38 protein-coding genes and 1 pseudogene (1 of these 39 running past the window's edge) are annotated in these 57671 nt (G+C 74.0%); 11 read left to right on the top strand and 28 right to left on the bottom strand.

Features of this window, described 5'->3' with window-relative positions:
* The first annotated feature begins 149 nt into the window (after positions 1-149).
* Positions 150-1508, top strand: a complete 1359-nt coding sequence (gdhA, locus tag PATMI_RS0112615) for an NADP-specific glutamate dehydrogenase (RefSeq protein ID WP_036725777.1) — start codon at positions 150-152, stop codon at positions 1506-1508.
* A gap of 189 nt (positions 1509-1697) precedes the next feature.
* Here gdhA and PATMI_RS38525 read toward each other — a convergent pair whose 3' ends face one another.
* Positions 1698-2465: a collagen-like triple helix repeat-containing protein gene (locus tag PATMI_RS38525; protein ID WP_026911155.1), complete on the bottom strand. Its 768-nt coding sequence runs from the start codon at positions 2463-2465 to the stop codon at positions 1698-1700.
* A gap of 310 nt (positions 2466-2775) precedes the next feature.
* A complete protein-coding gene (locus tag PATMI_RS0112625; RefSeq protein ID WP_026911156.1) occupies positions 2776-6342 on the bottom strand; it encodes a glycoside hydrolase domain-containing protein in 3567 nt (1188 codons plus the stop codon).
* A 164-nt stretch (positions 6343-6506) separates the two neighbouring features.
* On the opposite strand from PATMI_RS0112625, the gene PATMI_RS0112630 reads away from it, so the two are divergent.
* Positions 6507-7322, top strand: a complete 816-nt coding sequence (locus PATMI_RS0112630; RefSeq protein ID WP_026911157.1) for a class I SAM-dependent methyltransferase — start codon at positions 6507-6509, stop codon at positions 7320-7322.
* A gap of 38 nt (positions 7323-7360) precedes the next feature.
* Positions 7361-8647 carry a glycosyltransferase gene (locus PATMI_RS29700; RefSeq protein WP_051471516.1) on the top strand — a complete coding sequence of 429 codons (1287 nt, stop codon included), beginning with the start codon at positions 7361-7363 and terminating at the stop codon, positions 8645-8647.
* A 21-nt stretch (positions 8648-8668) separates the two neighbouring features.
* Here PATMI_RS29700 and PATMI_RS0112640 read toward each other — a convergent pair whose 3' ends face one another.
* From PATMI_RS0112640 to PATMI_RS34530, 14 genes and pseudogenes are all read right to left on the bottom strand, one after another.
* Positions 8669-10414 (bottom strand): hypothetical protein, encoded by a 1746-nt coding sequence (locus tag PATMI_RS0112640; RefSeq protein WP_026911158.1) that lies wholly within the window; start codon positions 10412-10414, stop codon positions 8669-8671.
* 409 nt (positions 10415-10823) lie between these two features.
* Positions 10824-12605, bottom strand: a complete 1782-nt coding sequence (locus tag PATMI_RS0112645; protein WP_026911159.1) for an alpha/beta hydrolase — start codon at positions 12603-12605, stop codon at positions 10824-10826.
* Complete coding sequence (locus PATMI_RS29705; RefSeq protein WP_051471518.1) at positions 12602-15208, bottom strand: glycoside hydrolase family 2 protein; 2607 nt, start codon at positions 15206-15208, stop codon at positions 12602-12604. Before PATMI_RS29705 ends, PATMI_RS0112645 begins: the two co-directional genes overlap by 4 nt.
* Entirely contained in the window at positions 15201-16172 is a 972-nt protein-coding gene (locus PATMI_RS29710; protein WP_036725780.1) for a DUF1839 family protein, read from the bottom strand. The genes PATMI_RS29705 and PATMI_RS29710 overlap by 8 nt, the downstream gene beginning before the upstream one ends.
* A complete protein-coding gene (locus PATMI_RS0112660; RefSeq protein WP_026911160.1) occupies positions 16169-17101 on the bottom strand; it encodes an amino acid--[acyl-carrier-protein] ligase in 933 nt (310 codons plus the stop codon). Before PATMI_RS0112660 ends, PATMI_RS29710 begins: the two co-directional genes overlap by 4 nt.
* Before the next feature lies 1 nt (position 17102).
* The gene (locus tag PATMI_RS0112665; protein WP_026911161.1) at positions 17103-18290 is read right to left on the bottom strand and encodes an acyl-CoA dehydrogenase family protein; all 1188 of its coding nucleotides are present in this window, start codon (positions 18288-18290) and stop codon (positions 17103-17105) included.
* The gene (locus tag PATMI_RS38695; protein ID WP_026913044.1) at positions 18290-18541 is read right to left on the bottom strand and encodes an acyl carrier protein; all 252 of its coding nucleotides are present in this window, start codon (positions 18539-18541) and stop codon (positions 18290-18292) included. The genes PATMI_RS0112665 and PATMI_RS38695 overlap by 1 nt, the downstream gene beginning before the upstream one ends.
* Positions 18542-18682: 141 nt before the next feature.
* Positions 18683-18979, bottom strand: a pseudogene (locus PATMI_RS38700) (4'-phosphopantetheinyl transferase superfamily protein); the annotation flags it as partial.
* 21 nt (positions 18980-19000) lie between these two features.
* Positions 19001-20167: a glycosyltransferase family 4 protein gene (locus tag PATMI_RS34525; RefSeq protein WP_051471519.1), complete on the bottom strand. Its 1167-nt coding sequence runs from the start codon at positions 20165-20167 to the stop codon at positions 19001-19003.
* Positions 20164-21939, bottom strand: coding sequence for a lipopolysaccharide biosynthesis protein (locus PATMI_RS0112685; protein WP_157260740.1), 1776 nt, complete (start codon positions 21937-21939; stop codon positions 20164-20166). Before PATMI_RS0112685 ends, PATMI_RS34525 begins: the two co-directional genes overlap by 4 nt.
* The gene (locus PATMI_RS0112690; RefSeq protein WP_026911163.1) at positions 21932-23401 is read right to left on the bottom strand and encodes an O-antigen ligase family protein; all 1470 of its coding nucleotides are present in this window, start codon (positions 23399-23401) and stop codon (positions 21932-21934) included. Before PATMI_RS0112690 ends, PATMI_RS0112685 begins: the two co-directional genes overlap by 8 nt.
* A complete protein-coding gene (locus PATMI_RS0112695) occupies positions 23398-24561 on the bottom strand; it encodes a glycosyltransferase (protein WP_026911164.1) in 1164 nt (387 codons plus the stop codon). Before PATMI_RS0112695 ends, PATMI_RS0112690 begins: the two co-directional genes overlap by 4 nt.
* Positions 24558-25646 carry a glycosyltransferase gene (locus PATMI_RS0112700; RefSeq protein WP_169738363.1) on the bottom strand — a complete coding sequence of 363 codons (1089 nt, stop codon included), beginning with the start codon at positions 25644-25646 and terminating at the stop codon, positions 24558-24560. The genes PATMI_RS0112695 and PATMI_RS0112700 overlap by 4 nt, the downstream gene beginning before the upstream one ends.
* A gap of 458 nt (positions 25647-26104) precedes the next feature.
* Positions 26105-27598, bottom strand: a complete 1494-nt coding sequence (locus PATMI_RS34530; RefSeq protein ID WP_051471521.1) for a sugar transferase — start codon at positions 27596-27598, stop codon at positions 26105-26107.
* A 348-nt stretch (positions 27599-27946) separates the two neighbouring features.
* On the opposite strand from PATMI_RS34530, the gene PATMI_RS0112715 reads away from it, so the two are divergent.
* The gene (locus PATMI_RS0112715; protein ID WP_169738364.1) at positions 27947-29446 is read left to right on the top strand and encodes a polysaccharide biosynthesis tyrosine autokinase; all 1500 of its coding nucleotides are present in this window, start codon (positions 27947-27949) and stop codon (positions 29444-29446) included.
* Positions 29447-29452: 6 nt separating this feature from the next.
* A complete protein-coding gene (locus tag PATMI_RS0112720; RefSeq protein ID WP_026911167.1) occupies positions 29453-31552 on the top strand; it encodes an O-antigen ligase family protein in 2100 nt (699 codons plus the stop codon).
* A 28-nt stretch (positions 31553-31580) separates the two neighbouring features.
* On the opposite strand, the gene PATMI_RS0112725 is transcribed toward PATMI_RS0112720, so the two are convergent.
* Entirely contained in the window at positions 31581-32783 is a 1203-nt protein-coding gene (locus tag PATMI_RS0112725) for a sensor histidine kinase (protein ID WP_245604320.1), read from the bottom strand.
* Positions 32784-32832: 49 nt separating this feature from the next.
* Between PATMI_RS0112725 and PATMI_RS0112730 the strand changes: the two genes are divergently transcribed.
* On the top strand, positions 32833-33477 hold the full coding sequence (locus PATMI_RS0112730) for a response regulator (protein ID WP_026911169.1): 645 nt from the start codon (positions 32833-32835) through the stop codon (positions 33475-33477).
* Positions 33478-33663: 186 nt separating this feature from the next.
* Positions 33664-36270, top strand: coding sequence for a hypothetical protein (locus PATMI_RS34535; protein WP_157260742.1), 2607 nt, complete (start codon positions 33664-33666; stop codon positions 36268-36270).
* Positions 36271-36881: 611 nt separating this feature from the next.
* On the opposite strand, the gene PATMI_RS0112740 is transcribed toward PATMI_RS34535, so the two are convergent.
* The 6 genes from PATMI_RS0112740 to acs all read right to left on the bottom strand — a co-directional run bounded on the left by PATMI_RS0112740 (position 36882) and on the right by acs (position 43209).
* The gene (locus PATMI_RS0112740; RefSeq protein WP_026911170.1) at positions 36882-38111 is read right to left on the bottom strand and encodes a hypothetical protein; all 1230 of its coding nucleotides are present in this window, start codon (positions 38109-38111) and stop codon (positions 36882-36884) included.
* A gap of 23 nt (positions 38112-38134) precedes the next feature.
* Positions 38135-39490, bottom strand: a complete 1356-nt coding sequence (locus PATMI_RS29735) for a sensor histidine kinase (protein WP_036725783.1) — start codon at positions 39488-39490, stop codon at positions 38135-38137.
* Complete coding sequence (locus PATMI_RS29740; RefSeq protein WP_051471528.1) at positions 39490-39945, bottom strand: response regulator; 456 nt, start codon at positions 39943-39945, stop codon at positions 39490-39492. The genes PATMI_RS29735 and PATMI_RS29740 overlap by 1 nt, the downstream gene beginning before the upstream one ends.
* Positions 39946-40148: 203 nt before the next feature.
* A complete protein-coding gene (locus PATMI_RS36690) occupies positions 40149-40742 on the bottom strand; it encodes a methyltransferase family protein (RefSeq protein WP_051471530.1) in 594 nt (197 codons plus the stop codon).
* Positions 40743-40870: 128 nt separating this feature from the next.
* Positions 40871-41032 (bottom strand): hypothetical protein, encoded by a 162-nt coding sequence (locus PATMI_RS36695; protein WP_157260743.1) that lies wholly within the window; start codon positions 41030-41032, stop codon positions 40871-40873.
* Between the two features lie 173 nt (positions 41033-41205).
* On the bottom strand, positions 41206-43209 hold the full coding sequence (gene acs / locus PATMI_RS29750; protein WP_051471533.1) for an acetate--CoA ligase: 2004 nt from the start codon (positions 43207-43209) through the stop codon (positions 41206-41208).
* A 690-nt stretch (positions 43210-43899) separates the two neighbouring features.
* Here acs and PATMI_RS0112765 point away from each other — a divergent pair.
* The 4 genes from PATMI_RS0112765 (at position 43900) to PATMI_RS0112780 (ending at position 49908) form a co-directional block, all read left to right on the top strand.
* On the top strand, positions 43900-45432 hold the full coding sequence (locus PATMI_RS0112765; RefSeq protein ID WP_026911171.1) for a hypothetical protein: 1533 nt from the start codon (positions 43900-43902) through the stop codon (positions 45430-45432).
* Positions 45433-45881: 449 nt separating this feature from the next.
* On the top strand, positions 45882-46823 hold the full coding sequence (locus PATMI_RS36700; protein WP_157260744.1) for a collagen-like triple helix repeat-containing protein: 942 nt from the start codon (positions 45882-45884) through the stop codon (positions 46821-46823).
* A 648-nt stretch (positions 46824-47471) separates the two neighbouring features.
* Positions 47472-49055: a hypothetical protein gene (locus PATMI_RS0112775; protein ID WP_157260745.1), complete on the top strand. Its 1584-nt coding sequence runs from the start codon at positions 47472-47474 to the stop codon at positions 49053-49055.
* Between the two features lie 241 nt (positions 49056-49296).
* Positions 49297-49908 (top strand): PDDEXK family nuclease, encoded by a 612-nt coding sequence (locus tag PATMI_RS0112780; protein WP_026911174.1) that lies wholly within the window; start codon positions 49297-49299, stop codon positions 49906-49908.
* Between the two features lie 165 nt (positions 49909-50073).
* On the opposite strand, the gene PATMI_RS0112785 is transcribed toward PATMI_RS0112780, so the two are convergent.
* From PATMI_RS0112785 to PATMI_RS29755, 5 genes are all read right to left on the bottom strand, one after another.
* A complete protein-coding gene (locus PATMI_RS0112785) occupies positions 50074-51432 on the bottom strand; it encodes a hypothetical protein (RefSeq protein WP_026911175.1) in 1359 nt (452 codons plus the stop codon).
* Between the two features lie 162 nt (positions 51433-51594).
* The gene (locus tag PATMI_RS0112790; protein WP_157260746.1) at positions 51595-53100 is read right to left on the bottom strand and encodes a substrate-binding domain-containing protein; all 1506 of its coding nucleotides are present in this window, start codon (positions 53098-53100) and stop codon (positions 51595-51597) included.
* The gene (locus PATMI_RS0112795) at positions 53097-54305 is read right to left on the bottom strand and encodes a hypothetical protein (RefSeq protein ID WP_026911177.1); all 1209 of its coding nucleotides are present in this window, start codon (positions 54303-54305) and stop codon (positions 53097-53099) included. The genes PATMI_RS0112790 and PATMI_RS0112795 overlap by 4 nt, the downstream gene beginning before the upstream one ends.
* A complete protein-coding gene (locus PATMI_RS0112800; RefSeq protein WP_026911178.1) occupies positions 54302-56161 on the bottom strand; it encodes a hypothetical protein in 1860 nt (619 codons plus the stop codon). The genes PATMI_RS0112795 and PATMI_RS0112800 overlap by 4 nt, the downstream gene beginning before the upstream one ends.
* Positions 56158-57671 carry the 3' portion of a GspE/PulE/PilB domain-containing protein gene (locus PATMI_RS29755; protein WP_051471540.1) on the bottom strand. The gene runs 745 nt beyond the window's last position, so only the last 1514 of its 2259 coding nucleotides appear in the window; its start codon lies beyond the right edge, outside the window; its stop codon occupies positions 56158-56160. The genes PATMI_RS0112800 and PATMI_RS29755 overlap by 4 nt, the downstream gene beginning before the upstream one ends.

A 57671-nucleotide genomic window follows, 5' to 3' on the forward strand; every position in this document is an offset into this window, starting at 1 on the left:
GCCGCCCGCCGCCCGCCCTTCGCGCCGCCCGCCCCTCGCCCTCGCCCCGGCCGCCCGCCCACCGGTTCCCCGCCCGCCCTCCGGGTAGTTGTAGGGGGAAGGACGTGCGGCCGGGGATCCGGCCGTCGTCACCCTGAGAGAGGAGCCCGATGAGCCCGACGACCCCCGGTACCGACCTCGACGCCCTGGTCGAGGACGTGGAGTCCCGGAACCCCGGTGAGCCGGAGTTCCACCAGGCCGTCCGCGACGTGCTTCGGCCGCTCGGCCCGGTGCTCGAGGCGCACCCCGAGTACGCGCGGGCTCGGATCCTCGAGCGGCTCGTGGAGCCCGAGCGACAGATCATCTTCCGGGTCCCGTGGGTCGACGACGACGGCGACGTGCACGTCCAGCGGGCGATGCGGGTCGGGTTCAACTCGGCGCTCGGGCCGTACAAGGGCGGCACGCGGTTCCATCCGGCGGTCACGCTCGGGACGATCAAGTTCCTCGGCTTCGAGCAGGTCTTCAAGAACGCCCTGACGGGCCTGGCGATCGGCGGCGGCAAGGGCGGTGCGGACTTCGACCCGAAGGGCCGCTCCGACGATGAGGTGATGCGCTTCTGCCAGTCGCTGATGACCGAGCTCTACCGCCACATCGGGCCGGACCAGGACGTCCCGGCCGGCGACGCCGGCGTCGCCGCCCGCGAGATCGGCTTCCTCTTCGGCCAGTACAAGCGCATCACCGGCACCTACGGCGCCGGTGCGCTGACCGGGAAGGGCACGGGCTGGGGCGGCGCCGAGGTCCGGACCGAGGCCACCGGCTACGGGCTCGTCTACTTCGTGCGCGAGATGCTGTCCGCGCGCTACGAGGACCTCGAGGGACGGACGGTCGTCGTCTCCGGTGCGGGCAACGTGTCGATCTTCGCGATCGAGCAGGCGCAGCGCCTCGGCGCGAACGTCATCGGCTGCTCCGACAGCTCCGGCGCGATCCACGATCCCGCCGGCATCGACCTCGAGCTCCTGAAGACCGTCAAGCTCGACGAGCGTGGGTCGCTGGCCGACTACGCCGAGCGGCGCGGGGGCGACGTCGCGCTGAAGGAGGACGCGACCCCGTGGGACATCCCCTGCGAGATCGCCCTGCCGTGCGCGACCCAGAACGAGCTGGACGCCAAGGACGCGAAGAAGCTCGTCAAGCACGGCGTGAAGGTCGTCGCCGAGGGCGCGAACATGCCCTGCACCGACGACGCGATCGCCGTCTTCCAAGGGGCCGACGAGGTGGCCTACGCGCCGGGGAAGGCGAGCAACGCCGGTGGCGTGGCGGTCTCGGCGTTCGAGATGGAGCAGAACGCGTCCCGGCACGGCTGGTCGTTCGAGCAGTCCGACGAGCGCCTCCAGGCGACGATGAAGCAGATCCACGAGACCTGCCGCCGCACCGCCGCGGAGCACGACCACGAGGGCGACTACGTTGCCGGTGCGAACATCGCGGGCTTCCTGCGCGTCGCCGACGCGATGCTCGCGCAGGGCGTGGTCTGAGGCGCGGGACGTCGGGACCGGCCGCCGGTGGGCCCGGCCGCGGACCCCGACCGCCCCGGCCCGGGCCGCTCGACCTCGATCACCCCGTCCCGGACCCGCTCGGCCCCGATCGCCCTTCGGCCGGGCCGCTAGGACCCCGATCGCCCTTCGGCCGGGCCGCTCGGACCCCGCCCACCCCGCCACGGCCGATCAGCCCGGGTTGAAGCCCTGCACGAAGACCGTGACCCGTCCGACCGCCGCGTTGGGCGACGTGCAGGTGACGAACACCTCCTGCGCGTTCGCGGTGCTGATGACCCGCGTGTAGGTGTTCGTGGCGTACTCCTCGCTGCCGGTCAGGGTGATCTCGGGGTTCAGGTCGACGGAGCCGCTGGATCCGAGGACGGAGGCGGAGCCCCGGCAGGAGAGGGACGAGGCACCGCTCTGCTTCTCCACGACGAGGTCGATCTTCATGAGGCTCCCCGCCTGCATCGGCAGCGAGCCGATCGACGTGGTGCCGGTCGGCAGGCCGAACCGCGACGGGCTCGTGCTGGCCATGGTCGTGGCCGCCGTGGGGACGGTCCGGAAGCTGCCGCTGCGGGCCGCCGCGGTGGCCGCCGGGCCGGCGGGACCCCGCTCACCGGTCTGGCCGGTCGGCCCCGCCGGCCCGGTCGGCCCTGCCGGCCCTGCCGGCCCCTGGACCCCGACGCCGGCGGCACCGTCCCGTCCGGGAGCGCCCGTGGCGCCTGCCGGACCGGTCGCCCCGGGGCGACCGGCGAGCGCCTGCAGCTCCGACGCCTTGAAGTCCTTCCGCAGCAGCGACCCGTTCTTGACGTCCGCGCTCGTGAGCGACCCGTTCTTCACCTGCGCCCCGGTGATGAGCTTCGACGCCGCCCAGGCGCTCCCCGTGCCCAGGACGAGGAACAGCGCCAGTCCCGAGCAGACGTTGGCGAACGTGAGGTGGCGGCGCAGGAGCGGCATCGCGCCAGGCTATGGCGTGCGCGCCAGGACGGACAGGGCGTGAGACCGAATCGGGACGCGCACGGGCGACGCATTCGGGGTCCGCACACCCAGGCGACCGGATCCCGACGATCGCGCCTGCGCCGGCCGCCGCCGCGGTGCGCCTTCAGGCGGACAGGCGCAGAACACACGGAACCTCGACCCGTGGTCGAGGTCAGGTGGTCACGTTATGGCGTCGTCGCCCGTGGTCGCGTGCACGTTCGGGCTCCGGCCTTCCGGCCTTCCGGCCTTCCGGCCTTCCGGCCTTCCGGCCCTCCAGCCATCCGGCCTGTCACCCGCAGCGGTACCTCACGATCAGGTCCGCCAGTGCCTGGCGTGCGCGGTCGAGGCGGTCCTGCGACACGGTCGTCTGGAACATCGCGTGGTCGAGGTCCCCGAAGAGCCCCTGGGCGACGGCCATCGCCTCGGGCCGGCGGCCGCACTCGTCGAGGAGGTGCAGGTACTCGTAGTCCTCGCGGCCCTCGCGGATGCGCTTCAGCCGGATCGACTCGAACGGCATGTCCTCCGTCGAGCCGTCCGGCATGCGGACCTGCCCGGGGTAGAAGAGCTGCCCGTCGCCGTTGGTGCCGTACACGTCGATGCCGAACTGGAAGTGCGGCCCTTCGTTGAAGCCGGCCGCGACGTCGAAGTAGCTCTCGCCGGTGAAGCCGTACATGAAGGCCATCCAGCCCATCGCCGAGGCCTGCGACGCCGGCTGGTCGATCGAGTACGACGGCCACCCGTCGTGCTCGGGGGAGACGATCTCCGGGTCGCCGTCCTCCGCGTTCGGGTCGCACCCGCCGCTGCCGCACGCCAGGTACGCCCAGTTCTCCGCGCCCCGCTGCCGGCCGAAGGCGGCGAACTTCGCGGCCTTGGCGTCGCCGCGCCGCTTGGACACGTAGTCGCGGACGTCGGCGTCGAGCACGTCGACCGCCTTCGTGGACGGCGCGGTGTCGGGGACCGGCGTGGGCGTCGTGGTGTCCCGCTTCTGCAGGTCGTAGAGGCCCGGGTCGTCGATGTCGGTGGTGATCTTCACCGGGGCCTCGGGCCACTGGTCGCGGGCGACCTTCCGCAGGTACGCGCACGACGTGGGCGCGCCCGGCTCCGCCGCGCCGCGGAGCAGCGGCTTCCCGCCCTGGAACAGCCACGGCGTCTGGTGGTACCCGTCGTCGTAGAACGGCTCGTCGCAGATCCACGGCAGGAACAGCGGGACGGCGTCCCGCAGGTCGTCGTCCGGGTCCTCGAGCACCGACCGCCACTCCCGCAGGCAGTCGGGCCGGTCACGGACGCACCCCCACCAGGTGCTGAGCGACGTCAGCCGGGCGCCCGGCAGGGTCCCCTGGTCGGCGGTGCCGTCCAGGAGCGGGCCGACGTGCTTGCGGAACGCGTCGACCTGGGTGCCGACGCCCCCGACGGACGCCTTCGGCGACGGGGCGTTCTCGTTCGGGATCGGGAACGCCGTGCCGATCGAGATGCGGTCGCGCAGCCCGAGCTGGGCGAAGCGCGCGAACACCCGCCACGACCGCTCGTTCGTCGGGTCGCAGTCGCCGGTCCGCGGATCCCGGATGTCCGCGAACCCGCCCGCGCCCCCGTCGGCCGCGGCGCCCTGGGTGCCCGGGGCACGCCCGGGGGCGCAGACGTCGCGGACGTTGACCGGGAACAGGCTGCGCAGCGACGACGTCGACGGCAGCGTGAACGGCCGGACGACGAGCCGGATCGGCACGTCGACGAGCGGCGCCGGGCTCGGGCCGGTCCCGGACGTGACCCGGAGCGTGCCCGTGTAGACCCCGGGACGGGCGCCCTTCGGCACGTTCACGTCGACCCAGATCGCGGCGGCGTCGTCGGTCGCGAGGTCGAACGGGAAGGCACCGCCGTCACCGCCGAGCAGCGGGTCGCGGTCGGGGATCAGCTGGTCGGGCCAGCGGCCGACGGCGCCCTCGCCGTCGGTCACCCGGCGCACGTCGTAGGACGCCTCCCGGGAGAGGTCGATCTCCGACGCCGGGATCACCGCGCCGTCCGGTCCGCGGAGACCGTCGGTCATCGCGGCCCGGATCGCCGGTCGGGGCGTGCTCGCGGTGCGCAGCGCCACCTGGAACGACGCGGACTCGTTCCGCGCGGCCGCGACGCGGGCGTCGGGACGGCCGCCGGCGGGCAGCGGCTCGTCGGGCCGGATCGTCGTCGCCGAGCCGTGGACGGCGGCGACGGAGCGGTCCTCCACCGCGAACGCGTCGGCGAGGAGCCGCTCGCCCGCGCGGACCGGCCCGCGACGCTCCAGCGACACCCGGAGCCGGTCGCCCGGGCGCAGCGGCTCGATCGCGACCTCCAGACGACGGAAGCGGTCGTCGCCGAGCATCACCGGCGCCGACGTCCGGGTGCGGACGCCGGCGCCGTCGGGGGCGGTCTCGCGCACGACGAGGACGGCCTCGCGGGGAACGGGCCCGGCGCCGGCGCGGGCCCGTGCCCAGACGCTCGCGGTGTACGTGTGGCCGGCGGCGGTCGACGACACGGTCGGGGCGGCGTCGGCGATCCCGAGGCCCTTCCCGTGGGCGGCGACGATCTCCGCGGCGCGGCGCCCGTCGGGGGCGTCGATCACGGCGACGGGCCGCGGGGCGGGGGCGCCGTCCCGCAGGCCGGTCCAGCCGATCGCGTCGTGCTCGAAGCTGGGGTTCTCGACCGGGACACCGGGGCGCAGGGTCCCGGGGGAGGCCGCGGTGACGGCGAACGCGTCGATGCGGAAGGCCTCTCCCGCCGTCACGTCGTCCGCCCGCCCGGCGTAGACGGCGAGGGAGTTCCCGGTCCGCGTACCCTCCAGGTCGACGGTGACCGGCACGAAGCGGTCGTCCCGGAGCTCGACCTCCCGGGTCCGCTCCTGGACCTGGGTCCCCGCCGGGGACGTCTCGCGCAGCCCCAGCCGCACGCGGTCGCCCGCGGTGCCGGGGCCGGCCTTCACCCACGCGGTCGCGGTGTACCGGCGACCCCCGGCGACCTTGCGGTCGAGCGCCGCGGGAGCCTGCCGGACGGAGTAGTGCGTCGCCGATCCGGTCACGGCGACCGTCGCGCTGCGCGCGCCCGCGGCCGCGTCCGGGTCGTCCGCCGGGGGCGTCGGGCGGACGGTGCCCTGGTAGCCGGTCCACGGGGCGACGCCCCGCTCGAACGACGGGTCGGCGGTGAGGGACGTCGCGGGGAGCCGCGCCTGGTCGGGGGCGACGAGCGTCACGGCGTCGGCGTAGAACGACTCGCCCGGGGTGACGCCGGTCCCGCGGCGCAGGTAGACGTCCAGCGCCTCTCCCGACCGCGGGGCGACGCAGGTCGCGCGGACCGTGCGGAACGCCGCCGTGAGCTCGACGGGGGCCTGCGCGCAGGTCGTCCCGGCCCCGTCGGCGCCGGTCGTGCGGATCACGAGCTCGAGCGGCTTCCCACGGGCGCTGCGGGTTCCGGCCTTCACCGCGGCGGTGGCGGTGTAGCGCCGTCCCCCGCTCGTCCGGCGCACGCTGGCGGGCTCGTCGTCGAGCGTGTAGTCCTCGTTCCCCGGCGCGACCGCGACGCGGACGACGGCGCGGCCGTCGGGCGCGTCGGGCTGCGTGGTCTCGCGCCGCAGCGGCCGACCGTGGAACGACCCCCAGCCACGGACCCCGGCCTCGAACGACGGGTTCGCGGTCAGGTTCCCGCGCGGGACGCCGTGGCGCTGGGGGGCCGGAGCGTCGTTCCGGTCGCCGCCGAGCGACAGCACGGCCGCGACGGCGGCGGCGAGCAGGGCGACGATCCCGACGACGGCGAGTCCGCGACGCCGCCGGGGGCGCCGGACCGCCGGCGAGCGCGGTGCGGGACGGTCGGGGTCGTCGGTGGGGTCGTCGCTCATCGTGGTGACCGGCGCGGGTGGGCTTCAGGTGCAGCCGGTTCCGGTGCGCCACGGGTGGCGACCCGACCGCAGCGTACGGGGTCGGGCCGTGGGGCGCACCCGGCGCTGCGCCGGTCGCACGACGACGCCCGGGGCACGGGGCCGAGTCGTGTCACCATGGGGCCATGAGCCTGGAGACCGTGCGCAACGCCGTCCTCTACTGGACGGGATACGCCCTGCAGACGCGAACCTCGATGCAGCAGCACGGGTACACGACGCCGCGCACGATCCTGTCGTCCGACATCGGTCCGAGCGTCGAGTACGCGCACTCCGTCGTCGAGCGGTACGAGCGCCTCGGGATCGGCCCGGAGGGCAAGCGGGTGCTGGAGCTCGGTCCAGGGCTCGACCTCGGGACGGGCGCCGTGATGCTGCACCACGGTGCGGCGTCGTACCTGGCGATCGACGCGTTCGACAACCGCGCGGACGCCCCGGACGCGCTGTACGCCGCCTTCGACGCCCGCTACGGCCGCGAGATCCCGCGCGAGGACCTGCGGTTCCGGCTCTGCACGTTCCCGGAGCTCCCCGAGGTCGACGAGCAGTTCGACGTCATCGTCAGCCACGCGACCCTCGAGCACATCCCGGAGATCCCGCACCTGTTCCGGTCGCTCAAGCGCGTGGCCGCCCCCGGCTGCGTCTTCGTCCACCAGGTCGACGGGATCTCGCACGCGGGCGGCCTCCGTCCTCGCGACCCGCTGAACATGCTGCGCTACTCCGACGCCACGTACGACCGGATCGCCCGGTTCCCCGGCCGGCCGAACCGCCTGCGGGCCGGGGACTTCGCGGACGCCGCCCGTGCCGCCGGGTTCCACGACGTGTCGATCGACGTCGAGTACCGGACGTCGGACGAGTACCTCCGGCGGGTCCGTCCGGCGCTGGATCCGCAGTTCCGCGATCGCGACGACCTCGACGCGCTCACGTTCAACGTCCTCGCGCGCGGCTGAGCCGGGCCGCACCCGGGGCGGTCCCTATGCTGCGTGCGATGGAGCGCGTCGCACCCGGGGTCACCGACGTCACCGGGGCCGCACCGGCCGATGCGCCCGTGCGGGTCGGCTACCTGATGTCGCGGTTCCCGACGCTGACGGAGACCTTCATCCTGCGCGAGATGCAGGGCGTGGAGGCCGAGCCGGGCGTCGAGATCGTCCCGATGTCGCTGTTCCCGACGCCCGACAGGACGGTGCACGAGGACGCCGTGCCGTGGGTCCCTCGGCTGTATCGCCCGAGCATCCCGGACGCGGTGCGGAGCACCCTGCGCTGGCTCGTCCGGCGACCGGTCCGGACCCTCGGGATCTGGGGGCGGATGCTGCTCGACCACCGCGGCGAGGGGCCGGCGACGATCGCGAAGGCGGTCACCACCACCGCGCTGGCGTTCGCGCACGCGGACCACGTGGAGCGGCGGGGCATCCAGCACGTCCACGCGCACTTCGCGTCGCTGCCCGCACTGGCGGCCTGGGCCGTGCAGCGCCTCACGGGCGTCCCGTTCAGCACCACCGCGCACGCGCACGACGTCTTCCAGCACCAGGCGGGACTCCGGACGAAGCTCCGCGCCGCGTCGTTCGTGATCGCGATCTCCCGCTACCACCAGATGTTCCTCGCGCACTTCGGCGCCGCGACGGGCCACACGCGGCTCTCGCCGCTCGGCCTGGACCTCCAGCGCTACGCGTTCCGCGAACGCGAGATCCCGCGCGAGGGCCCGGTCGACGTGCTGTTCGTGTCCAGCCTGCGGCCGTACAAGGGCCACCGGTTCCTGTTCCGCGCGCTCGCCGAGGACCCGCGGCTGGCCCGCCTGCGCGTCGACGTCGTCGGGGCCGGCGTCCTGCAGGAGGAGCTCGAGCGCGAGGTCGCGGAGCTCGGCGTGCAGGACCAGGTGGTGTTCTCCGGCGGACGCACCCAGGAGCAGGTCCTCGAGCGCCTGGGCCAGGCCCACGTGCTGGTGCAGCCGTCGATCGTCGAGGCGGACGGCCACACCGAGGGGCTGCCGACGACGCTGGTCGAGGCCGCGGCCTCCGGGGTGACGATGGTCGCCAGCCGCGTCACCGGCGTCCCGGACCTCGTCCGGGAGAACGAGACGGGGTTCCTCGCCGACCCGGGCGACGTCACCGGCCTGGCCGACGCCCTCGCCCGCCTGCTGGGGCACCCGGACCCGCGGGCGCTGCAGCGCGCGGCGCGGGCCCACGTCGAGGAGTGGCACGACGTCCGCCGCGTGTCGCCCCGCCTCGTCGGGTGGTTCCGCGAGTCGGCGCTGGCGGGGGACGCCGCGCGGCGGTAGCGGGCCCGGAGGGCCCGCCCCTCAGCGACCCTGCTCGTGCAGCGACTGGGCGCGGGTGAGGGCCTTGCTGCGGGCCAGCGCCTTGGCCTTGGCCTTCGCCTTGTCGCGCGCCTTCGCCTTCGCCTTCGCGCGGGCCTTGGCCCTGGCCTGCTTCAGGGCCTTCTTCGTCGGCTTCTTCGTCTTCGGGTGCTTGCCGGAGGCCGGCACCTTCACGGGGGCCGTGGCGGTGGCGGTCGCGGTGGCGGTCGCGGTGATGGTCGCCGGCGCGGGCGTGGAGCCCGAGCCGCCCGCCGACGGGACCGTGACCGCCGGGATCGAGACCGTCACGCCGGGGACCACCGTGGCGGAGACGGCGGGCGTCACCGTCGTGGTCCCGCCGGGCGTGGTGGCGGTCGGGGCGGGCGCCGTGATCGTCACGGACGCGGTGACCGTCGCGGAGGCCGACACCGTCGAGGAGCCGGTCGAGCCCGACCCGGAGGGCGCCGGGGTCGTGGCCGTGTTGCTGGCGTCGCCGCCGGCGGGCCAGAGCGGGTCCAGCGCCGTCGGGACCGCGGTCGGCGGGGCGCAGGAGCCGTCGTTGACGCAGGGCTTCAGGACGCGCAGGGCCTTGACCCAGCTGCCGGCCTTGCCGTCGATGCCGGGCGTGTTGCGGAGCGCCCAGAGGTACTGCTTCCCGCCGTCCCAGGTCGGGAGGCCGGACTTCTTCCCGAACTCGACGCCCGGATCCTTCTGGCCGAGCGACAGGCGGTCGAGCGACGCCTCGTTCCCGATGCCCCACTCCTTGCCGCCGGAGAGGTCCATGACGATCAGGCCGTAGTGCGCCATGGCCCGGAGGATCACCTTGTCGTGCGCCGGGACCTTCAGCGCCGCGATCTGCTCGTCGCTGTAGCCGAGCTGGAACCGGGCGCCGAGCGAGGGGGCGTTCGTGTTCGACAGGCCGAGCTTCGCGCAGGCGCTCTCCGGGTCGTTCTCGGGACGCAGCGACGGCGCGACCGACTTGCCGTCGGTGCACGGGACGGCCATGAACAGCGCGTGGGGGATGTCGCCGTCGAGCAGCTCCTCGGGCCGGACGATGCCGCCCATGACGGAGAGGCCCGACGCGCTGGCGGTGCCGGAGCCGACCGTCTCGCCGTTGCCGTCGATGCGGGTGCGTCCGCCCCAGGTCGCGGTCAGCGTGGTGCCGCCCTTCACGGTGGTGACCTTGACCTCCCAGAACTCGTAGTTCCAGCCGGACTCCTGGTCGATCACGATCAGGTGCTTGTCGACGCCCTGGCTGGGCGCCGCGCCGTCCGGGACCCGGATCGTCATGCCGTTGAGCTCGCTCGAGCCCCAGGTGCCGCCGTTGCGGTTGTCCTCGAGCAGCTTGACCTTCACGGTCGGATCGGTCGGGCGGGCGAAGTAGATCGCCTTCTCGCCGTAGCCGGTCCCGGTGTCGCCGGTGCCGAAGCTCATGTCGCCGACGGGCGCCATCGCGTTGAGCCGGTCGACGATCGCCGCCGAGTTCGGCAGGACCCGCGGGTCGTTCGGCAGCATGCGGCGGTTGAAGGGGCTGGTGGCGGCGAACGGGCGCCAGCACGCGCCGGGGTGGGCTGACGCGCTGTAGAGCCCGCCGGCCGGGGCGCAGTTCGGCCGGATGACCTCGGCCTGCGCCGACGACGTCGCGCCGAGCCCCGAGAGCGCGGTGGCGGCCACCAGCGCTGCGACCCGCAGCGGGCGGGAGATGCGGGCCGGGACGGTGCGGCGGTGGGTCGTCGGTGCGGCGGCCATGTCCTCTTCTTCGGGCGACGCCGCGATTCTGGGACCGGTCCCGCACAATTTCGGACGTTCGTCGATCCGGCTGATGGACGGTCGATGGACGGTTGATGCCGAAATGACACCAACGACTGTTCCCGCCGAGGGCGGGCCGCTCCGGTCCGGCGGGACCGATCGCCCGTGAGCGACGCCGATCCGTGCCGTCGAGACGTGGTCCCGGGGAGTGGACGTCGCGTCTCGGGCCTGCGCCGGACGGCGGCCCCGGGTGAGGTGCCGTCCAGTGGCTCTGGACGGAGGCCGGACGCCGCATCGGGGGTGCTCCGTCTCGATCGCGGGCGACCCGGCCCGCCGGTCCGGACGGCCCCGCGGGCACCTCGGGTCCAGGCCGCCCGGCCGCGGCCCCACCCGGCACCCGGCCCGCGGGTCAGTCGGCTGCGAGGACGCGGCGCAGGTCCGCGTCGAGGAGCTCGTGCCCCAGCTGCTGCTCGGACATGGGCCGCAGGGAGTGGTCGCGGCCCGCGAGCTCGACGACCTGGAGGCCCGGGCGCTCGCGGACGAGGTCGAGTGCCCCGTCGCGCTCGAGCTCTCCCCGGAGCGGCTCGTTGCCGGTGAAGATCAGCGAGACGAGGACGCCCGCGTCGGACTGGCGCTGCAGCGCCGCGGTGACCTGGCGGCGGATCTTCAGGGACTTCACCGCCCCGACGGGGTAGTTCGCGATCGCCTTGAGGATCTCGATGATCCGTTCCCGCTCGATGTCGCCCCGCAGGACGCGCTTCCACTGGGACCGCTTGACGATCCGCTTGCCGACGCGGGCGTCCCGGACGTCCCCGAGGGCCGAGCTCCAGACGAGGGCACGGGCGTTGATCAGGACGGTCGACCGGACCCGGGGGTCCCCGAGCGCGGCGTTGAACCCCATCCACGCGCCGGAGCAGAGGCCCACGATCATGAAGGTGGACGGCAGGCCCCGGGCCACCACGAGGTCGAGCGCGGCGCGGACCTGGGCGACCACCGTCGGGTTGTGGAGCTCCTCGCCCGTGTGCGCGACGAGGTCCGGTCCGGGTGCGTCACCGAGACTGCCGACGTCGATCCGGACGGACGGGACGCCGCCCGCCGCCCAGCGACGTGCGGCCTCGACCCACATGCGGTTGGGGCCGACGTGGCGCTGTCCTCCGGCGTTCAGGAAGACCACGGTCAGCTCGTGCGACCGGGGGCCGTCGGGCTCGGAGACGATGCCGAACACGCCGGGACCGCCGTCCGCGACCCGGAGCGGCGACTCGCGCACCCCGTCGAGGTCGAGCGTGTCGGCGCCGAGCGGTCCGCCCGGCGTGGTGGCTGGAGCGGCGGCGACCTCGTCGAGCCAGCCGTCGACCGTCGTCACGACCGCGGCGGGGAGGGTCGACGTCTGCGGGTGCTCGACCATCCGGCCGTACCCGTCGCCGTGGGCGGTCGAGACCGTCGCGCCGGAGGCCTCGAGGTGCGCGCGGAGCTTGGCGTCCACGGCCATGCCGTCGCGCTCGAGCAGCAGCACGCGGCGTCCGGCGAGGACCTCGGCGGGGACGGTCGTCGCGTCGGTGGCCCGGAGTCCCGCCTGGGTCTCGTCGGTGAGCAGGTAGCCGCCGGGCGCCAGGCGGGAGTCGGCGACCTCGACGTCGTCGATCTGCTCGCCGTGCTCGTCGATCGCGGCGGTGCTGCGCTCGAGCTGCGCGAACGCCTGGAGCTGCCGGATGACGGTGCGTCCCCTCGACGCGACGCCCCAGAGCGCGACGTCACCGATCGCGGAGGCGTCGTCGTGCCGCAGCCCGTCGACGACGACGAGGCCCGGGAGCCCGAGGGCGATCACCCGCACCTCCGGCGCCCCCTGCGACGTCGCCAGCGCGGTGGCGGCGGCGAGGATCCCCGCGCGCCACGCGCCGACGAGGTCCGGGTGCTTCGGGTCGCCCGCGCTGTCGCCGGAGCCCGGCAGGTCGATGCGGAGCACGGGGTGTCCGCGCCGCGCGAGGTGGTGCGCCCAGGTGCGGAGCGGTCGGTGGGCGCTGATGTCCTCCCAGCCCCAGGGGCCGATCAGCAGGATCGGCTCCCGTGCGGCGACGTCGTCCCGGGGCTCCGACAGGAGCGCGTACACGTCGAACGGGTCGGCCGGGACGTAGACGACGCGGTCGCTGACCCGGGGGTCGGTGGTGGAGGTGAGGAGCGGCGTGTGGTTCAAGGGCCTGGGGGTGTCGCGGGACGGACTGCGAGCGTATCCGTGACGTTCAGCGCCCGGACCAGCACCGAGGTCGGGGGCGGGGCGTCGGCCGACCGGGGGCGCAGGGCGATCCGGCGCGACGACCCGGGGGCGATCGCGAACGCGTCGTCCTCCGGGGTCCAGCCGGGGGCGGAGACGCGGACGCCGTCGGCGAGCGCCCGGGTCTTCAGCACGACCTCGGGACGCCCGTCGGCGTCGGTCCCGAGGGTGCCGGTCAGGCCGATGGACGCCGCGCTGCGACGGGTCAGCGGCCGGCCGGCCGGGAACGCGACGGCCTGGGAGAGCGGGTGCCCGCCGGGCTCCTCGAGCGTGGCGACGACCAGGTCGTGCGGCGCGGGGCCGAAGCGGTAGGCCCAGGCGCTGTCGACGAACCGGCCCACGAGCTCCTCGACGCGGCGCTCCACCGTCGCGCCCGGCGCGAGGACGAGCTCCTCGTCCCCGGACGCCACGGGCTGCTCGCCGTCCCGGAACAGCTGGACGCGGAGGACGACGGGGAGCGGCTCCCGGGTGTCGTTGGCGGCGTGCAGCGCGATGCCGCCGAGGCCCTCGTCGGTCGTCCACACCGCGACCGGCGCGAGCGCCCGGCGCAGGTGGTGCAGGGCGACCTTCGGGGCGCCGCGGTGGTCGACGAGGCCCCACCCGGCGCCGGGGACGAGGTCGCGCCACCAGAGCACGAGGCCGCCGCCGCACCGGGACGCCGCCCGGCGCCACTCGCCGAACGTCGCGGCCATCACCTCGCCGGTGACGGTCCGGGAGAGCTCGAGGTAGCGCTCGTGGTCGGTGCGGCGCAGCTCGCCGGGGTCCACGGCGTAGAGGTCGCGCAGGTAGTGGTCGCGGACGTCCTCGAAGTCCCAGCCGGCCCCGGCGTCGCGGGGGACGCCGGCCTTCCAGCGCGGGTGGTGGACGACGAGGTCGCCCGGCGCTCCGGGCAGCAGGTCGTGCAGGGCCTCGTCGTCGGGGACGTTGGCGAACGCGAGGGACTCGGAGGCGAAGCGGACGTCGGCGCGCCGGGCGTCCTGCAGCGGCCGGCGGTAGCCCCCGACCCCGTAGTAGTGGGTGATCCCGACGTCGGGCCGGATCGGCGGGTCGCCGCACGGGCTCGACGGCACGAGGATCGCGTCCGACGACGCGGCCTCCAGGGCGGCGGGCAGCAGCTCGCCGGGGATCGGGCCGCGCGCGAGCTCCGGGTCCAGGCCGAGCATCGCGACCTGCTGCTCGATCTCGCTGTCGCCGCAGACGACGACGGTGCTCGGGCGCGTGCCCATGCGGCCGAGCAGCTGCGCGAGCTCGGCCTCCAGCGCGGCGCGGAAGTCGTCGTCGACGACCGGGTAGTCCATGTTCGCGAGCGCCAGGTCCTGCCAGACCATGATCCCGAGCTCGTCGCAGAGCTCGTGGAAGCGCTCGGACTCGTAGACCCCGATGCCCGCGATGCGGAGGAGGTTCATCCCGGCGTCGCGGACGAGCTCCAGCTGCGCGCGGAGCTCGTCGTCCGTGGGGGCGAGACCGACGGGGTCCGCGCTCGTCCAGACCGCGCCGCGGGCGAAGACCGGGACGCCGTTGACGTGGAGGTCGAGGCCGTCGACCGTGACGTCGTGCCCGGGTGCGGCGCCGGGCGCGAGCGCGCGGAAGCCCGTGCGGTGGACGGGCGAGCGCACGACCGACCCGTCGTCCAGGGTGACCGCGATCGCCACGTCGTGCAGGACGGGCTCGCCGTGGGTGTGCGGCCACCAGCGGGCGACGTCCGGCACGCGCAGGCCGCCGTGCACCAGCAGGAGCGGCTCGTCCCCCTCGAGGTCCAGGTGCGCGCGGTGGATCCCCGAGGGCCCCGTGAGCACGGCCTCCGCGGACGCGGCGGACCTGCCGGCACCCGCGCGGAACGCGGCGTGGAGCTCGACCACGCCGTCGTCCCCGTCGACCGACGGCGACAGCGAGACCCCGGCGAACCCCCCGCGGTCCGCCCGCACCAGCCGCACGGGCCGCCACGGGCCGACGGGGGCGGGGACCGCCGAGAACCCGGGCGCGCGGCCCTGGAGCGTCGTGCGGATCCAGCGCAGGTTGCCGTCCTTCGCCACGCGGGTCCGCCACCGGGCCCGCGGCTTCCGGCGCTGCTTCAGGATCGGCAGCAGCGAGCGGAACCGGATCGCCAGCTCGTTCTCCGGCCGCACCGCGTCGGTGACGAAGGCCGTCGCCCCGACGAACATCGACGTGCTCGACGCGACCTGCTCGCCGTTGAGGAAGACGTCGGCGACGGTCGCCAGACCGTCGAGCTCGAGCTGCGCCTCCTCGCCGTCCTCGGGCCCCCACGGGAACGTCGTCCGGTACCACCAGTCGTGGGCGTCGGTGTCCAGCGTCTCGCCGGGCGCGAGGCGTCCGGCGGCGATCAGCGCGGACGCGGCGGTGCCGGGGACGGCGGCCGGCACCCAGTCGAGGGCGTCGATCGTCGTCGGGTCCTCGTGGGCGCCGGGGGCGCACGACGCGACCGACCAGCCGTCGGCGAGCGGGTCGCCGTCGGCCGGGACCGGGCCGACGGCCGTGCCGGCCGGCTCGGGGTCGCCGTCAGGCACGTCCTGCCTGCAGGCGCGTCATCGCCTCGTCCCACGAGGCCGCCATCCGGTCGACGATCGGCTCGTGGTCGAACGCGCGGCGGCGGGCGATCCGGAACGACAGGAGCTTGCTGTCCTCCACGAGGGCGGCGAGGGGCTCGCGCGCGGCGGTGCTCCCGTCGGCGTCGAGCCACTCGAGGTGGCTCCCGAGCAGCTCGAACGTCGATCCGATCATGCGCACGGTCGCGAAGACGTAGTCGGCGCGGGTCGTCGGGTCGGCGGCCGCCAGGTCGTCCATCGACGCGCCCAGCGCGGCGGAGAACCGGGTGAACGGGTTGCCCGCGGGCAGCCGCTGCAGGTGGTGGTGCGTGTAGCGGCGCGCGGCGTCCCGGAGCTCGTCGCCCTGCAGCGCGGGGCCGGCGTCGAAGCGCACGAGCTCGGTGTAGGGCGGCAGGGTCTCGGGGCCCCACTCCTCGCCGGTCCTGAGCGCCCCGCGGTAGTCCGCGCCGGAGAGCTCGAAGTACCCGGCGTTGTGGAAGTACCGCAGCGTCTCGGCGTCCGGGTCGATCGCCTCGACGCCGACGGTCGTCTTCACGTGCTGGGTGCCGTGGCTGAGCCCGGCGGTGTCCGGCAGGAACCACGCGTCCAGCTCGACCAGCACCGAGCGGTCGTGGCGCAGCTGCTCCTCGAGCTGGGCCTCGAGCGACCGGTACTGCTGCATCTCGTGGATCTCGATGCCGTACAGGGCCTCGATCTCGTCGAACCGCGGCTTGAAGAACGTCCACTGGTCGCCCTCGAAGTCCCCGCGGACCGTGGAGCCCATCGCGGCGAGGGGCTCGAGCCCGCGCGCGTGCACGAGCTCGATGTAGACGTCGGTCCAGCAGTTCGTCTCGCGGTACGCGCGGGTCTCGTCGTGCGAGGTGTGCGGGACGTAGGTCTGCGGGTCCAGCCCGAGGAGGCTGACCGCCCGCCCACCGGTGCTCATGCGGGCCAGAGCTGCTCGCGGACGTCCTCCGGCCACGCCTGTGGGTCGAGCCCGTGGGTCTTCAGCAGCGCCAGCACGATGCGCTCGTGACCGAAGCCGAGGCACGCGGTGTGCGCGACCTCGCCGGTCGAGGTCTCGATGCCGTAGACGGACGCGAAGTGGTCCTGGTGGTAGTTGAACGACGCGACGGCCGTGGGCTCGGGGCCCGCGATCTGCACGAGGATCTCGAACTTCAGCTCCTGCTCCTTCTGCGACGCGGCCATCATGCGGCCGCGGCGGCCGAAGAACGGGTCGGTCGCGACGTCGAAGTTCGCGTCGAGGCCGAGGCCGCGGAGGAGGTCGATCGCGCGGTCGCGCCACGCGTCGCGCCAGGTGGCGACGGTCTCGGGCTCCGCGACGCGGACGAGCTCGCGCATGTGGAACATCTGCAGCCGCGCCGGGTCGCCGGAGGGCTCGTGACGGAAGACGTACGCGCCGCCCGGGTCGACGGTGACGCCGCCCTCGGGGAGCGGGCCGCGGGCCGCGACCGCGGGGTAGACCGGGTAGCAGGCGGCCGGCATCAGGACGAGGTCGGTCTGGTGCTGGTGCTCGCTCCAGTCCTCGTGCTTGGAGGCGGCCTCGAACATCTGGGCGGCCTGGCCCTCGGTGCCCTCGAACGAGAACACGGTGCCCGCCAGGTGCGGGAACGACTTCAGGTAGCCGGTGGACTCGAGGTTGTGCCGGGGGAGGACCGGCGGGAAGCGCAGGGCCTCCGCCTCGTCCGGGATCGCCGTGCGCGTGACGAGCTCGTCGAACCCGTTGCGGACCTTCTCGAACGTGCCGCTGCGGCCGTAGACGCCGTGGACGCCGGTGCGGACCAGCAGGCCGGCGGCGACCAGCTCCTCGAGGTAGGCGTCCTGGTCGGGGGTGCCGGGGCGGAACTCGGGCATGTCAGACCTCCTTGGCGATCAGCAGCAGGCTGGCGTTCGTCTCGTGGATGCGGTCGTTGGCGACCATCAGGCAGCCGGACATCGCGTCGCGGAGCTGGCGGCCGATCGAGAACGGCGTGTCGTTCTTGAAGCCGACGATGCCACACACGGCCATCGCGTCCTGGCAGACCCGGGGGGCCTGCGTCGACGTGGCCGTCTTCAGGGTGTTGAAGCGCAGCTGGACGCCGAGGCGGCCGAGCTGCTCGTAGTCGGGCTCGTCGGCGATCTCGAGGAACTCCGTCAGCGCGCTCCTGACCTCGGCGCGCAGCAGGTTCAGCTCGCCGAGGACCTTCGACAGCTCGTTGGCGATCGGCAGGGCCTCGCCCGGCTTGCGGCGGGCCGACGCGCGGACGAAGGCGCGGGCGCGCTCGAACGCCTCGGTGGCGATGCCGAGCCAGACGTGCGACCAGAGGACGTGGGAGATCGGGACCATCGACGCGCTCGAGACGATCGCGAACGCGGTGGTCAGGACCTGCTCCTCCGGTACGGTGCCGCGGACGACGAAGCCCGGCGAGCAGGTGCCGCGCATGCCGAGCGGGTCCCACGTGCCGGTGAGCTCCATCCGGCGCTGCTCGCGGTCGGCGAGCACGAGCACCTGGTCGCTGCCGTCCGCGTCGGCGCCGCGGCGCAGGGTGATCAGGAGGTCGTCGGCGTGCTCGCCGTAGCTGACGGTCGGCGCCTGCTTCTCGAAGGTGACGGTGCCGTCGCCCTGGTACTCGGCGGCGGCGATCGACATCCCCATGTTGCCGCCGGTGCCGACCTCGGAGGTGACCGACGCGATCAGGCGCTGCTCGGACACGACGCTCCGCAGGTGCCCGTCGAACCACGAGCCGGGCTCGCGGTGCCGCACGAGGGTGGCGACCTGGATGTGGTGCATCGCGAAGATCAGGCCGCTGGAGCCGCAGGCGCGGCCGAGCAGCAGGCACGCCTGGGAGACCGCGCGGAGCGAGACGCCGGCGCCGCCGAGGTCCGTCGGGACGAGGGCGCTGAGCGCGCCGGCCTCCTTCAGGGCGTCGAACGTCTCGACCGGGAAGCGGCCCTCGCGGTCGACCTCGACGGCGTTGGGGGCGGCGGCCTCCTTCGCGATCCGGCCGACCGTGGCGACGTACTCCTGGTCGACGGCCTCGTCGACCTGCGCGATCGTGCTCATCAGGACTCCTTCAGGCTGTCCACCGCGGTGGCGATGCTGTCGATCGACTGGAACACCGAGCGCTTGAGCATCTCGTCGGGGAACTCCACGTCGAAGCCCTCCTCGAGCGCCAGCATCACGTTGACGCTGGCGTGCGAGGTCATCCCGGCGGCGTAGAGGTCGTCGTCGCGACCGAGCGACGCTGGATCACCGCTCAGCCGCGCGTGGTCGGCGAGGATCTGGCGGATGGTGTCGTCGGACGCCGAACTCATGGCGGCGAGTGTAACCGCCGTCCCTGGGGGCGGAGCAACCTCCGGGTGCGGTCCTGCGGTGCGGGCGACGGCGACCGCGGACGCCGTGTCGCGTGTCGTCGTGACGCTCACCGCGACGGGGCCGAGACCCTGCCGGGCCGCGACGTCCGCGGCGGGTCCGCGCCACCGCAGCGCCACGGTGCGACCCGACCGCGGGACGACCTCGATCGCCGTCCACGGCACCCCGACGTCGCCGGGACGGAGGACCTTGAACGCCGCCTCCTTCGCAGCGAAGCACCCGGCGAGCCTCCGCGGATCGGGCGACCCGTCGGCGCGGGCGGCGGCGGCCTGCTCGGCCCGGGTGAAGACCCGGTCCAGGTACCGCGGGCCGCGTGCCGCGACGGCGTCCCGCACGTCCCCGACCGACGCGAGGTCGACCCCGGTGCGCAGGCCCGCCATGCCGGCCGCGCCCGGGGCGTCTCAGCCGTGCGGCTGGACGCCGCGGCTGTCGAGGACCTCGTCGTACACCGCCCGATAGCGGTGGACCCACGCGGAGGCCGTGAAGTCGGCCTCGTACCGCGCGCGGGCGGCGAGCCCGAGGGCACGACGGCGGGCGTCGTCGCCGAGCAGCTCGACGATCGCGGCGGCCAGGGGCGCCGGCTCCGGGGTCGTCCCGAGGAGCAGGCCGACCTCGGCGTCGACGAGCTCGGGCATCCCGCCGACGGCGGTCGCGATCAGCGGCAGTCCGGCGGCCGCGGCCTCGATCAGCGCCATCGGCAGGCCCTCGGCCCGCGACGGCTGGATGAAGACGTCGGCGGCGTCCAGGACCTCCATCACGTCGGAGCGCTCGCCGAGGATATGGAACGCGTCGGGGCCGAAGCGCCGCTCGGCCTCCTCGAGGCGCGGGCGCTCCCCGCCGTCCCCGGCGATCATCATCACGGCGTCGGGGACGGCCTCGCGGACGGCGGCGAACGCCTCGATCGCGACGTCGTGGCCCTTCTCGGGCCGCAGGACGGAGAGCATGGCGATCACGGGCGCGTCGGGGGAGATCCCGCGCTCCTCGCGGATCGCCCTGCCGGCGCCGGGCCGGGCGATCCGCCCGATCGCGTTGCGGATCGCGACGACCCGCCCCGCGCGCTCGAACGGCGAGCGGAGGAAGCGGGTCCGGTCGGCCTCGCTGATCGCGATGATGCGGTCCGCCGCCAGGCGCCGGATGGCGTTCGTGACCGCCGCGACCTTGTGGTTGTAGAAGCCGGGCATGACCTCGGCGCGGTGCATCGTCGAGACCATCGGGATGTTCTGGCGCATCGCCGCGATCCCGCCGATCACGTCGGCGTACTCGAGGTGCGTGTGCAGCAGGTCGGGCGAGACCTCGCGGAGGTGCCGGTGCACGGCGCGCACGTCGTCGCGACCCACCAGGGACGTCGTCGGCACGTGGGTGACGGGCACCCCGGCCTCCATCGCCCGGAACCCGGCCTGGCCGGTCGCGGACCGGCCGATGTGGCCGACGGTGCAGCGGATGCCGGCCTCGTGGGCGGCGACGGCGAACTCGGCGACGACGGCCTCCGCGCCACCCGACGCGAGGTTGCCGGCGAGCACGTGCACGTGCAGGGGGCGGTCGGAGCCCCGGCGGATCGTGGAGGTCATCGGCGGAGGCGGTCCCGGTAGGCGCGGTTCATGGCGAAGTGCTGGGCTGCGAGGTCGAGGGCGATGTCGGCCGCGCTGCGGGTGTCCTCGACGTCCGCCGTGTCGGGCGTCGCGGTCACCCCGGCGACTGCCGGCGCGGGTGCTGCGGGTCCTGCGGCCGCTGCGGGACCAGCGGGTGCTGCGACGGTCTCCTGGACCGCGGGCGCGAGCGGCGCGGGGGAGAACGACCCCTCCGGCTGGGCCAGGTGCTGCTGGGTCGCCGGGACGATCGCAGGGGAGAGCGTGACAGCCGGGGCGGTCCGGAGTGCGGGCGTGGCGCGCTGCCGCTTGAGCACGCGGTCGACGACGGGGTCCAGCCCGAGGTCCGTCGCGGTCCGGGTCAGCATTCCGGGCGTCACGAGCCGCAGCGCCAGGACGGTGCCGACGAGACCCAGCACGAGGCCGAGCAGGAGCTCGAGGACCGGCGGCGCGTTCCACAGGACGACGCTGCCCAGCGCCGCCCCGGCCGCCGCCCCGATCCCGGCGACGATCGAGGGGAGCAGCGAGAAGAGGATCCCGGACGACCGGATCCCGAGCGACATCCGCGCCCAGACCACGAAGGACGCCGCGTAGACCACCGCCGCGCCGGTCCCGACCCACGCCACGGCGGACAGCCCGCTGTCGGAGGCGATCGACATGCCCACGTAGAGGATCGGGACGTGGATCAGGTGCAGCCCGACCATGCCCCACTGCTTGCCCTGGGCCTTGCCGGCGTCCCCGAGCGGGAAGATCAGGGTGTGGACGAACGCGGTGACCGCGACCGCCCGCAGCACGGGGGCGGCCTGCCGCCACGTGTCGCCGAGCAGCACGTGGATCATCGGGTCGGCGAGGACGAGCATCAGCGTTCCGACGGGCACCGTGTAGAGGGAGAGGACGGTGATCAGCTTCAGCGTCGCCTCGTTCATCCCGTTCCCGCGGCGCCTGGAGAGCGCCGGGAACGCGACGCCCGCGACCATCCACGTGATGTTCGAGATCAGGAGCTCGGGCAGCCGGTACGCGATCGTGTAGACGCCGAGCGCGATCGCGCCGAGCACGTGTCCGACGACGATCGTGTCCGCGCGGGCGGACAGCAGCGCGACGACCTCGAGCGCGGCCGCGGCGCCGCCGTAGCCGATCATCGTCCGGGCGATCGCCTTGTCGAAGACGAGCCGGGGGCGGAAGCCCGTCATGGCCCACAGCAGCGCGACCCAGGTGGCGGTGCCGGCGAGGAGGCCGATGACGAGCGACTCCGCCCCGGCCCCGGTGGCCGCCAGCGTGATCGAGACCGCGGCCTGCGCGACGGCCTGCCCGACCTGCGGGACGATCCGCCGGTTGAACGCCATGTCGCGCAGCAGCAGGCCGTCGTGGACGTTCGCCAGGGCGGCGATCAACAGGTTCAGGACGCCGAGCCGGAACAGCCACGCGGCGTCGGGCGCGCCGAAGAACGAGGCGATCGGCCCGGCGAGCGCGACGCCGATCAGGGTCAGCACGAGCGCCAGGCCCGCGTTGACGGTGAAGGCGACGTGGACGCGGCGGGAGACGCCCTCCTCCTGCTCGTAGACGACCGCGGCCTGCATGCCGAGGTCGCTGCCGAGCTGCAGGAACGCGAGGAACGCGACGACCGCCCCGAGGGTGCCGAACTCGCCCGGCGCGAGCAGGCGCGCGAGCACGAGCACGGCGACGAGGCCGAGCACCTTGCTCATCGCGAGCGACGCGACGGACCACAGCACGCCGCGGCGCATGGCGCTACCCACGGAGGCCGGCTCCTCCCGGGGCGCGGGCGGGCCACGGGACCCGACGGACGGCGGGGGAGCCGTCGTCCTCGGCGTCGCACGACCGCGCCTTCGCGGCGGCGACGGCGAGCATGCCGGGCCCGAGGGCGATCAGCACCCACCACACGCGGTCGCTGCCGTTGGCGACGAACGTGGACCCGGCGAGCGCCCCGAGCTGGCCGACGAACACCGCCGAGGCCATGTGGGCGAGATCGTGCCGCCCTCGTCGTCGCCATCGTCTGGCGGCGACCAGGCTGCTGCCGATGCAGGAGCCGAACGACGCGATCAGGAGCGCGAGGCCGATCACCCCGTTCTCGGTCAGCGCCTGCAACCAGATGTCGTGGGTCACGAGGGCCTGGTCGATGATCAGGGACGCGGACTGCAGGTCGTCGGCGTCCTGGGCGTACTCGTGCTCGACGACGACGAAGTTGCCGGTGCCGACCCCGACGATCGGGTTGCGCTTGGCGACCTCGACCGCGACGCGCCAGATGTCGGTGCGGCCGGTGCCGGTGGTGTCGTCCTTCGTCAGGCGGTCCATCGCGCGGGGCTGGAGCGCGAGGAACCCACCGAAGAGGACCAGGGCGACGAGCAGCGCCGCGAGGATCCGGGCCCGGTAGCCGCGGAGCACGACGAGCGCGGCGAGGATCATCACGACCGCCGCGATGATGCCGCCGCGCGACTGCGTGGCCACGAGGCCGTAGAGGAGGATCGGCACGGCCCCGAGCAGGGCGACGCGCCAGAGCCAGTGCATGCGCAGGGCCAGGAGCCCGGTGATGATCGCCAGCGCCCCGACGATGTCCGCCGCCAGGTAGTTGGGGTCCGTGATGCCGATCGCCAGCCGGCCCTCGCCGGGGTCCAGCGACGCGACCTCGGAGACGTTCGCCGTGCTGCCGGTCGCGAACGCGATCAGCACCGCCAGGGTCGCCCCGGTGACGAACCAGGCGAGCACGACGACCATGTCGCGCGGGCGCGTCACCGCCATCACGAGCACCGGCAGGACGCCGGCGGACACATACCACGCCTTCAGCGACTCGACGGTCGCGGCGGTGTCGGTCGACCAGAGGTAGGAGAGGGTGCTCCAGACGATCATCAGCGCCGACGCCAGCAGCACCCATCTGGTCCGCCACAGCGCGGTGCGGATGTGCGGCAGACGGTCGACGAGGGTCCCGGCCCACCCGGCGAGCAGGACCACCGACGTCCCGGTGACGGCGCCGTGCGTCCCCGGCGCGCCGGCCAGGAACAGCGCGACGATCCAGATCCCGACCGCGACCGGCAGGTCGAGCAGGATGAACGCCACGAAGACGAGGCCGCCGATCGAGGCGACGCCGAGGCGGGGCTCGATCGCCGCTGCGACACCGGCGATCGCGGCACCGCCGAGGAGCCCCAGGAGGATCAGGGGCGGGGGGAGCCGCGAGAGGCGGTCGAAGGTCTGGACGGTGCTCATCGGCGAGGAGGCAGGGTCTCGCGGTAGACGTGCTCCACCGTGCGGGTCACCGCCTCCCAGGTGTAATACTCGGCGTGACGCGCCGTCGCACGCGCTGCGCGATCTCGTGCAGCGTCCGGATCGGCCAGGACGGCGCCCAGCGCGGCGGCCATCAGCGCCGGATCGCGCGGCGGGACCTGGAGCGCGGTGCCCTCCGGGATCGCGTCCGGCACCCCGCCGACGGCGGTCGCGACGATCGGCACGCCCGACGCCATGTACTCGAGGAGCGCGACGGGGAAGTTCTCGAGGTCCGACGCCAGGAGCGCGACGTCGCAGGCGCAGAGGACGGCCGGGACGTCCTCGCGGCGGCCGAGCCAGAGGACGGCGTCCGTGACGCCGAGCTCGTCGGCGAGCCGGTCGAGCTCGGACCGGGTGCCGGTGCGCGCGTCGCCGTCGGGGCCGGCGCCGACGACGACCAGGCGGGCCCTCGGGTGGTCCCGGAGCAGCAGCTGCAGGGCGCGCAGCGCGGTGTCGTGGCCCTTCTCGGGGCGGAGCATCGCGCTGATGACGATCGCGTGGTCGTCGGGGGCCAGGCCGAGGGACGCACGGGTCGCCGTCCGCTCGGCGTCGGTCGGGCGCGGCATCGTGGGCGCGCCGTTGGCGATCACGCGGATCTTGTCGGCGGGCACGCGCTCGTGCGCGACCAGGGCGTCCCGCGACCACGACGACGGGCAGATCACGCGGTCGGCGAACGGCGCGACGATGTACGGGTTGACCGCGGCCTCGAAGCCGCCCTCGCGTATCCCGCCCGAGCGCAGGACCGGCGTGTGCTCGTGCGCGACGAGGATGCGCGCTCCGCCGAGCCCCTTCAGGAGCGGGCCCCACGCGTTGGAGCCGTAGAGGTGGGTGTGGACGACGTCCGTGCGCCGGCGGCGGATCTCGCGGACCGCCGGGGTCCACTCCCAGGCGTTGCGCATCGGTCCGCGGTCCAGCGGCAGCACGCGGACCCCGCGCTCGCGCAGGGCGGCGACGGCCGGGCTGTCCTCGGTCTCGCGCGAGCCGACGACCGTGACGTCGTGCTCGAGCGCCTGTCGGGCGGCGAGCTCGACGACGGCCTTCTCGGCCCCGCCGCCGCTGACGCGGTCGATGACCTGGACGATGCGCAGGCGGTCGGCGCTCACGACGCCGGCCTCCGCAGCGGGCGCGGGGCGCTCTCGCGGAGCTCCGCCCGACGGGGCAGGAGCTTCACGGCGGTCGTGAGGAACCCGAGGCCCCAGGTCGTGTGCATGGTCACGAGGATCGCGGCGAGCGGGCCCGCGTCGCGCGGTGCCGGGCGCAGCCGGGCGACCTGGGCGGCGACGGCCGCGCCGTACACGGCGGTCAGGACGCGCCCGACGCGACCGACCCGTCCCGGGAGGAGCGACGACGCGAGGACGACGGGCAGGAGCGACGCCGTCAGGCGGATCGGCCCGCAGCTGCCGGGGTGGCGCGTGAACGTCCACGCGCGGTACTCGCCGTAGCGCCGGTACTGCGTGCCGAGGCCCTTCAGCGAGTTCCGGGGCACGTAGCGCGCCGCCATGTCGCTGCGGCAGACGAGCCGCCAGCCGCGCTCGAGCGCGCGGGACGCCATCTCGGAGTCCTCGTTGACGATCCAGCGCGGGTCCCAGCCGCCGAGCGCGTCGAGCGTCTCCCGCCGCCAGACGCCGACGAAGACGCTCGTGGTGAGCTCCCACTCGTCGACGTCGGACGCCTCGTCCTCGCCGCGCCACTTGTCCGACGCCCCGCGGCCGAGGCTGCCGCCCAGGGCAACGGCGACGAGCCCGGACCAGCGGTCGCGACCCACGGGGACCGGGGGGCCGGAGACCCAGTGGACGTCGCCCCGTGCCAGGCGCTCGATGCCGAGGCGCAGGTAGTCGGGCGCGTAGTCGGTGTGGGCGTCCATCCGCGCCACGTAGCGGCCCCGGGCGGCGCGCAGGCCGATGTTCAGGGCGGTCGGGACGATGCGCTCGGGGTTGTGGAGGACCCGGATGCGGGGGTCGGACTCCGCCATCCGCTCGAGGATCCCGACGCTGTCGTCGGTCGATCCACCGTCGACGAACAGCAGCTCGAGCGTGCCCTCGTGGTCCTGCGTCCGCATCGCCTCGACGGTGCGCTCGAGGTGCGCGGCCTCGTTCAGCACCGGGATCAGGACGCTGACGTCGACCTCGGGATCCGCACCGGCGAGCGGGCTCCCTTCGACCTCGGGATCCGCGCCCGCGCCGGCCACGCGGGGGCCCCCATCGACCTCGGGATCCGCGCCCGCGCCGGCCGCGCGGGGGCCCCCATCGACCTCGGGATCCGCACCCGCGAGGGGGCTCCCGTCCACGGGACGTGCGTCGTCGGGCCTCACGCGGCGGACCTTACCCGGTCGATCGCGCGCCGCCGGGCGCCTCCGTGCGGGCGCCCGAGGACGGCTTCGTGCGGGGCCCGGCGAGGACGGCCGGGGTCGGCGCGAGGGGCACCTGCGGTCGGACGTCGGACTCGAACGACCGTGGCGGGCCGCGGTCCCGGGGTCGAGGTCACCTCTGGTCGGATACCGGACATGAGTGACCGTGGCGGCCCGCCGTCCTGGGGCCGCGGCCACATCTGGTCGGATAGCGACCATTGATGACCGCGTCGGTCGGTCGGCCCGACCTTCGGTCCCAGCCTTCCGGCCCGGCCCCGTCCCGGCCTCCCGGCCGACCCTCAGGCGGCGACGGGCGTCGGCAGCGGGGCCTCGCGGGGGTACACGTCGCCGGAGGTCGTCGCGGTCGCGGCGGCGACGGCGAGGAGGTCGTCCTCCTCGATCCGGGGGAAGCTGCCGAGCACGTACGCGGCGGCGGGCGGGCGGACCTCGAACTGGTCCTCGAAGAGGCTGACGCGGATCGTCTCGACGAGGATCGCGACGTGCAGGAGGACCGACCGGTGCTTCATGTGGAAGAGGTCGTTCCCGAGCTTGATCGCGCTCTCCTCCGTCGTCCGCGCGTACCCGCTGCGGACGCGGGCCCAGCCGGTGATCCCGGGACGCACGCCGTGGCGGTAGGGGAACAGCGGCAGGTCGTGCTCGAGCTCGGCGGAGATCCCGACCTGCTCGGGACGCGGGCCGACGATCGCCATGTCGCCGCGCAGCACGTTGAACAGCTGGGGGACCTCGTCGAGGTGCGTCTTGCGCAGCACGGCGCCCAGGCGGGTGATGCGGGCGTCGCCGGGGGAGGACCAGTCGGAGCCGGTGCCGCGCATCGTGCGCAGCTTGAGGATGCTGAACGGCCGCCCGAAGCGCCCGACGCGCTCCTGGCGGAAGAACGGGCTGCCCTCGCGGTCCAGGGCGATCAGCGGCAGCAGGACGGCGATCAACGGCGCCGCGGGGATCAGGAGGACGAGGCTGACCAGGACGTCGACGACGCGGCTGCCGCGGGAGCCCTTCGCGTGGCCCCAGGGGTCCGCGAGGTCGGCGAGCCACGCGGCGTCGACCGACGCCAGCGGCACGACGCCGAGCGCGTGCTCGCAGAAGGTGTCGAGGTGCGTCGCGCTGATCGGGCCGCGGCGCATGGCGGCGGCGACGTGCCCGAGCACCGCGGGGCGCGACACGTGGTCGGTGTGGACCAGCAGGTCGGCGCCGTGCTGCGCCATCAGGTCGTCGAGGCCGACGAGCGAGTCCGTGCCGGCGACGACGCGGAAGCGGCGGGCGCCGACGGCCTCGATCGTCCGGCCCAGCTCGATCGTCTCGTCCTCGGTGCCGAGCACGACGATCCGCGTGGCGCCGCGACGACCGGCGAGCTCCTCGGCGAGGACCAGCCCGGCGATCGCGCCGACGGCTCCGAGCAGCACCGAGCCGGGGGCGGGGAGGGTCCCCCAGACGGCGAGGGCGGCGAGCCCGCCGCCCGCCGTGCACGCCACGACGAGGAACGCCGTGATCGCGTGGCGCGCCAGGGGCATCGTCGAGATCGCGGTCGGGCGGCGGGCGTCGAGGACGGCGGCGGCGAGGAACGCGACGGCCGCGAGGATCCCGGCGTGGAGCCCCCCGACGAGCAGGACCGGCAGCGCGGCGAGGACCGGGACGGCCGTGCGGAGCGCGCCGACCGGTGGCCGGCGGGCGCCGCGTGGCGCGGTCGACGTGGTGGTGGCGGGGCGACCGGCCGGGAGTGACTCCGGGGTCGTGGACCCACCTCGAGCATCGGTGCGCAGCATCACGACGATCATGGGCCGGACGGTCGGTCTCCACCATCGGTCCAGACGGTGATCCGCAGGACGAATCGCGGTCCCCTCCCGGCCGTCACCGGGGGTGGACCGCCTCATCCACCGAACGGTGGACGAAGGTCCGATCACGCGGGTCGGCCACGCGGCCGACGATGCGCTCCCCGCGCCCCGGCCGGAATCGCCGGCGGGGCGGCCTCGTCCGCGCGGCGCGGGCGACCCCCGGACGGGGTGCACGCCATGTTTCACCGGCCGGAGGCCCCACACCGGTTTCGTATGCTCGCCCTCCCGTCCCGCGGGAGACGCCCCCTCGGCCGCCGAGGACCCGGTGTCGTCCGCCCGGCGGCACTCACCATGACGCACGCGAAGACCCGATCCGACACCGGCGACGCTCCTTCCTGGAACGTCGTCGCCTCAGTGCGACGCCGTTGGTGGGTGGTCGTGCTCGTCGTCGTCGTGGCGGTCGTCGTCGCCGCGGTCGCGACGGCCGCCCGCACGGCGAAGTACGAGGCCGCGGCCCAGATCCTGGTCACGCCCTACACGCAGAACGACCCGCAGCTCGCGACGATCCGGATGGTGCGCCAGTCCAACGACGGCGCGCGGGACCTCCAGACGGCCACCCAGCTCCTGACGTCCCCGCAGAACTCGCAGACGGTCTCCAGCGCGCTGCGCGGGGTCGTCTCGCAGTCCCAGGTGGACGGTGCCGTGCGTCTGGAGCCGCAGGGCGGCAGCAACATCGTGCTCGTCAAGGCGACCTTCACCGACCCGAAGCTCGCGGCGCAAGTAGCGAACTCGTACGCCACGGTCGCGGTCGCGCAGCGCAACAAGGAGGTCTCCGACCAGGCCCGTGCGCAGCTCGACGCGATCGCGAACGTCCGGACCGCGGAGCTCATCCCCGTCCGCTCGCAGCTGCGCAACCTGCGCAACCAGGGCGACCCGACCGTCAAGGTCACGCAGACCGCCGAGGTCCCGGACGGGACGACCGGACCGTCCGACGCGGCCGTGATCCTCGCCGCCCTCGTGGCCGGCTTCGTGCTCGGCGTCGGCGGCGCGGTCCTCCTCGACCGCGGCGACCGGCGGGTCCGCGACCGCGCCGGGTTCGTCACCGCGGTCCCCGTCCCGGTGCTCGTCGGCGTGCCGCCGTCCCCGCGCGGCCGGTCGGGCATCGACATGCCGGCCGGGGTCCGCGAGGCGTTCCGCACGCTGCAGATCCAGCTCGACCTGCGCGAGCACGACGGCTGCCGGAAGATCCTCGTCACGAGCGGCAGCTCCGGCGACGGCAAGACCACGACGGTCCTGAACCTCGCCTTCGCGCTCGTCAGCGCCGGGCACCGCGTGATCGTCATCGACTTCGACCTCCGCAAGCCCGACGTGGGCCGCCAGCTCGACGTCACGGACCCCACGAGCCTCGTCACGACGCTGGCCACGGGCGAGCCGCTGACGGCGATCATGCGCCCGGCGCCCCGGCTCCCGCCGCTGCGCGTCGTGCAGGTGTCCGCCGGTCCCGGCGACGTCGCGATGCTGCCGATCCTCACCCAGCGCATGCAGGACGTGCTGGCCGAGGCGTCGGACCTCGCCGACTACGTCCTCATCGACACGACGCCGATCGGCGAGATCAGCGACGCGCTGCCGCTCATCGACTTCGTCGACGACGTCCTCGTCGTCGGCCGTCCCGGCTCGACGGACCAGCGCGCGCTCGACGCGATGTCCGGGCTGTTCGAGCGGGCGAACGTCACGCCGACGGGCTGGATCATCACCGGCGCCGAGACCACGTCGTCGAACTACGTCGACGGCTCCGGCCCCGGCGGCATCCGCGGGCTGTTCTCGCGCGGCTCCACGCCAGCCGGGCGCTGAGCCGCGGTGCCTCCCGTCCCGGCCGCGATCGCTCCGGCGGACGCCGAGGACGGGGTCCGGCGGGTCGGGGGGCTGCTCGTCCTCGGGGCGGCGCTCCTCGCCTGGCTGGACGGCGGCTTCGACACGCCGCGGTGGACGGTCACGGCGATCGTCGTCCTGTGGGCGGCGGTCCTCTGCGGCTGGAAGTCGCGGACGGCGCCCTTGGACCGCCTCGTGCTCGTCGCGCTCGGCGCCTACGCGCTGCTCTGCGCGTGGACGCTCGCGTCGGTCCTCTGGGCGGACACCCCGGGCCGGGCACTGGAGGGCGCGGGACGGACCGCGCTCTACGGCCTCGTCCTCGCGATCGGCCTGCTGCCGCGGTGGCCGCGGACGGCGCTCCGCCGGCTGCTGGGCCTCGTGGGGGCGGCGGTCACGCTCGTCGCGATCCTCACGCTGCTCCGGATCGACGCCGCCGACGCGCCCTCGCGCTTCTTCATCGACGGGCGCCTCGTCGCGCCGACCGGCTACGTCAACGCGACCGCCGGCCTCTGGGCGATCGCGCTGTTCCCGCTCGTCCACCTGGCCGCCGGCGGGGCCCGGCACCCGGCGCTGCGGGTCGCGGCCCTGGCCGGTGCGGGGATCGTCCTGCAGACGTCGCTGCTCTCGCAGAGCCGCGGCGCGATCCTCGCGATGGGCGTCGCCGCCGTCGTGCTCGTCGTGCTGACGCCGAACCGCGGCGCGGTGCTCCTGACCTTCGGGGCCCTCGGCGCGGCGACGGCGCCGGTCGCCTCGGCGCTCACGAACGTCCGCGGCGCCCCGTCGGTCGCGGTGCTCGCCGATCGCCTCGACACGGCGGTCGGGCGGATCGCCGTCGCGGTGCTGGCGCTGGCCGCCCTGGGGGCGCTGTTCCAGCTCGTCCTGCGACTGCTCCCGGGGCACGCGCGGGAGACCCTCTCGTGGCCGCTGATCGGCAACGGCGTGGCGCTCGCGCTGGTGGCGGTCGTCGTCATCGGCGGGACCGCGAAGGTCGGCAACCCGGTCTCGTGGGGGAAGGACCGCGTCCACGAGGCGCTCTACGGGGGCTACGCCGGGGTGCCGACGACGGGCGACCGCCTGACCTCGTCGCTGGGGTCCAACCGCGGAGACATGTACCGCGTGGCGATGAAGGCGTTCCGGTCCAAGCCGCTGACCGGCGTCGGGGCCGAGGACTTCCAGCCGTTCTACCTGGAGTTCCGCGATTCCGACGAGGCGCCGCGCTACGCCCACTCGCTCGAGCTCGGGATCCTCTCGGGCCTCGGGATCGTGGGTGCGCTCCTGGCGCTGGTCGCCTACGGCGCGCCGGTCGTCTCCGCGCTGCGCCGCCTGCGACGGGTGGAGACGCCGACCCGGGCGGGGATCGCCGCGGCGCTGGCGGGCTTCACCGCGTGGCTGGCGGGCTCCAGCTGGGACTGGACGTGGGAGTTCCCGGCCCTGACCATCCTGGCGTTCCTGCTGCTCGCCGCGGCGGCCCGGGCGACCGAGTTGGAGGGGACCGCGCCGACCGCGCAGCTCCGGGCGATCCGGGAGCGCGCCCGCGCCCACGGGGTCGCGGTGCCCGGGGTGTCGCCGCTGGCGCCGCTGCTGCCGCGGTCGAACGCCGGTCGCGGGATCGCCGCGGGGGCGCTCGCGGCCGCGCTCGCCCTGACCGTGGCGCTCGGCTCCGTCGGCTACGCGGCGTACCTCCTCAAGCGCGGCTCCGCGGCCGCGCGGACCGACCCCGTGGCGGCCGCCAGGGACCTCGAGCGGGCCTCGCGCTTCAACCGCCTGGACTCCGACGCGCTGCTCAGCCGCGCGATCGTCGTCCGGCGCACGGGCGACGAGGACGGGTGGCGGCGCAACCTCGAGCAGGCGCTCGACCGGTCGCCGAAGGACTGGTTCGCCCAGTTCGAGCTCGGGATGGCCGACGCGCGCGCCGGCAGGCGGACGGAGGCCCTGGCCGCCCTGCGCCTCGCTGCCCGGCTGAACCCCGAGCAGGAGCTGATCGGCGACGTCGTGACCCTGGTCCGCCGGGGCCGGACGGTGAACCCGACGGAGATCGAGGTCACGATGGCCAACGGCCTGAAGGCGCGGCTCGCGCCGACCCAGTAGCCCCTGGCCCGCGTGCCGCCCGGGCCTCTCAGCGCGGCAGGCGGATGTGGACCACGGTGCCGCGGCCCGGGGCGCTGCGGATCTCCCAGTGCCCGCCGATCGCCCGGATCCGCCGGTCGAGCGACCGCAGGCCGATGTGCCCCGAGTTCTCGGCGTCGAGCCGGTCGTCGTGGGTCATCCCGGCCCCGTCGTCGGTGACGTCGAGGACGATCTGCCCGAGGTCCTCCTTCAGGCGGACCGAGACGAGGGTGGGGGAGGCGTGCTTCGCGGCGTTGCCGACGAGCTCGGCGACCATCCCGACGAGCATGGCGTCGGACCCCGAGCCGACGCCCGGCTCGACGGACATCCGGACCTCGAAGCCCCCGCGGGCCTCCCACGCAGCCGCGATCGAGCGGAGCTGGTCCTGGACGGTGGCGCCCCCGTCCTGGTCGGGGTAGAGGTCGGTGGCGATCCCGCGCAGCGCGGCGATGCTCTCGTCGAGCGTGGCGATCCCGATGTCGAGGGCGTCCTCGTCGCCCTCCAGGTGGTCGACGAGGTCCTGGCGCGCGCTGATGATCGACTGCAGCGGCCCGTCGTGGACCTGGATCGCGAGGCGCTCCCGCTCGTCGCGCTCGACCTGCCCCAGCTCGCGGGTCAGCGCGAGCCGCGCGTGCACGAGCTGCCGGCGCTGCTCCTCGGCCTCGCTCCGCACGCGCAGGGCGACGAACGCGATCGCGACGGCGGCGAGGTAGCTGCTGCCGAACGTCCCGAGGGTCTTCACGGCGCTCTCGGTGCTCTCGTCCCCGGCGGCCGGGATCCAGAACGCGAGGAACGCGAGCCCGCCGAGCGCCAGCAACAGCTTCGTCGAGAACGCGTCGGCGACGACGGCCCAGGCGAGCGGCATGATCCAGAGGACGCGCAGCGCGTTGGAGTCCTCGGCCCCCGTCGCCGCGATCAGGGCCACGACGAGGGCCCAGTCGACGGCCGCGACGGACCGCGCCTGGGGCGCGGTCCAGCCCCGCCGCAGCACCCACGCGGCGGTCAGCACCCCCCACGCGAACGCGACGGCGAGGATCGGGAGCACCCAGTCGCCCTCCACGCGGTCGACCGCGACCAGCACCGCGGCCATCCCCGCACCCGACGTGCGCGCGAGCGTGGTGCCGATCGGGCTCGGGCCCCGGCTGCGGCGCCGGGGCGCGGCCACGGGGGCGGCCGTCACGACCTCTCCGGCGGTCGCGGCGGGCATCTTCATCACCAACGGATCCTATCCCCCGAGCAAAGGGCGGTAGCCTCCCCGTCTGATGTCGACCGGCACTCCGATCACCGTCGTCGTGGCCGACGACCACCCGATCTTCCTCGACGGGGTCCTCGGCGCGCTCTCGCAGCGCGACGACCTCGTCGTGGTCGGCAACGCGCAGGACGGGGGCGAGGCGCTGCGACTCGTCCGCGAGCTGCAGCCCCAGGTGGCGCTTCTCGACCTGCGGCTGCCGGTGATGACGGGCGTCGAGGTGCTCCACGCGATCCGCCGCGACGACCTCCCCACGCGCGTGGTGATCCTCTCCGGCGAGCTCGGCTCCGCCGCGGTCTACGAGGCCGTGCAGGCCGGCGTCGACGGCTACCTGACGAAGGAGTCGGACCGCCGCGCGATCGGGGAGGCCCTCGTCGCGGTCTCCCGCGGCGGCACCGTGCTGGCGCCCGAGGCCCAGGCCGCGCTGACCCAGGAGGTCCGCGGTCGCGTGCAGGACGACGCCCCGGTCCTGTCCCCGCGCGAGCGCGAGGTCCTGCGGATGATCGCCGACGGCCTGTCCGGCCCCGAGATCGCGGCCGAGCTCCAGATCGGCACCGCGACCGTCAAGACCCACACGCAGAACGTGTACGACAAGCTCGGCGTGTCGGAGCGGGCAGCGGCCGTTGCAGCGGCCATGCGCCGCAAGATGCTGGAGTAGCCTGGAACGTCTGCGGACGCAGTATCCGCCGATCGGTGGACCCGTCATCCCCCCGCGCCGTCCGGCGTGGCGGACGACGCGTTCACCCCCAGAACCAGCCGGGCGGACGATGGATTCGACCGCTCCGGTGCGACATCCTCGTAGCGTGCACCCCCATCCGTCCTGCCCACGAACCCTTGTGAGCTCATGAGAACCCGCCTGTTGGCCGACCGTGGAGGAGCGCTCCTCGCGGGCGCCCTCCTGATCCTCGGCCTCGTCATGGTCTCCTTGGCCGCCGTCAGCTTCGCGAACGGCCCGAAGAACGCCGCAGCCGTGGCCGCCGTGCCCTGCACGCCGGCCCAGCTCGCCGTGCTCAACGGCTCCGCCGTGGGTGGCGCGGCGGTCTCGCGCCCGGTCACGACGACCGCGGCGACGTCGCCGACGAAGACGACGCCCACGAAGACGGACCCGGCCGACGGCTCGGCCGTCGGCGGCGCGGACGCCACGGGCCCGACGGGCAGCGGCTACGGCGAGACCGGTGCGGGTGGCGTGCTCGGCGGCGGGGACACCCCCGGCGAGGGCGGCTCGAACCCGACCGGCGGCACCGCCGGGTCCGGCGCGGACGACCCGACCGGCACGACGCCGGCGGGCACGAAGACGACTCCCTCGGGCGTCGGCGGCGCGGGTGCCGACGACCCCGATCCGAAGGACGTCGGCGGGTCCGGCGCGTCGAAGACCCCGACGGACGTCGGCGGCGCCGGCGCGACCTCGGGCAGCGGCACGGCCGGTTCCGCCGTCGGCGGTGCCTCGGCCGGCAAGCCGGACTGCGATCCGACCCTCCCGGCGGTCTGCGCCCCCGGCCAGTCCTCGAACGGTTCGGGTGTGGTCGCGGGTTCGGGTGCTTCGGCGTCGGGTTCGGGTGGCCGGTCGGGTTCGACCGGTTCGGGCTCGGGCTCGGGCAAGGGCAAGGACGACGGCAAGGGTGGTTCGGCGGTCGGTGGTGCCGGGTCGGAGAAGCCGAAGTCCGGTGATCCGGTGACGACGACGGAGGGGTCGCCGTCGAGCGATCCGTCCGGTGCGGTCGGTGGTGACGGTGCCGGTTCGGGTGATCCGGACGGGTCGACCGGTGGCGATCCGACGGGTCCGACGGGGAGCGGGTACGGCGAGACGGGCGCGGGTGGCGTCCTGGGCTCGGGTGCTGACGATCCGTCGGGTGTCGGTGGCGCGGGTGCGTCGAAGGACGATCCGTCGGCCGTCGGCGGTTCGGGTGCGTCGAAGGACGGCTCGGGTGCCGGGAGCGGTTCGGGCAGCGGTACGGGTTCGGCCGTCGGCGGCGCGACCGCGGACGAGAACTGCATCCCGCCGACGCGGGCCATCTGCACGACCGACGACGGCTCGGGCTCCGGTTCGGGTGTGGTCGCGGGTTCGGGTGCTTCGGCGTCGGGTTCGGGTGGCCGGTCGGGTTCGACCGGTTCGGGCTCGGGCTCGGGCAAGGGCAAGGACGACGGCAAGGGTGGTTCGGCGGTCGGTGGTGCCGGGTCGGAGAAGCCGAAGTCCGGTGATCCGGTGACGACGACGGAGGGGTCGCCGTCGAGCGATCCGTCCGGTGCGGTCGGTGGTGACGGTGCCGGTTCGGGTGATCCGGACGGGTCGACCGGTGGCGATCCGACGGGTCCGACGGGGAGCGGGTACGGCGAGACGGGCGCGGGTGGCGTCCTGGGCTCGGGTGCTGACGATCCGTCGGGTGTCGGTGGCGCGGGTGCGTCGAAGGACGATCCGTCGGCCGTCGGCGGTTCGGGTGCGTCGAAGGACGGCTCGGGTGCCGGGAGCGGTTCGGGCAGCGGTACGGGTTCGGCCGTCGGCGGCGCGACCGCGGACGAGAACTGCATCCCGCCGGTGATCGTCGCCTGCACGCCCGACGACCCGATCGGCACGGCCGGCGGCGTCCTCGGCTCCGGGGCCGCGAACGGCTCCGGCAACGGCTCGGGCTCGGGCTCCGGCAACGGCTCGGGCAGCGGCAGCGGCAGCGGTTCGGGCTCCGGGTCCGGCAACGGCTCCGGCTCCACCCCGGACAGCGACACGAAGGGCGCGGACGCGGACAAGACCCCGTCCGGCTCCGCGGACCCGAAGAAGGACCCGGGCTCCGGGAACCCCTCCGGCTCGGACGCTCCGTCCGGTGCCGTCGGTGGCGACGGGTCCGGCACGACCGGCGGCGGCTCGGGTGAGCCCGGCGGCGGTTCCGGCGAGGACGGCACGGGCGGCGACCCGACCGGCCCGACGGGCAGCGGCTACGGCGAGACCGGCGCGGGTGGCGTCTTGGGCGCCGGCGCGGACGATCCGTCGCTCGTCGACGGCGCGAACGCCTCGAAGGACGACCCGACCGCCGTCGGCGGCGCGGGCGCCTCTCGCTCGACCGGCTCCGCGACCGCGGGGTCCGGCACGAGCACCGGCGGCAAGAAGCGCGGCAGCACGAAGAAGGACGTGAACTGCTCGCCCGCCGGCCAGGGCCTGGGCACGGTCGCCACGAGCGCCCGGTCCACGGAGGAGGACGAGACGCCGCCCGTCACCACGACGAGCACGACCTCGACCTCCCCGACGCCCCCCGGCGGCTCCGCCTCGTCGTCCTCGTCCTCGTCCTCGTCCTCGTTGACGAAGCCGGCGAGCGACACCCCGGCGAAGGTCCGCACCAACAACGCCGCGGCGACGACGCCCTCGCGGCAGAACACGCTGCTGGCGGTCGGTGGCCTCGTGCTGCTGCTCCTGGCCGTCGCGGTGGTCCTCCGCCGCGGCCGCGTCACCGGCGGCGGCTGGTAGTCCCGAAGGCCCGATGACCGGTCGGCGCCCGCGGGCGCCGACCGGATCACGGACCCCCTGATCCGTCGTCACCCGGCGGGATCACGGGACCTCTGCTCCATCGCCACCGGGCGGATCGCGAACGTCCGATCCGTCGTCATCCGGCGGGTGGGTGGTTCCGCGCGGCCCGCCGCGCCCCGGCGCCGCGGAGCATCTCGACGCAGGACGGGCGTCCGCCCGGTCGCCGCGGAGCCATGGACCCGCCGCGCGCCCTGTTCCCAGATCGTGCGGATCGCGAGGTCTCGGAATACCCGGGGCGGGATGAGTTCCGCGCCGGCGCAACGGCGATGGACATTCACCGCGCGCCGTATTCTCAGGTCGCATGTTCACGCGTCCTGGGAATACCCGAGCGAGACGAACGTGATTCCGGCGCGCCGGCACGTATCCGGCACGGATGGTCCGCACCTGTGCCACGGGTGCCGCCCCGCCGCCGGTGTCGGACCGGCGCCGGCGTGGGACCGCCCCCGGAACGACGAAGGACCGGCGGGTGCCGGTCCTTCGAGGTGCAGGGAGCCCGCCGTGGCGGGACCCGGGGCGTGTGGTTCCGGGCCCCGGCCCGTCGCGTTCCGGGCTCAGGAACGCCGGCGGCGGCGCGGCGGCCAGCTCGGCACGACGGACGACGGGGTCGACCCGCCGAACACGTAGTCGATCAGCGCGGCGTGCTCGATGATCCCGAGGGTGTCGCGGACGTGGGCCTCGACCTCTTCGCGGGACCGCCCCTCGGCGGCCATCGAGAGCGCGACCAGCCGGGCGCTGTCGAGCTGCTCGGGCGAGTCCTTCGCGGTCTCGCTGCCGGCGACGATCGGCAGGGGCTCGTCGGCGTCGACCGCGTCGGGCACCGGGCGCGGGCCCGTGGGGGTCTCCGGCTCGGCGGCGACCGGAGGCACCGGCGCCGCGGCGGGCGCCACCGGCTCGGCCGGGGCCGCATCGGCAGGGGCCGTCGGCGCGACGGATGCCGCGGGGGCGACGTCCGGCGTCGTGTCGACAGGCGCCGCCGGCACGTCCGCTGCCGGTGCCTCGACGGGCGCTGCCGGTGCTGCCGAGGCCGCTGCTGCCGGATCGGCCGGGCCCACGGGGCGGTCCGGCGTCGCGGCCGTTCCGGTGTCCGCGGTCTCGGTGGTCGCCGGCGTGGCGGACGCGGGGGCCGCCTTCGGGCGGTCCCAGCGGCCGTCGTCCTGGAGCTGGTCGACGGCGCGCAGCGCGGCCGGGGTCGACGGGACCGGGGTCTCGTCGGTGTCCGTGGCCTGCGGGCGCGGCGCGGTGCGCGGGCGGGACGCCGGGGGCTCGTCGACCGCGGGCTCCTCCGGCGGCACGGCCGGGGCGGCGGGCGCGGCCGGGCGAGAGGAGCGCTCTTCGACCGCGCTGCGCACGGCCGCGTCGAAGCGCGGGACCTCGGGCACGATCTCGTCGAGGCTCGGGCCGTCGGCGGTCAGCGGACGCAGCGCCGCGAGGCGACGGGCGTAGGTCTGCACCCCGACCGCGGTCGACAGCAGGCCGGCGGTGAGGTCGGCGAGCTCGGTCGCGCGGCGGTCGAGCTCGGTGGCGCGGCCGTCGAGCTCAAGCGTCCGGCTGTCGAGGTGCCGCCCGCGCGAGTGGATGTCGGCCTCGAGCGCGTTCAGCTCGACGGTGCGCTCGTCGAGCATCCGGGTCCGGACCTCGATGCGCGCGAGGTCGTCCTTCGAGCTCTGCTGCGCCTCCTGGACGATGCGGGCGACCTCGCGTTCCGCGTTCGCCAGGATGCTGCCGATGCGTGCTGCCGCCTCGGCTCCGGGATCGTGGGGCTTGTCGGGCGGGGTGGACATGCTGGTGTGCCTCTGTCGGGTGATCAGCCGAGCTTCTGCGACGGCTGATCGGTGGAGCTTCGGGAGCGAAGGCTACGCCGCAGCGGGATCGTTGGGGAGGGGGGATCCGAACTTGCAGCCTCGGGACGCTCGGACCTGACCGGTACCCGGATCGTCACCGTCCGCTCGCCGGTCGGCGAGTGGTCGACGTCGAGGGTGCCGTCGATGGCGGTGATCCGGGCGGTCACGTCGTGCAGGACCGCGGCGCTCTCGGGCGTCGGGTCGAGTCCCAGGGCGTGCCGCGGGTCGTGGTGGCGGAGCTGCAGCTCGAGGTCGTCGCCCACGCCCACCGCGCGGATCGCGAGCTTCGTCGCGGCGCTCGCGCTCTCGGCGTCCCGGAAGAGGTCCCGCACGGCCGACACCAGGACGGGGTGGGGGCTGTCCTCCAGCGCCGCGTCGATCGACGTCGAGACCGAGACGCCGCGCAGGGCGATGGCGTCCTCGCTGACGCCCCGCAGGCCGTCGCCGAGTCCCTGGTCGTCGGGGCTCTCGTCGCGCAGAGCGACGATCGTCTCCCGCAGGCGACGGGTCGCGGCCTCGATGCCGGCGCGGGCGTCGGGGAGCAGGGTGAGGTCGCCGTCGATCGCCTCGGAGATGTCGTGACGGGTGGCGAGCAGCAGCTGGAGCACGTCGTCGTGCAGCAGGTCGGCGACGCGGGCGCGCTCGTTGGACTCGGCGTGGAGCGCCTGGCGGAGCATGTCGCGGACGGACACCGACAGCTTGCGGATCCGTTGGGCGCGACGCTCCCGCTCGATCGCGATCAGGCAGGCGATCAGGCCGCACCACGCCAGGGCGAAGGAGAGCAGCAGCAGCGAGCCCTCCGAGAGCTCGGCGGCGCCGATCGACGGGGCCACGCCCCACACGATGAGCGCCCCGGCGACCCCGGCGGCCGTCAGCATCGCGACGGCGGACGCCGGGAGCGTCAGCCCGTACCCGAGCGGGATCGCGCACAGGACCATCAGGACGGCCATCCTCGGCCGGTCGACCGCGAGCGAGACGCCGCAGATCACCACGACGTCGCAGAGCGCGCGGGCGACGGCGGCGCGCTCCGTCTGCAGGGCCGTCCGGCCCGACCGCTGGCGGGGCCACGCGACGACGGTGCTGATCAGGACGTAGAGGCCGCCGACGAGGGGGACGAGCGTCGCCGCCGCCGTCGGATCGTCGTCGTGGGAGAGGATGAGCATCCCGCCGATCACCGCGGCGGCGAGCACGCGGAACGCGGCGCGCGCCTGGATCCCGGCCGCGCCGGCGAGGGCGTAGACGGCGGACCTGGCCCTCGGGGGGCCCGGTGTCCGCCCCGCGACGGTCCCGCCGCCGGGAGCGTGGTCCGAGGCGGCCATCACGGACCCTCGTGACCTGGGGCGAACGCCAGGACCGCGTCGCAGATCTCGCGACGGGAGTCGCTCTTGTCGAGGCAGGCGACGGCACCGGCGACGCGGGCGTCCTCGACCAGCACCCGGTCGTGGCGGGCGCTCAGCAGCAGGACCTTGGTCGCCGCGAGGTCGGGGTCCGCGGTGACGGTCCGGGCGACGGTCAGGCCGTCGACGATCGGCATCCGCGCGTCGACGAGGACCAGCTGGGGGCGGAGCGCGCGGATCTCCTCGAGCGCGCGGGCCCCGTTCTCGACGTCGGCGACGACCTCGACGCCCGGGCGCCTGCGGAGCGCGCGGACCATGCCGCCGCGGAACCGCTCGTTGTCGTCGGCGACCAGGATCGTGACGGGCGCGACGGCGTCGGATACCGGGTACGCGCCGACGGCGGTACGGGGCGTGGCATCGTCTGCTGTCGGATTCATCACGTGCGTACCCGGCGATCGTACTCCGCGGTGCGGTGCCGATGCCCGGGTCCTGGGCCCTGCGCGCTCTTCGCGCGGCTGCGCGCACGATCCCGTGACGAGCGCGTCGGACGGCCGAAGATACCTGCACAGGACGGGTCCGGCGACCGGTGAACGGGAACATTCGCGAAACCTCGCGCCCCGCGGGGTGCCCGCGACGCCGCTCAGGTCATCGGCGGGAGGAACCGCCCGGTCCGGCGCGCCCACGCCTCGTAGTCGTGGCCGTGGACCTCGCGCAGGTGCGGCTCCTCGACGTTGATCGCCTGGAGTCGCACGCCGATCGCGAGGACGAGCACGCCCAAGGCGCCCGGGTAGGTCGGGTCGGTCATGGTGACGCCGAGGGCGAGCACGACCATGCCGGTGTAGATGGGGTGGCGCATCCGGCCGAAGGGCCCGGTCGTCACCAGCGCGGTGCGCTCGGCGACGTCCTGGCCGACCCGCCAGTGCTCCCGCATCGTCTGCTGGGCCCACCACGCCCACGCGAGCCCGGCGACCAGGAGCAGGACGCCCGCCCCGTGCGTGATGAACGCGTTGCCGGGGGTCCAGTCCCACGCGACACCGGCGAGGTGGGCGATGGGTCCGACGCCGACCAACAGCGTGCCCAGGCCGAGGATCATGGCGGCGCGCCGTTGCACGCCCGGCACCGCGCGGCCCAGGGCGACCCCTGACGCCCCCGTCAGTCGGCGGTGCACGACGATCCGGCCCGGGAGCAGGACCACGAAGGCGATCACGGCACCGATGGTGGCGACGGCGGGCACGGGTTCCTGAAGCGTCGCACGCGGCGGCCCGTCGCGCCGGTCGACGTCGTGCAGGCCGGCCTGTCGCAGGGAGGTTCGTGGCGGGCGACGGTCGCGCGCCGGCGGTCCGTCGCCCGCCGGGGTGGGGGCTACCGGGCGGTGAGCGCCGCGTGGGCCGCGTGGGCGACCGGCGCGTCGTGGAGCCCGATGGCGAGGACCGCGAACGCCACGAGGGCGACCGGGCCGGCCAGGAGCGCGGTGGCCGCGTTCTGTTCGAGGTGGTGGTGGCGGTGCTGCTGCGCGTGCTGCATGAGGACCTCCGATGAGGAACTGCTGTCTCGTCCGAGAATACATTTGGTTAGCGCAACGAACAAGTGTGGTTCGTCACCTTCCGCACGAGCGTTCGTGCCGGACCGCGCGACCGGGGTCCGTCGCCCCGGTCGCCGTTCCGGACTGCCCGGTCACGCCCCGCGAAGGCGAGGACCTACGCGCCCTCGCGCCAGCGGTCCTGGAGGCTCTCGACGACCGTCGGGTCGGCGAGGGTGGTGACGTCGCCGAGGTCGCGCTCCTCGGCGATGTCCCGGAGGAGGCGGCGCATGATCTTGCCCGAGCGGGTCTTCGGGAGGTCCTGGGTCCAGACGATCCGCTTGGGGCGGGCGAGCTTGCCGATGCGGTCGGCGATCTCGGCGTCGATCTCGGCCTTGACCTCGTCGGTGGACTCGGTGTCGCCCTGGAGGGTGACGTACGCGACGATCGCCTGGCCGGTGAGGTCGTCGGCCTTCGCGACGACGGCGGCCTCGGCGACGTGGGGGTGGGCGACGATCGCGGACTCGACCTCGGCGGTCGAGAGGCGGTGGCCGGAGACGTTGATGACGTCGTCGACGCGGCCGATCACCCAGATGTAGCCGTCGTCGTCGATGCGGGCGGAGTCGCCGACGAAGTACGGGATCTGCTCCCCGCCCGCGGCGCCCTTCTCCCAGCGGTCGAAGTACGTCGACCGGTACCGGTCGGGGTCCTGGTACAGCGTGCGCAGCATCGACGGCCACGGGCGCGGGATCGCGAGCAGGCCCTCTCCGGAGGCGACCTCGGTGCCCTTGTCGGCGTCGAGGACCTTGACCTCGTAGCCGGGCAGCGGGGTGCCGGCCGAGCCGGGCTTCGCGTCGTCGACGCCCGGGAGCGTCGTGATGACGATCGACCCGGTCTCGGTCTGCCACCAGGTGTCGACGACGGGGCAGCGCTCGCCGCCGACGACGTGCCAGTACCAGAGCCAGGCCTTCGGGTTGATCGGCTCGCCGACCGATCCGAGGAGCTTCAGCGACGACAGATCACGCCCGGAGACGTGACCTACGCCCCACTTCATCGCCGCACGGATCGCGGTGGGGGCGGTGTAGAACTTCGTGACCTTCCGCTGCTCGATGAGCTCCCACCAGATGCCCTTGTGCGGGTAGTCGGGGGCGCCCTCGTACATCACCGAGGTGATGCCGTTGGCGAGCGGGCCGTAGACGATGTAGCTGTGGCCGGTGATCCAGCCGACGTCGGCGGAGCACCAGTAGACGTCGGACTCGGGCTTCAGGTCGAAGACCTGCCGCAGCGACGTCGTCGCGCCGGTGAGGTAGCCGCCGGTGGTGTGCTGGATCCCCTTGGGCTTCGCGGTCGAGCCCGACGAGTAGAGGATGAACATCGGCGCCTCGGCGTCCAGCGGCACCGGGTCGACCGGGTCGGCGGCGTCGAGGACCTCGTGGAACCAGACGTCGCGTCCGTCCTGCATCGCGACGTCGTTGCCGGCGTTCTTGACGACGACGATCTTCTGCAGGCCGTCGAGGTCGGCGAAGTGCTTGTCGACCTCGGGCTTGACCGGTGCGGTCTTGCCCTTGCGCCGTCCGCCGTCGGCGGTGACCAGGACCTTCGCGCCGGAGACCTCCATGCGCTCGGCGACCGACGTGGCGGAGAAGCCGCCGAAGACGACGTTGTGGACCGCGCCGATGCGGGTGCAGGCGAGCATCGCGACGGCGACCTCCGGGATCATCGGCAGGTAGATCCCGACGACGTCGCCCTCCTGCACGCCCAGCTCGCGCAGCGCACCGGCGAACCTCGCGGTCTGCTCCAGCAGCTGCGCGTAGGTGACGTCGCGGGTCTCGCCCTCCTCGCCGTGCCAGTGGTACGCGACGCGGTCGCCGTTCCCGGCCTCGACGTGGCGGTCCAGGCAGTTGTCGGAGACGTTGACCCTCCCGCCCTCGAACCAGCGGTAGAACGGCGCATCGGTCTCGTTCAGCGCGGTCTCCCACGGCGTCGACCAGCGCAGCTTGCCCGCCTGCTCCTCCCAGTACGCGACCGGGTCCTCCGCGGCCTTCGCGCGGAGCTCCGGATCGGTGATCTCGGCGCCTTCGGCGAACGCGGCCGGCGGGGCGAAGCGCTCCTGGCCGAGCAGCTCGCCCACGCGGGCCTCCACGCCCTCCTCGGTCAGTTCGCGATGCGTCTCGGTGCTCATCTCGGTGCGTCCTCCGGCGAGATCCTGGGCCGCGACGGGCGCGGCACGACTTCGTGCGCCGCGGGACCGCGGCTTCGTCCGAACCTACATGGGTGCGCGCGGGCACAGACCGGGCCGGGCGGGCCGACGCCCCGCTCGCGGGAGGTTGGCGCGTTGCCGCTCGTCGGGGGCGACGTCACGCACGGGTGGCGCGGGGGTTCGTGAGGACCGGCGGTCGGCGGGCGGGCGGTCCGGAGGCGGGGCGGTCGCGCGCGGCCTGAGGGCGCCGCGCTGCCGGGCCGGGGTGGGGTGCCGAGCCGGACCGGGGTGTCACGTCGTGCAGGGCCGGCCGCGCCGTGGGCGCCGCCGTCCACCGATCGGTGGACCACCAACGCCCGCGCTGCGTCGGCGGTCGTGGGAAGTCACGAGGTGGTCACCGATGGGACCAAAGTCGGACACAGACACGATCATCAGTGAGAAACGGGTGATCGGGCGCGCGGTGCCTCGGGTAACGGCGTTATACAACCGGACGTCGCTTGTCAATTCGAAACGACGATCGTAGGATCCGGTGGCCAGCGGGTCCCCTCAGAGGGGGACCCACCGTCGTCCGAGCCCCCACCGGACAGTCCAGGAAGGTGTCCGGTGCGCGGTCGAGGTGTGAACGAGGTCCGAGTCCAGGCGGACGTGCCTGCTCCCGTACGCGGCGCTCGCGTGCGCCGACGTGCCCTCCTCGCCGCGACCCTCGCGGTGAGCGCCGCGTCGCTCGTCCCGCTCGCCGGCAGCGCGGCGGCCGAGGTCATCGGCCCGAACTGCTCCCCGCCCGGTGGGTACTACAGCGGCGGGGTCCATCCCGGCGCGTGCTGGCGTCCGTTCTCCGCGGACAGCCCGTTCAACGTGCGGCTGCTGCCGAACGATCCGCGGGTCGAGCCGGCGTCGGACCGGATCGTGAACCGCCTGAACGCGATGGGCCGGCCGGGGAGCCTCAGCTTCGGCACGGGGCAGAACGGCAAGGGCTTCGGCGAGAAGGCGATCTACTTCGCCCGGCCGACGGACCCGCAGGTCACCGTGCGTCTGCGCGAGGACGACCGCAACGGCGGCACCTGGGGCAGGAGCGAGCTCAACGGCATGACGATCCGCATCCCCGCGGGCGCCCGGCCGAGCCAGGGCACCGACGGGCATCTCGCCGTCGTGGACCAGGAGTCCGGGTGGGTCTACGAGCTGTGGCAGGCGGACGACGCCGGCGCGCGGAACGGGGCGATCTCCGCCTCCTGGGGTGGCCGGACCCGCATCGACGGCACGGGGGAGACGATCGGCACCGGCGTCGCGAGCGCCTCCGGTCTCAGCATCCTGGGCGGCATCATCCGCCCGGAGGAGCTCCTCGAGGGCGAGATCCCGCACGCGCTCTACCTGACGGTGGGCTGCACGAACGGCATCTCGGTCGCCCCGTCGCTGCGCCCGACGTCCGACCCCGCGAGCTCCTGTGCCCGTCAGGGCAAGTCGAACGTCGACGCCCCGGCCCTCGGCCAGCGGTTCCAGCTCGGCTACACCGACGCGCAGATCGATGCGCTCCCGGTGCCGAACCACGCGAAGGTCCTCCTCCGCGCGATGTCGCGGTACGGCATGATCGTCACCGACCTCAGCGGCGGCGACTCCTGGCACCTCGACGCCGAGGCGTCGCTGGACCGGAGCTCGCTCGGGCAGCCCGATCCGGGGGTCGAGTTCGGGCAGCTGTCCGGGCTCCCCACCTGGGATGGCGGCCGGCAGTACCTGTGGGAGATCGCCGACATCCCGGGGATCGACGGCAAGGCCGGGAGCTGGACCAAGGCGCTGCGGGTGATCAAGCCGTGCGTCAGCGACGGGTCGTGCCCGGCACCGGCACCGGCACCCCAGGCCGTGTTCGGCCCGGTGGTCCCCGACGCGGTGTCCCTCGTCGCGACGACGAAGGCGACGCCGACCTCCGTCACGGCGACCGCGACCGCCACCGCGACCGTCGCCGTCCGCCGCCCCGTCCCCGCCCGGGCGACCGCGACCGCGACCGTCAAGGCGTCCGCCGTCATCAAGCGCCCGAAGTCGAAGACGACCTCCTCGCTGAAGAAGGCGCGGACGGACGCCCGGGTCAAGGCGAAGAAGAAGGCCACGCGGCGCGCCAAGGTCAAGGCGCTGCACCGCGCCCGGGCCCGCGCCGCTGCGAAGGCCCGCGCCAAGCGGCTGAAGCAGCTGCGCGCGGCCGACGTCGCGAAGTAGCGCGCGGCGATACCGAACCGATCCCGCGGCGAGACCGATCCGCGTCGGCGGGACGAGAAGGTGGATCTATCGGACGGGGCGTTGGGGGACAACCCGGCCGAGAGAACGGCCGCGCTCTCGCTGTGAGCGCGGCCGTTCGCCGTTCCGGGGCCGGTCGCCCCGTACGGCGGCACGGGGCCTCGCCGGTGAACACCGGCGTACCTCGATCATTCGTCGATTCTGTGTGCGTGCAACGACCGCAGGGTGTATGGCGTATCAGTCCACCAACTCGGGACTGGGACGGTGATCGATCTGCGGACGACATCTGGCCAGTCGGGTGCCAGGGCGACGGCGACCAGCGAGCTGACCTTTATGGGTCACTCAGGCGACCCGGGCGCGGATAGGCTCGCCATGCCGCGCCGCGAACGGTGGCGTGTGTGTCCCCACCCCCTCAAACAGAAAGGGCGCGCATGAACATCAGGAACATGCGGGTCATCCTCGTCGCGGCCATCGTCGCGGCACTTCTCGGCGGCGGCGTCGCCACCGCGAAGACCTTGATCTCCGGCAAGGACATCAGGAACAGCACGATCACCGGCGCCAAGGTCAAGAACAGCTCCCTCACGGGCTCCGACATCAAGAGCAAGTCGGTGTCCATCAGCGATCTGACGAAGGCCACCCAGAACCTCATCCGCTCCGGCGGCACGAGCAGCACGACCGGCAAGCCGGGCGCGAACGGCGCCAACGGCGCGACGGGCGCCACCGGTCCCGCCGGCCCGGCCGGCCCGCAGGGTCCCAAGGGCGACACGGGCGCCTCGGGCGACCCGACGCCGTACGTCATCACGGGCGGCAACTGGACGGTCAAGGGCTTCGGCCGTTGGCGCGACTCGGACAACGACTCGACGATCGCGTTCGACACGGGCGCGCTGAAGCTCGGTTCGGCCACGGGTCATCGCGTGGGCGTCCAGTTCCCGATCCAGCAGGGCACTCGCGTCGCGGACCTCGAGACGCTGACCTACATCGGCAACACGGGCCTCGCGCTCGAGGTCGATCCGAGCGGCGACAAGGCCGGCGCTGTCGGTGCCCCGGACTACGCGACGTTCGTCTACGAGCCCGGCGACACCAGCACGACGGCCTCGCACAACGTGCTGACCGACGCCAAGTGGTTCTCGACGCGTGATCTCGGCACCGGTGGGACCACCATCCCGAAGAACACGGGTGGCAAGACGCTCAAGCAGCTCCTCGACGCGTCGGCCGAGGTCGCCGGCAACGGCGTGGACGACAAGGTCCGCATCCTCGGTGGCCGCCTCGGCACCGGCTCCTCGACGGGTGGCGCCGCCATCTCCGTGCAGGCCGCCGGCGTCCAGGTCGGCATCAAGGGCGCGCCCTCCGCGACCTACGCGTTCACGAAGTAGCACGCACTCCCCGGTCCTCGCGCTTCGGCGTGGGGACCACGCAGGTCCGGAGCGCCGCCCACGGGCGGCGCTCCGTCGTTCCGGGCCCCCCGGCGACGCCGCACCCGAGGACGGCGCCGACCCGCCTCGCACGCCTCCGCCCCGGCTGGCTGCCCGGAGCGCACCGCAACCGCATCGACACCCGGTCGAGACCGAATCGCTCCCCACGCCGATCACGATGGTGCCATCGGACGGGGCGTTGGGGGACAACCCGCTCGACAGAACGGCCGCGCTCCTGTGGGAGCGCGGCCGTTCGCGTTCTCCGGGCGTCCTCGGTCCCGGCCCGCCCACGGGGCGGCCCGGGTCCGGCGCGGCGGACGTCCTCGCGGTCGGTCCGCGGCCCGTCGTCCCCGCCTCTCCGGCCATTCCCGGCTCCGCGCACGCCCGGGCGTGCGACCATCACCTGACGTGACGTTCGGCCCCGACCCCCTACCCGACCGGTCGTCCACCGCGGCCCGCGCGCCGCGCCCGGTGCAGCGCCGGCCTCTGCGCGTCCTCCGACCTGTCACCTACGGCCGACACGAGACGTCGCCCGACGACGGTGACACTCGGGCCCCAGCCGCGTCACGCACGACGTCGGTCTCGGGGCGGATGGTCGCGTCACCGACGATGTCGGTCGCGCTGCGGACCGTCGCCGTCGCCACCGTTGCCCTCGTGACGCCGGCCGGGCTCGCCCTCACCGCGGGATCCGCGGCGGCTGCTCCGTCCGCTGCGGCGTGCCGCACGGCCCTGTCGGCGAGCCTCGCCACCCACGATCCGACGACCTTCGCCGACCGGGCGGTCGCCGCCGTGCGCGTCGGACCGGGCGCGGCGACCGGCGTGCGGGTCGCGGTGACCCGCGGTCGCCGGACGATCGCCAGTGGCACCGCGGCGCACCTCGCGCGCGGGAGGACCCCGGTGGCGCTGAAGCTCCGGGCGACCCCGTCGACGGGCGACGTCCGCATCCGGGTCACGGGCAGGGTCGCCGGGTGCGGCGGCCGCTCGGCCTCGACGACGTTCCGGTTGCGTGCGGCGTCGCTGCCGGTCCGCACGGCGCTGCGCGGCACCGCGATCTCCGGCGGGCGCACCGTCGTCAGCGTCCTCCTCCGCGCGGTCGGTGGCAGGTCCGCGCGCGACGTCCGGGTCCGGCTGCTGAACGCCCGGGGCGCGAAGGTCGCGAGCACCGCGGTGAAGGGGCGGATCACCGGGGTCTCGGAGGTCGCGCTGAAGGCGGCGGACACGCTGCCGCCGGGGCGCTACTCCGTGGTGGTCAGCGGGCGGACGGGCAGCTCGAAGGTGGCCGCCACGGCCACGCAGAGCATCACGGTCGCGGCGGCGCGCGCCGCAACGGATCCGGCGGCCCTGACCGCCGATCCTTCGCGCCAGCGGGTCGTCGTCGACTGGTCCGGCGGCTCGTCCTCGGGGCGGGACGTCGCGGGCTTCGTGGTCCCCGGCGTCGGGCACGGCGAGCTCGTGTGCAGCCCGAACACCCAGTGGATCCGCATGTTCCCGACGGCGCAGACCCGTGAGGTCTCGATGCTGACGTGGACGTACCGGTCGTGGGACGGCAACAGCCAGAACGCCGAGAAGGCGCTCCGCGAGGCCCTGTTCACCACCGGGACCGGGCGCGACTTCAACGAGGGCTTCAACAAGTTCCAGCCGGCCGAGAAGCAGTCGACGGGCGAGTTCACCGCGCTTCTGAGCGACCGCGGCCCGATCGGCGCGGCGTTCGCCCCGTCGCTGGTGCCGCCGGTCGGCGTCCACGTCACGTGGGAGTGGGACTTCCGCGACCCGTCGGCGGCCCGCTGCCACGTCCAGGCGGAGATCGTCGCCCAGACCACAGGCTCGACCGGCGTGGGCTCCACGCAGGTCCTGTGGCGTGGCGACGCCGGCGCGGCGGGCCACGACGCCGCCGAGTCCGACCTCCCCGGCGTCGGCCGTCTCGGCATCACCTGCCAGGCCACGCCGTCGGGCACCAGGGCGCTCCGCCTCGACATCCCGGGCGCCTCGACGGTCACCACCCGCGAGGGCTCGGTCGACACCGCCGTCCCGCAGGCCCCGGGCCCGGTCGTCGTCGCCCTGCCGAACAACGGCCAGCTCCAGATCGACACCGCCGCCGGCGCGCGGATCCTGGTCTCCTCCCGCTGGAAGGTCAACGACCCGGACCAGACGCAGAACTCGTGCGCCGTCGCGGCGCAGAGCGTCGCGCCGTAGGGGCGGGGAGGGCGGGGCACTCGCCCGGATCGGGCGGGGCGCCGCGGTGCACGCCGTCGGACACCGCGTCATCGGGCCCCGGGGTTGGTGGATGGCCGCGGTTCTCGCCGCCGGCGAAGGAGCGTTGCTGAGTCATCGCGCCGCGGGCGTTCTCTGAGGGTTCATCGACGGCGCTCCGGAGACCGTGGACGTCGTCAGTCCCAGTCGCAGCCGACGCGCCCCCGGCCTGAGGGTCCGGAAGGTGCGGAGCATCGACCCCGCCGACCGTGCGGTCCGCGACGGGATCCCGTGCACGTCACCGGCTCGGACGCTGCTCGACCTCGCGACGGTGCTCGACGCCCGACGCCTCGATCGGGCGCTGCGCCGGGCGGAGACGCACCGGCACTTCGACCGCTTCGCGCTCGAGGAGATCCTCGGGCGACGGCGGGCCGGGACGTCGGCCCTCCGCGCGGCGCTTGCGGCGTTCTCCCTGGAGCACGCCTCCGGTCGGCGCGCGAAGAGCGAGCTCGAGCTCCGCTTCCACGAGCTTCTCAGTCGTCACGGCTTCGTGATGCCGAGCTCCGACGTGATGGTTCCCACACCGTGGGGCGAGCACGAGGTCGACAACCACTGGCCCGAGATCAGGCTCGTGATCGAGACCGACGGGTGGGAGACGCACTGCGACCGCGAATCGTTCCGAAGGGATCACGAAAAGGCGGCGGATCTCAAAGGTGCGGGCTACGCGTTCCTGTGGCTGACGTGGGAGCAGGTGGTCGACGACGAGGCGCGACTCGTCGAACGCCTCGACCGTCTCATTCCCCGGCGCGCGGCGGATAACGCGCGGAACCTCGATCTCGGGTCGAGGGCGGGTTGACGCATTACGCCGACTGCGCGCGAGCGAGATGGCGGTGTCCAGGGTCGCTCCTGAACCCGCCGGCCGCGCGTTCCCGATCCGATACCGCAAAGGGACCAGAACGGGCACGGGACCCGCCCGGCCCCCGCGCCACGGCCCGCCCCGGCCGCGCGCCTCCGACCGTCCCTACCGCCCCCGCTGGGGCATCCGCTTCAGCTTCAGCTCGCCCTCGCGGACGTACTTGCGGACCTGGGAGGCGAGGTAGCCGCCGTCGTCGTCGGCGCCCTTCGGGTCCTTGTACTGGTCGGTGCGGGGGCACGCGCAGGTGTCGTTGGGGAAGGCGGAGCCGAAGAGGACGGCGGCGATGCCCGCGTCGCGGTAGGCGCGGAGGAGCGGGCGGCCCTTGCGGCCGAGGAGGGCCTGGACCTTGTCGTCACGGTAGTGGCCCGGGGTGTCGTCCTGGACCTTGCGGACGGCGTTGCCCGGCGGGACCTGCCAGAGGATGCCGCTGCGCTTGGTGAGGTCGAGGACGCCCTTGACGTACTGGAGCATCCGGGCCTCGTTGTCCGGCGTCCACCAGGCGTCCTTGGACTGCACGCCGTCGACCTTCACCTGGTAGCCGGCGTCGCGGTTGGCGAACTCGAACGTCATCAGGTCGAACGGCCGACCGAGGCTGCGCCAGAACTTCACGGAGGACGTGGCCATGCCCGCGACCTCCTCCTTCGTCGGGTCGGAGCCGACGATGTCCTTGTTGGTCCCGAAGACCGACACCGGGTACGCCAGCAGGACCCGCGGGGCCACCTGATTGCGGATCCGCGTGACGAGGCGCGCGAAGCCCGCGAGGGTGTTGGGCAGTCCGGCGGCCTGGGGGTCGGAGCCGGCGATCGCGGTCGGGGCGTTCGCGCCCGCCTGCTGCTGCTGGACGTAGCCCCAGAGGTCCGGCTCGACCTGCAGGACGGCCGGGCCGGAGTCGGCTCCCATGCCCTGGCCCATGCGGGTGAGCGCAAGCCGGAGGTCGGCGACGACGGGGCGCATGACCGCGGGCGACGCCAGCCCCTCGAGGACCTTCTGGTGCTCGTCGGCCAGCGCGTTGGTCGGCGGCGTCTCCTGCAGCACGTAGTAGGAGAGGAGCGGGACGGTGCCCGTGGCCTCGGAGTCCTGGACGTAGGCGGAGGCGTACGAGCCGTCGCCCGTGCGCCAGGCGTCCCACGAGCCCGAGGTCCCGGCGCCGCCCGACAGGTAGTGCCACCGCATGCCGAACGGGGCGCGACCGGCGAGGTTCTTCGCCCCGTTCTCCGGGTCGATCAGCCCGACCCGCAGCGTGGTCGGCCACTTCGCGGGGTTGGCGAGCGGCTTCGGCTTCGCGGGCTTCGCCGGGGCGGCCGCACGCGTCGATGCCGGTGTGCCCTGCGGCGTGGCGACGCCGGGCGTCGCGCTGACGGTCGTCGTCGCCGTCCGGGTCGTGGCGGGGGCGTCGCCGCCACCACCACATCCGGCGGCGAGACAGAAGGAGGCCGCCAGTGCGGCGGCCGAGAACACGGGCATCCGGGCGATCCTCACGTCGTGCGGCGTCGCCGGGCGGGCATCAGCCCACGGTACCCCGCGGGGCGGCCGGCCGCGCCGACCGACCGGCCGAACGTCCACGCACGGGACGGGACACGGGGCGGGAGGCACGATCGGACCCGACCGGCCCCGCGGCGCCCGGGGTCACGGCGTCTCGGCGCTGCCCGAGTTGATGCCCGGGATCTCTCCGGGCTGCAGGTTCGGGGTGGCGTTCGTCGGCGTGGTGCGCGTCGTCGTGGTCGTCGTGCCGGTCCCGTCGTCGGTCACCGCGACCTGCGGCAGGCCGAGCGTCCGCCGGGTGCGGATGAGGTCCGTGTTCGACAGGCCGGTGAGGGCCTCGCCACGCGCGAACGTGTCGTTCTGGGAGAACAGGCGCGTCAGGAGGACCCGCACCGACGCGGTGCGCAGGACCCGGGTGTCCCCGTACAGGTAGACGGGGAGGATCAGCGGGTAGGTCCGGTTCACGATCGTCTGCTGCGACGGGAACTTGCAGTCCGGCTTCGCGCTCGAGGTCTGCCGGCGCTCGTCGATCTCCAGCGGGCGCAGGACGTCCGAGTGGAGCTCGTAGAACGTGTACGGCACGACCCCGAGGCGGCCGCTGGAGAACACCTGGGACGTCCGGTCCGACCGGAACCGCGTGGTCTGGGCGTTGACCTCGGCGTTCTGCTTGCGGACGGTGTCCAGGCGCGCGCGGCGCTTGGCGGCGCGCACCCGTGCGGCGTTGTCGCGCTCGAGCTGCTTCGGGTTCTTGACGGCCTTCTTCGCGCGCTTGCGGGCCGCGTTCTCGGCCTCGATCTGCCGCACGACCTTGCGGGCGGCGATCGCCTCGGCGCGCCGGATCTCCTCGATGTCGGAGCGGCGCCGCTGCCGGGCGATCGACCGGTTGTACGCACGGGTCTCGCGCGCCAGCAGGTCGATGCGGTCCTGGTTGGTGACCCAGTCGCTGAGGTCGTTGTACTTCGCGTACTCGCGCAGGTCGCCGCGGTAGTCGCTGCGGGCGACGGCTCCCACGGGCCGGCCGAAGGCCTTGATCGCCACGACGTTCGTCGCCGGGTTCGTCGCCGGCGGAGCGGCGGCGGCGAAGCCCGTCGTCGCGAAGCCGATCTGGCGCCAGTTGTTGATCGTCGAGCCGCGGGCCAGCATCGACTTGACGGCGGCGAGCGTCAGGCAGTCGCCGCCGATGTCGCGGCCGTTCTCGGTCACCAGGACCGCGGTCGCGTACCCGAGCGTGACCTTGCCGGACACCGACAGGCCGTTCTGCTCGCACTGCGCGAGCTCGGTCTTCGTGATCTCGCGGTTGGACTGCAGGACGTCGACGCGGCCGGAGCAGAGGTTCGAGAAGCCGGCGTCGGTCGGCTCGACGATCGTGCGGAATGTGACCGGGTTGCGCTCCCGCTGCAGGGACCGGACGGCCGCGGCGGACGCGCTGCCCGTCGACGGCACGGAGAGCGCGACCTCGTCGGCGTTGCGGCGGGGGAGGTTCTGGCGACGCTCGCGGATCGTCTTGCTCTGCTGCGCCTGCTGCATCTCGCGGGCGGACGCGGCGACCTGGTCGCCGCGGATCATCTCGGGGTCCGACGACACGCCGCAGCCGGCGAGCGCGATCGCGGACGCGGTGACCAGGCCGAGCGGGAGGGTGCGGCGCATCATCGGGACTCCTGGGAGGCGCGGGCGCGGGGCGGGCTGGCGGGGTCGTTGTAGAGCCGGCCGAGCGACACGACCTCGAAGTCGCGGAGCTTCAGCTCGCTGAGCGAGTTGGCGGACAGGATGTTGCGCCAGTCGGCGTTGCTCTGCGCGTAGAGCGTGGGGGAGTCCGCGCGGTCGACGATGATCGCGCCGTACGTGTAGAGCGCCTGCAGGACGGCGGTGGCGCCCTTGGAGCGCTTGCGGCGCCCCTCCTGCACGATGTAGCGCTTCGACCGCTGGCGCTTGCCGTTGATCGTCACGATCTCCTTCGACCGGATGCGCCGCTGGTTCATCCGCCGGAACGCCGACGGCTTCAGCCGGATGCGGGCGCCCTGCGGCAGGGACCGCGTGCTCGCCAGGCCGTTGGTGGTGCCGGCCGGCAGCACGAACTTCTGCGACGCCGGGCCGGGGACCGCCATGGCGAGCGTGTGCGGGATGCGGCCGGCCTTCGCCTCGCGCGGCCGGATCAGGCCGGCGAGCATCGGCAGGCCGGACCCGCGGACGCTAGGGACGCGGTCGGGCTCGCGGGTCGCCGGGACGGCCACGCCGTCGCCGTCGAGCGTCCACTTGCGGAAGAACTCGAACGACAGCGTCGAGCCGACGCGACGCGCGCGCCAGAGGTCGTAGGCGGTGTTCGTCGACTGGTCGACGAGGACGAGCCAGCCGTCGTGCGCGGAGTCGGCCTGGAGGTCGTTGCCCAGGCGCATCTCGCGCGGGATCGAGTCGCCGACCCGACCGCACGGGTCCTGGCGGCAGACGAGCGTGACGGGCTCGCCGGCCCCGACGGGGTACACGCCCGGCGCCCAGCCCTTGAGGTTGATCGCGAGGTTCTTGTTCTCCGGCTTCGCCTGGAGCCGCGTCTGGTCCTCGCGGAAGACGGGCTGCTCGGCGGCCTCGTTGATCATGGAGTTCGACGTACGTGAGCGCTCGAGGCTCTGCACGGGCGTGTTCCACGGGCTCGACGCGGCGAACGGGTTCACGCCACCGAAGTCGACGGTCGTGTCGATCGTCGTGGCGGCCGGGACGGTCGTCCTGGTGGCGGGCCGGGGGCCGGTCGTCGTCGCGGTCTCGGCGACGGGGGTCTTCGGCTTGGACTCCCCGCAGCCCGCGAGCACGACGGAGGCGCCGACGACCGCGAGGGTGCCGGCGATGCGGTGGGTGTGGGTCACGGTGCGGTCTGCGGGTCGAGCTGGGCGTTGAGATCGGCCGTGGCCGTGGTGCTCGTCCGCGCGTCGGCCGACGGGGAGGTCGGGACGGCGGAGGTGTCGCGGGAGCGCTGCTGGCGCTCGCGCTCGATGGCGCGCTTGCGGGCGTCCTCGACCGCCTGCCTGGCGGATTCCTTCGGGTCGACGCCCGCGACCGAGAGCAGCACGTAGCGCCCGGAGCGGTAGACGACGCGGAGCCCGTCGACGCGGCCGTCGGCGGCGCGCGGGTAGCGCTCGTTGATGCTGCCGTCGTTCGCGCCGCGGGAGACCAGGATGTACTGGACCTTGCCCCACGGGTCGTCGAGGACCCGGAGGAAGTACTTGTCGCCCTTGTCCACGCGGTCGAGGAAGACCTGCGGACGGCCGGTCAGGAGGATCACGCCGCCGGAGGTGGAGTTGTCCGCCAGGACGGTGTTCTTGCGCTTGTCGGCGAGCGCCTTGACGAACGCCGCCATCCGCTGCTCGGGCCGGATCCCGACGTCGTAGCCGCCTCGGGAGGCCTTGCCCTCCTGGTCCTTCTGGTTCAGCACGCCGCGCAGGAACGCCTGCTCGAGGTTCTGGTACGGGTACTTGTCCATCGCGACGCCGGCCAGCGGTATCGCGACGACGAGGCCGACGAGCCCGAGGAACTGGCCGAAGCCGCCGAGGGTCCTGCCGATCCAGATCGCGGTCGCGATCCCGAGCAGCATCACCGGCAGCATCGAGCGCAGCGTCAGCAGCGACAGGTCGTTGTGGATCGCCGCGTTGACGACGACGACGAGGATGCCGCCGACGATCAGGATCAGCTGGCCGAGCCCGATCCGGTGCGGGTCCTTCTCGCGCCCGAGGAACGCGACGATGCCCAGGAGCGAGAGCGGGGCGACGCCGAGGACGAGCGCGCCGCTGTGCCCGAGCAGCGTGAGGAACGAGACGGGCTGCGAGCGGTCGTCGGTCGACACGCCGCCGAACGGCTGCGCGTCGAGCACCCAGCCGAACGGGTCGGACGCGATCAGCGCACAGGCGAGGATCCAGATGACGATCGCGGCGGCGACCGGCGCGAGCATCGTGATCAGCAGGCCCTCGCGCTCGTCGTCGTGGGCGTCGCGCGCCGACAGGATGATCGAGAAGACGACGGCGAGCGAGATCGCCCACCAGATGAACCCGAAGCGGGACATCGCCATCAACGCGAGGCAGAGGCCGACGCCGGCGACGAACCGTGGCTGGTCCTCGACCGACCACGTGAAGGCGAAGTAGACCATCGCCGACAGCGCGGCGACGTAGATCATGTCCGGCATGCCCGTCGTGGAGTAGAAGAGCCACAGCGGGTTGAGGACGATCAGGACGACCATGCCCAGGCGCATCCCGAAGCCGATGCCGCAGCGCGCCATCGTGCGGTGCAGCAGGGACAGCGCCAGCGCGGCCCAGAAGCCGGAGGCGATCGGCAGCGCGGCCAGCCCGGTGGCCAGCGGCTTGATGATCGCGAACGGCAGCAGGCCGACGGTCTGCAGGGGCGGGCCCGTGAAGCCGACCGCAGCGAGCTTCGCCGGGTCGTTGTGCCAGACGTAGAACGCCCGGCTCATGATGTTCAGGGCGTCCGCCGGGACGATGTGCTGCCCGACGACCACGCGGTAGCCGATCAGGCTGAAGACGAGCCAGGAGATCAGGAAGACGGCGAGCGTCTCGAACCGCTTGATGCGGACCGGCGCGGCGAGGTCGTCCGGGCGGCGCTGGCCCTTCGACGGATCGGCCTGCGGGACCTCGTTGCCGGCGGGGAGCAGCCGCGCGATCGGCCGCGATGGGACCGGGAGCTCTGGCGGGTTCGTCGTCGTCGGTGTGCTCATGCGGCCGTCTGCGTGCTCGAGGTGCCGCCGCCGGTGCTGCCGCTGACGGGGGGTCCGCTGGAGTGGCCGGAGTCGAGGCCGTGCTCCGTCTTCTCCCAGTAGAACGGGTTGACGATCAGCTGCCAGAAGCCCTTCCAGGCGGCGATCGACATGAAGCCCCAGTACAGCGGGGAGAACAGCGCGTGGCGGACCAGGCGGAAGTAGCCGCGGTGGATCGTGCCGGCGATGTTGGCGTAGATGAAGACGAAGTTGCCGATGACGAGCTGGGCGATCGCGAAGTAGAAGACGAACCCGGGGAACATCTGTCTGATCAGGTCGAGCTGGGTCAGGGTGAACAGCGTCGTCAGGCCCCAGAAGATGGGGTTGATGAGGAAGGTCAGCGTGCCGCCGATGACGAGCTGGAAGGACACGAAGCCCTTGAAGCCCATCTGGCGGAACAGGCGGACCGGGTTGCGCATGTGCACCAGGTACGTCTGCAGGTAGCCCTTGATCCAGCGCGAGCGCTGACGGATCCAGTTCGGGAGGTCGGAGTTGGCCTCCTCGAACGTCGTCGAGTCGATGACGGCCGTCGAGAGCCCCGCCTTGTGCAGGCGGATGCCGAGGTCGGCGTCCTCGGTGACGTTGTAGGGGTCCCAGGCGCCGAGCTTCAGGAGCTCTTCGGTCTTGAAGTGGTTCGACGTGCCGCCCAGCGGGATCGGGGCCTTGGCCTTGTCGAGGCCCGGCAGCATCAGGTCGAACCACATCGAGTACTCCGTGGTGAACCAGCGGGTCAGCAGGTTCTGCTCGGAGTTGAAGTAGTTCAGCTTGGCCTGGATACAGGCGACGGAGTCCGGCGACTTGCGGAAGGCGGCGATCGCGCGCTTGAGCTGGTCGGGCGCGGCGCGATCCTCGGCGTCGTAGATGACCGTGATCTCGCCGGTGGCCTGGAGGAGCCCGAAGTTGCAGGCCTTCGGCTTCGTCTGCGGCAGCGACGGCGGCACGATCACGAGGTGGAAGTGCGGCGGGAGCTCGAGCGCGCGGATGGCGTCGATGGTCTCCTCGTCCTCCTCCTCGCAGAGCAGGCGGACGTCGAGCTTGTGGCGCGGGTAGTCCAGCGAGTGGACGCCCTTGACGAGGGCGGGCACGACCGCGGCTTCGCGGAACAGCGGGACGAGGATCGTGTAGACGGGGAGGGTCGCGTTGTCGAGGGCGTTGACCTCCTCCTCGGTGACCTCGATGCCGGCGTGCTCGCCGAGCGATCCGAGGACGAGCCGCAGCTTGTAGATCGAGACCGACAGGTGGAAGATGCCGAGGATCGCGACGAAGACCGTCAGCATCAGGATCGGGCTGAAGATCCCGAAGACCAGGAGCACCAGCGCGATGGCCGCGAAGGTGCCGAGCTGGCCCTTCGTGAAGACGACGTCGCCGGAGTCCTGCGGGTTGGTCTCCTTGAGCAGGTGGACCGCGGTGCGCGAGTACGCGTCGTTGTAGATCCGCTGCTGCAGCAGGTCGATCTCGGACGAGCGCGCGA

It is taken from the genome of Patulibacter minatonensis DSM 18081 (assembly GCF_000519325.1).
GTDB classification, from domain to species: domain Bacteria; phylum Actinomycetota; class Thermoleophilia; order Solirubrobacterales; family Solirubrobacteraceae; genus Patulibacter; species Patulibacter minatonensis.

Coding starts and splice junctions, on each gene's coding strand:
- gdhA (WP_036725777.1), top strand. CDS start 150: ATGAGCCCGACGACCCCCGGTACCGACCTCGACGCCCTGGTCGAGGAC.
- PATMI_RS38525 (WP_026911155.1), bottom strand. CDS start 2,465: ATGCCGCTCCTGCGCCGCCACCTCACGTTCGCCAACGTCTGCTCGGGA.
- PATMI_RS0112625 (WP_026911156.1), bottom strand. CDS start 6,342: ATGAGCGACGACCCCACCGACGACCCCGACCGTCCCGCACCGCGCTCG.
- PATMI_RS0112630 (WP_026911157.1), top strand. CDS start 6,507: ATGAGCCTGGAGACCGTGCGCAACGCCGTCCTCTACTGGACGGGATAC.
- PATMI_RS29700 (WP_051471516.1), top strand. CDS start 7,361: ATGGAGCGCGTCGCACCCGGGGTCACCGACGTCACCGGGGCCGCACCG.
- PATMI_RS0112640 (WP_026911158.1), bottom strand. CDS start 10,414: ATGGCCGCCGCACCGACGACCCACCGCCGCACCGTCCCGGCCCGCATC.
- PATMI_RS29710 (WP_036725780.1), bottom strand. CDS start 16,172: ATGAGCACCGGTGGGCGGGCGGTCAGCCTCCTCGGGCTGGACCCGCAG.
- PATMI_RS0112660 (WP_026911160.1), bottom strand. CDS start 17,101: ATGCCCGAGTTCCGCCCCGGCACCCCCGACCAGGACGCCTACCTCGAG.
- PATMI_RS0112665 (WP_026911161.1), bottom strand. CDS start 18,290: ATGAGCACGATCGCGCAGGTCGACGAGGCCGTCGACCAGGAGTACGTC.
- PATMI_RS38695 (WP_026913044.1), bottom strand. CDS start 18,541: ATGAGTTCGGCGTCCGACGACACCATCCGCCAGATCCTCGCCGACCAC.
- PATMI_RS34525 (WP_051471519.1), bottom strand. CDS start 20,167: ATGACCTCCACGATCCGCCGGGGCTCCGACCGCCCCCTGCACGTGCAC.
- PATMI_RS0112690 (WP_026911163.1), bottom strand. CDS start 23,401: ATGAGCACCGTCCAGACCTTCGACCGCCTCTCGCGGCTCCCCCCGCCC.
- PATMI_RS34530 (WP_051471521.1), bottom strand. CDS start 27,598: ATGATCGTCGTGATGCTGCGCACCGATGCTCGAGGTGGGTCCACGACC.
- PATMI_RS0112715 (WP_169738364.1), top strand. CDS start 27,947: ATGACGCACGCGAAGACCCGATCCGACACCGGCGACGCTCCTTCCTGG.
- PATMI_RS0112725 (WP_245604320.1), bottom strand. CDS start 32,783: ATGAAGATGCCCGCCGCGACCGCCGGAGAGGTCGTGACGGCCGCCCCC.
- PATMI_RS0112730 (WP_026911169.1), top strand. CDS start 32,833: ATGTCGACCGGCACTCCGATCACCGTCGTCGTGGCCGACGACCACCCG.
- PATMI_RS34535 (WP_157260742.1), top strand. CDS start 33,664: ATGAGAACCCGCCTGTTGGCCGACCGTGGAGGAGCGCTCCTCGCGGGC.
- PATMI_RS0112740 (WP_026911170.1), bottom strand. CDS start 38,111: ATGTCCACCCCGCCCGACAAGCCCCACGATCCCGGAGCCGAGGCGGCA.
- PATMI_RS29735 (WP_036725783.1), bottom strand. CDS start 39,490: ATGGCCGCCTCGGACCACGCTCCCGGCGGCGGGACCGTCGCGGGGCGG.
- PATMI_RS29740 (WP_051471528.1), bottom strand. CDS start 39,945: ATGAATCCGACAGCAGACGATGCCACGCCCCGTACCGCCGTCGGCGCG.
- PATMI_RS36695 (WP_157260743.1), bottom strand. CDS start 41,032: ATGCAGCACGCGCAGCAGCACCGCCACCACCACCTCGAACAGAACGCG.
- acs (WP_051471533.1), bottom strand. CDS start 43,209: ATGAGCACCGAGACGCATCGCGAACTGACCGAGGAGGGCGTGGAGGCC.
- PATMI_RS36700 (WP_157260744.1), top strand. CDS start 45,882: ATGAACATCAGGAACATGCGGGTCATCCTCGTCGCGGCCATCGTCGCG.
- PATMI_RS0112775 (WP_157260745.1), top strand. CDS start 47,472: ATGTCGGTCGCGCTGCGGACCGTCGCCGTCGCCACCGTTGCCCTCGTG.
- PATMI_RS0112785 (WP_026911175.1), bottom strand. CDS start 51,432: ATGCCCGTGTTCTCGGCCGCCGCACTGGCGGCCTCCTTCTGTCTCGCC.
- PATMI_RS0112790 (WP_157260746.1), bottom strand. CDS start 53,100: ATGATGCGCCGCACCCTCCCGCTCGGCCTGGTCACCGCGTCCGCGATC.
- PATMI_RS0112800 (WP_026911178.1), bottom strand. CDS start 56,161: ATGAGCACACCGACGACGACGAACCCGCCAGAGCTCCCGGTCCCATCG.